Consider the following 57671-nt stretch of genomic DNA (forward strand, 5'->3'; position numbering starts at 1 on the left):
CATGCCGTTGATCCCGTCGCCGGGGTAGCCGTAGTAGCGGTGCACGCCCCATTCGGCGAGCCGGGCCACCAGGTAGTCGGCGACTGTGGCGTCGCGGGGGAGGTTGCCGTCGTGATCCGCGCCCATCCTGGTTCCTCCGTCGCCGTCGGCCTCCCGCCTCCGTTCCCCGCCCCGGGCGCCGGAAACCCGGCCCGCGCCGGAGCGGCCGGGCGGGCCGGGCAGAATCGCCTGGTGCCCGTCCACGAGATCACCGACCCCGACGACGACCGGATCGCCGACTACCGCGCGCTCACCGACGTGGAGCTGCGTACCCGCTGGGAACCGCCGCACGGGTTGTTCATCGCCGAGGGGGAGCTGGTGCTGCGGCGGGCGCTGCGGGCCGGCTACCCGGCCCGGTCGTACCTGGTCGACGCGAAGCGGGTGGACCAGCTCGCCGACCTGGACACCGGGGACACGCCGGTGTACGCGGCCACGCCGGACGTGCTCCAGTGCGCCACCGGCTTCCACGTGCACCGGGGGGTGCTCGCGTCGTTCCACCGCAAGCCGCTGCGCTCGGCGGACGAGGTGCTCGCCGCCGCCCGGCGGGTGGTGATCCTGGAGGACGTCAACAACCACACCAACCTGGGGGCGATCTTCCGGGGCGCCGCCGCGCTCGGCGTCGACGCGGTGCTGCTGTCTCCCACCTGCGCCGATCCGCTCTACCGGCGCAGCGTACGGGTCAGCATGGGCGAGGTGTTCGCGGTGCCGTACGCCAAGCTCGAGCGCTGGCCCGCAGGACTGGACCAGGTCCGGGCGGCCGGATTCACGGTGCTCGCGATGACGCCCGCGCCGGATGCCGTACCGATGCAGCGGCTGACCCCGGCGCAGCGGGAGCGGGCGGCGCTGCTGCTCGGGGCGGAGGGGCCGGGGCTGACCGCGGCGGCGCAGGCGGCCAGCGACGTGCGGGTGGTGATCCCGATGCGGCGCGGCGTGGACTCGCTGAACGTGGCCGCAGCCGCGGCGGTGGCGTTCTGGGAGCTGGGCCGCGAGGACGCGCTCTGAGGACCCGCTCGCCCGACCGGCTTGCATGACCATGCGACGCCGTGCATAATCTTCCTTGTGTCCAAGGTTCTCACCTCCCTGCCCATCGGCGAACGTGTCGGCATCGCCTTCTCCGGCGGCCTCGACACCTCGGTTGCCGTCGCGTGGATGCGCGACAAAGGCGCCGTCCCGTGCGCCTACACCGCTGACATCGGCCAGTACGACGAGCCCGACATCGCCTCGGTGCCCGGCCGCGCCCACACCTACGGCGCCGAGGTCGCCCGGCTCGTCGACTGCCGCGCCGCCCTCGTCGAGGAAGGGCTGGCGGCGCTGACCTGCGGCGCCTTTCACATTCGCTCCGGCGGGCGGGCCTACTTCAACACCACCCCGCTGGGCCGGGCCGTGACCGGCACGCTGCTCGTGCGCGCGATGATCGCCGACGACGTGCAGATCTGGGGCGACGGCTCGACGTTCAAGGGCAACGACATCGAGCGGTTCTACCGGTACGGCCTGCTGGCCAACCCGCAGCTGCGGATCTACAAGCCGTGGCTGGACACCGACTTCGTCACCGAGCTGGGCGGGCGCACCGAGATGTCGGAGTGGCTGCTGGAGCGCGGCCTGCCCTACCGGGACAGCACCGAGAAGGCGTACTCCACCGACGCCAACATCTGGGGCGCCACCCACGAGGCCAAGACGCTCGAACACCTGGACACCGGCATCGAGACGGTCGAGCCGATCATGGGGGTCAAGTTCTGGGATCCGTCCGTGGAGATCCCCACCGAGGACGTCACCATCGGCTTCGACCAGGGCCGCCCGGTGACGATCAACGGCAAGGAGTTCGGCAGCGCCGTCGACCTGGTGCTGGAGGCCAACGCCATCGGCGGCCGGCACGGCCTGGGCATGTCCGACCAGATCGAGAACCGGATCATCGAGGCCAAGAGCCGGGGCATCTACGAGGCCCCCGGCATGGCGCTGCTGCACGCCGCCTACGAGCGGCTCGTCAACGCCATCCACAACGAGGACACGCTCGCGAACTACCACAACGAGGGCCGCCGCCTCGGCCGTCTCATGTACGAGGGCCGCTGGCTGGACCCGCAGGCGCTGATGCTGCGCGAGTCGCTGCAGCGCTGGGTCGGCACGGCGGTCACCGGCGAGGTCACGCTGCGGCTGCGCCGGGGCGAGGACTACTCGATCCTCGACACCACCGGCCCGTCGTTCAGCTACCACCCGGACAAGCTGTCGATGGAGCGCACCCAGGACTCGGCGTTCGGCCCGGCCGACCGGATCGGCCAGCTCACCATGCGCAACCTGGACATCGCCGACTCCCGGGCCAAGCTGGAGCAGTACGCCTCCGTGGGCATGGTCGGCGGCGGCACCCCGCAGCGGGTCGTCGGCGCCGCCCAGGCGGCCTCGACCGGGCTGATCGGCGCCATGCCGCAGGGCGGCGCCGAGGCCATCGCGTCCCGGGGCGTGCCGACCGCCGAGGACGAGGCGCTCGACCGCGCCGCGATGGAGTTCGGCGTCGACTGATCACCGCCGCTCGTCCCGTCTGCCCGCCCGCCGGTCCCCGCCTTCTCGGCGGGCCGGCGGGCGGTGTGGCCTTCGGCAACGGTGGTGACGCAGGGTAGCGTGTCGCCCGTGTTCCCTACCGTGCGTGAGGTGCTGGACCTGGTGCCCGTGCGCAACGGCGCGCCCCGCCTGGTCGCCGGAACCGCCGGGCTGGACCGGCCGGTGCGGTGGGTGCACATCGCCGAGGTGCCGGACATCGCCACCCTGCTCGGCGGCGGGGAACTGGTCCTCACCACCGGGATCGGGCTGCCGGGCGACGACGCCGGGCTCCGCGAGTTCATCGGCGCCCTCGCCGACGTCGGCGTCTCCGGGCTGGCCGTCGAGCTGGGCCGCCGCTACGTCAGCGGAGTGCCCCGGGTGATGGCCGCCGCCGCCGAACGACGCGGCCTGCCCCTGATCGAGCTGCGCCGGGGCACCCCGTTCGTCCGCATCACCGAGGCGGTGCACGCGCTGATCGTGGACGCCCAGCTCACCGAGCTGCGCGCCACCGAGGAGATCCACCAGCGGTTCACCGACCTGTCGGTGGAGGGCGCCGAACCGGCCGAGGTGCTGCGGCAGGCCGCCGAGCTGGCGGGCTGCCCGATGGTGCTGGAGAACCTGTCCCGGCAGGTGCTCGCCTACGACCCGGCGGGGGAGAACGCCGAACTGCTGCTGGACGGCTGGGAACGGCACTCGCGGCAGATCCGCCCGGCCGGGCGCACCGCGTACGACCCGGACAGCGGCTGGCTCGTCACCACCGTCGGCGCGCGGGGCCAGGACTGGGGACGGCTGCTGCTGCGCTGGCCGGCGACCGAGTCCACCCCGCCGACCCGGCTGACCATCCTGATCGAGCGGGCCGCCTCCACGCTGGCCCTGGGCCGGCTGATCCGGCGCGACGCCGAGGGCCTGGAACGGCAGATCCACCGCACGCTGCTGACCGCCCTGATCGACCACTCCCGCCCGGTGGACGAGGTGGCGCTGCGCGCCAAGGCGCTCGGCGTCGTCCTGGACCGCCGGCACCTGGTCGGCGTCGTGGTCCGGCACCGCGCCGACGAGCCGGCCGGGGACGCGGGCGCCCTCGACGACGAGTCCGCCCCGACCCGCCGGGGCGGGCGCCGCGACGCCGACGCCGAAGGCCCCGAAGTCGGCCCGGCCCGGTTGCGCGACCTCGCCGAGGCAGTCAGCCAGGCCGTCCGCGACGCCAAGCTCACCGCGCTGACCAGCCCGCTCGACGACCAGGCGGTGGGCGCGCTGCTGGCGCTCCCCGACGCCGCCGCCGAGGAGAAGGCACTGTCCGCGTTCGCCGCGGCGTTGCGTCGGGTACGCCTCGACGTCGCCCCCGCCCGCACTCCGGCGTCCCGCCTGTCGGAGTCACCCGACCGGCCCGCCGGCCGGGCCGTGACGTCGGGGAGCGCGCGACCGGCCGACGCGCCGCCCCGCGCCGCGATCGTGGTGGCGGCCGGGTCCGGCGTGGGCAGCATGCGCGAGGCGCGCCGGTCGCTGATCGAGGCGCGGCAGGTCGCCGAGGCGGCGCGGCGGGATCCCAGGGATCTGCCCTGCTACCGCCTGCCGCACGTCGGGCTGGCGGGGCTGCTGCACCTGCTACGCGACGAGCCCCGGTTGCAGACGTTCGTCGAGCGTGAACTCGGGCCGCTGCTCGCCTACGACGCCCAGCACCCGCGGGAGCAGTTGCTCGGCACCCTGCGGGCGTACCTGGAGCAGGGGCGGAACAAGTCGGCCGGTGCGGCCGCCGCGCACCTGTCCCGGCCGGCGTTCTACGAGCGGCTGGCCCGTATCGGCCGCATCCTCGACGCCGACCTCGACTCGGTCGACAGGTGCCTGTCCCTGCACGTGGCCCTGCTGGCCCTGGACGCCATCCGCACCCCCTGACCGCCCCGCCCCTGCCCCCCGCCCCCGCCCCCCGCCCCGCCCGCCCTTTCGGCCTCTGCCGCGCCGATCTTGGAGTTGTGGCGCCCAGAATGCCGGCTAAGCACCGTTATCAGAGGTGCCACAACTCCAAGATCGATAGGGTGCGGGCGGTGATCATGAGGTTGAGCCGGTGATTCGCCCTGAATTCGCACCGTCAAGTTCATGATCGACTGGGCGGGGTGGGTCAGGTCAGGGCTGTGAGGGTTTTGGCGTATGGGGCGGGCACGTAGTTGTCGCCGCCGGGGGTGAACACGTCGGAGGTCGCGGCCGCCTGCCAGGCGGTGTCGGGCAGCGCAGCCACCAGGGCGCGTACCACAGGGGCGTCGCGCCACTGGTCCTGCTGGGCGAGCAGGCTCAACGCGACGACCGACTCCTCCACCTCGCCCACGCACTCGAACGGCTTGTGCCCGTCGATGCCGAGCAGTTCCCGGTAGCCGGGGATCTGGGACTCGTCGGCCAGCAGGTCACCGCCGAAGATGCCGGTCAGCCGCTCGCGGGGCATGAACGGGGCCATGGCCAGGAACACGAACCGGCACTTCGGGCAGTCGCGGCACCAGCGCTCGCTCGCATCGCGCAGCTTGAACGCGGCGTTGCAGCTGGTCACCACCGCGTCGTACCGGTCGATCTCGGCGAACAGGCGGGCGATGTGCAGCTCGGACAGGGAACGCAGCAACGAGAAGTACGGCTCGGTGAGCCCGGCGTGCTCGGCCAGCGCGGCACGCAGGAGCCCTTCCGCCTCGACGCCCTTGGACCACTGGTGGTTGATCTCGTGACCGTTCCAGATGAGGTTCGGGTCGGACGCGGACCGCTCGTTCGACATCACCACCGGGCCGAGGCCGTGCAGGACCGCGGTGGCCACGGCGATCAGCGAGTTGATCGCGGTGACCGGGATGTGCCCGTTGCGCGCGCCGGCCGCGTTCAGCTCGAACAGCACCGGGTCCAGGCGCCGCCGGGCGGCCAGCGGCACCAGGTCCGACGCCTCGTTCACCGACACGATCACGTGGTTCGGGTTGACCGAGAACGGCACCGGCTCCAGGCCGGCGCGGCGCAGCGCCTCCAGCGTGACGATGGAGTCCTTGCCGCCACCCACCGCCGAGAGCGGACGGCGGTCGGAGTTGTCCACCGGCACCGCCGGGTCCACGGTGCCGGACGGCACCTCGGGACGCAGTTGCAGCACGTGCGGCAGCTCGTTGCGGTACGCGTACTCGGCGAGGCCCTTGGTGTAGACGGCGGTGACCAGCTCGACGGCGGCGGCGCCCAGCGGTGCGGGCAGCACCAGCCGGGGCGGCGCGGCGGCCTTGTAGTAGCTGACGCCGGCGACCACGTGCAGCAGTTCCAGCACCCGGGCCAGGGTGGCCGCGGTGGCGTCGGCGACCGGCTCGGCCGGCAGCGGAAGCGTGATCACCTCGGTGAACCGCTGCTCGCCGTCGGGGCCGGTCAGGGCGTAGTCGAACAGGACCTCGCCGGTGGCGAAGTCGATCGAGTAGGACGGGAACGTGAAGGCGTCCATCCGCCGCAGCTGCTCGTTGGGCACACGCCATACTAGGCCCTGGTTCGTCCGTCCGTGTCCGGCTGGGCCGGACCCTGCCCGCCGTGCGTCGACCGAGTCCGAGGAGAGCCCGTGCGCCTGTCTGATCTGCGCGGACGTCATGTCGCCGTCTGGGGCGCCGGCCGCGAGGGCCGGGCCGCGGTGACCGCGATCGCCGCGCACGGGCCGGCCGGCCTCGTCGTGGTCGACGACAGCGCGAACTTCCTCACGCTGCCGTGGGACGGTCCGCTCGCCGCCTCGGCGCCGCTCGTCACCGGCGAGGAGGGCTTCGAGCGCCTGGCCGCCGCCGACGTGGTGGTCCGCTCGCCGGGCGTGCCGAACACCCACCCGTGGATGGTGGAGCTGCGCCGCCGGTCCGTGCCGGTGACGCAGGGCAGCGCGTTGTGGATGGCCGACCATGCGGACCGCACCGTCGGGGTGACCGGCAGCAAGGGCAAGAGCACCACGTCCAGCCTGATCAGTCATCTGCTCACCGCGATGGACCGGCCGAACGTGTTCGGCGGCAACATCGGGGTGCCGCTGCTGGACCTGCCCGAGGCGGAGCTGTACGTGCTGGAGCTGTCCAGCTACCAGTGCTCCGACCTGACCGACTCGCCGCGGGTGGCGGTGGTGACCGCGCTGTTCCCCGAGCACCTGGACGCCCACGGCGGCGAGCGGGAGTACTACCGGGACAAGCTGAACCTGATCGCGCACGGTCCGCACGCCGTCGTGGTCAACGGCGCCGACCCGCGCCTGGCGGCGGAGCTGGGCGACCGGGCCGCGGTCCGGGCCGGTTCGCCGGACACCACGCACGTGGCCACCGGGCCGGACGGTACGCAGTGGTTCCACCTGCGGGACACGCCGCTGTTCCCGCGCGCGGTGCTGCCGCTGGTCGGCCGGCACAACGAGGGCAACCTCTGTGTCGCCCTCGCGGTGCTGGACGCGCTCGGCGTCGACGTGGTGGCGCGCAAGGACAGCCTCGCGGTGGCGGTCGCGGAGTTCCAGGGCCTGGCGCACCGACTCACCGAGATCGCCGACCCGTCCGGGCTGACGTTCGTCGACGACACGCTCGCCACCAGCCCGTACGCGGCGATGCACGCGATCGACGCGTACGAGGGTCGGCCGTTGACGGTGATCGTCGGCGGCGCCGACAGAGGGCTGGACTACAGCCCGCTGCGCGCGCACCTGGCCGACCGGGAGATCACCGTGATCGGCGTGCCGGACAGCGGCCCCCGCATCGTGGAGGCGCTGTCCGGGCTGCCGTCGGTGCGTACCGAGCTGGCCGACGACCTGGTCGCCGCCGTCGGGCTGTCCCGCAAGCTGACCCCGGCGGGCGGGGTGGTGCTGCTGTCCCCGGCGGCGCCGAGCTACGGCCGGTTCCGCAACTTCGAGCACCGCTCCGAGGTGTTCGCGCAGGCGGTGGCCGACACCGCCCGCTGAGCGGTCAGCCGCGCTCCGCGCGGGCGTTCCCCGGCGGGCCGGGCTCGCCGGAGAGGATCGCGTCGAGCGACTCCGTGGGCGCCGAACTGTCGACCGGCTCGCGCGGCGCGGGCGCCGTACCGGCGGACGTCGTCCCGGCGGGCGTCGCCTCCGGGCCGGCGTGGGCCGGGCGCCGCTTGACCGGCGTCCAGGCGAACGCGAGCGCGCCGCCGACGAGCGCCAGCAGCATGCCGATCAGGAACCCGCCCAGGTTCGAGGTGAGCCAGGAGACCAGCCCGAGCACGAGGGAGAGCACCGCGTAGAAGACGCGTTGCTGCGGCGTGGTGATCAGCAGCACGCCGCAGATGACCAGGACGGCCGGGACCAGGTACGCGGCCAGCCCTTGCGGCCCGACGTGCAGCAGCACCCCGAGCGGCGCGCGCAGCGTCACGAGCATCTCCGCGCCGCCGAGCGCGATGAGCAGCCCGGCGGTGAACGGCCGGGCCCGGCGCCAGCGCCGCCAGCGTGTGCGGACGCCGGCGGCGGGCGCCGAGTGCTGTCCCGCGGTCACGTCAGCACCCTTCGGAGCTGAAGCCCATGCGCAGGTTGGGCAGTGTGAAGACGGCGGCGGTGGTGGCGTAGTTGTTCTGCCGCAGGTTGGTGATGGTCACGGTGTCGGCCTGCTGGGCGAACACGCCCGGGTTGCCCTTGACGCCGGGGACCTTGTCGACGGTGCTGGCGTCCTGACCGACGTCGATGTTCTTGAAGGAGGCGTTACCGGCGATCTCGTCGCCGTCGACCACGAGTGTGCGCGCGGTGACGGGCTTTCCGGAATTGCCGGCGGTGATCCGCAGGTTGGTTCCGCCCAGGTTGATGCTCTGGCACAGATTCGTCAGTTCGGCCTTGTCGATCGCGGAGACGATCACGAGCACCTGCCCGCCGGTGTCGCCCTGGTTGGGGCTGTCCGGGATCATCTGGTCGAGCGTGGCGAACTGCTCGAACCCGGTGCCCTCCAGCTTGTCGGCGGTGACGGTGAAGGGCATGCCCGAGATGGCGAACTGCGCGCCGAGCACACCCTGCGCGGTCAGCACCACCATGCCGGCCGCCCCGGCCGTCACGGCGCCGAGCGTGACGGCGAACCGGCGCCAGCGTACGCCGCTTCGTGGTTGATCGGCCTCGATCTGCTCGATCTGCTCCGACATGCCGGCCCCTTTCGAGATCAATTCATCTGCGACGATGCGAATTGGCTTCGCATGATGCGCGCCGAGGGGCGCAGGCCGAAGTTACCGCTGAGTAAAGGGGCGGTCAACTGCCTGTAGCAGATCATTGGTCGGTATTTGCCAAAAGCGGCCAAAGTGAAAAACCGCTGCGGTTTCTCACCGCTCAGGGCTGGCCGGGCGCGCAGGGCGCGGTGGCGGCCGGACCGTCGTCCGCCCTCCCCGTGCGGGCGATGCGACCCGCCTCGTGCGGTCCGAGGAACGGCGCGACGGCCGCGTACGTGAGGGCCGGCAGCAGCAGCGGCAGCTCCTCGGCCCGCCCCTGCGCCACCCGCTCACGGATGGTGGCGTGGATTCCGCCGACCACTGTGGACAACAGTGCCTCGCGGTCCAGGTCGGCCGGCTCCGGTCCGGCGCCGGCGAAGAACCGGCGGAAGCTGCGCAGGAGCGCGTCGCGCTCCCGGCGGGCATCAGGCCCGGCCGCGTCCACCTCGACCAGCGCCATCCGGGCGAAGGCGGGCACGCTCGCCAGCACGTCGAGCAGCGTGCGCAGCGCCGCCCGGACGGCCTCCGGCCACTCCGGGCCGGCGTCGCGGTAGGCGTCCTCCATCAGGTGCGACACCACGGCGATGCCGTGCCGGTACGCGGCCAGGAACGCGTCCTGCTTGCCGCTGAACAGCGTGTAGAACGCGGGCCGGGTGACCCCGGCGGCGTGGCAGATGTCGCTGACCCGGGCGTTGTCGTACCCCCGGGTGGCGACCTCCCGGACCAGCCCGTCGAAGAGGCGGTCCCGCTGGGTCGCCGCCACCTCCTCGGCCGGCACGCGGCGCGGGCCGCGCTTGATGGCGCGGTCCGGGTCGCGGCCGTGGCGGGCGCCCGGCAGGGGTACGGGCGCCGGCGACGGCGGGCTCGGGACTGTCACTCATCGACCTTTCTTGATGCGTTGACTTTACGACCCTCCGGGGTTTATAACTTTCGACACGCTCAGTTCACGCCTCGTCACCGCTGGTGATCTCTCCTGATCGGTCACCCGAACGCGTCGAAGGAGGGCCGGATGGCTGCCATTATCGCCGCGCGGACCCGTCCCCCCAAGGCCGGAGAGACCCAGGTGACGCGGCGACGCCGCACTGCGCCACGCCGCCCGGCCCGCTGAGGCCGCCACGGCGCACCACCACCTGCGGCGGACCGATCCCGGCCGCCGCACCCACCGGCTCCGTCCGCTCCGGACGCCGCCGGCACCGTTTCCTGTCCCACCGCCGGAAGGAACAACCATGCCCAGGTACGGACGCATCGGCGCGGGCCTCGCCGCCCTGGCGCTGCTGACCGGTCTGGTCGGCGCCGCCCCCGCCACCGCCGCACCCACCACCTCGCTCGCCAGCGCCGTGCTGACCTACCCGACCGTCGCCGGCACCGCCGTGTCGGTGGGCGACGTCATCCAGGCCAGCCTGCGCAGCGGCACCAACGCCACGTTCTACTCCTCGACCAGCGGCACCACCGGCATCAAGTGCGCCGCGTCCAGCTTCAGCGCCAAGGTGCTGACCAACCCGACCGCACCCGGCACCGCGACCGAGAGCCTCACCGCGCAGTCGTTCACCAGCTGCACGACGAACGTCTTCGGCACCACCGGCGTGCAGAGCGTGACTGTCAACAACCTGCCCTACACCACCTCGGTGACCAGCGCCGGCGTCGTCAAGATCTCCGGGACGACGGCGGCGCCGATCCAGAGCACCGTCGTGCTCAACTCCCTGCTCGGCACGATCACCTGCGTCTACCGCACCAGCACGAACACGCTGACCGGTACGGCGTCCAACGCCACCAACTCGATCACCTTCACCAATCAGCCCCTGACCAAGTTCTCCGGCCCGTCGCTGTGCTTCGGCACCGCGTACTTCACCGCGGCGTACTCGCCGGTGAAGGACACCAGCAAGACCGGTAGCCCGGCCGTCTACGTCAACTGACACCCGGCTCTCGGGCCGGTGGCCGGCGATCCGCCGGGCACCGGCCCGTGGTCGCGCCACCGTGGCACTTGTCCCCGCCGCACCGTGGTGGCAGCGTGCGGAGACTACCGCCGCTGAAGGGTGCGCCGATGACCTCCGACGACCTGCTGGCCCGGCACCGGGCCGTGCTCCCGTCCTGGATGCCGCTCTACTACGCCGAACCGCTGGAACTCGTCGCCGGTTCCGGCCGCCGGGTCACCGACGCGGCCGGCCGGACCTATCTGGACTTCTTCGGCGGTGTGCTGACCACGATGGTCGGTCACGACATCCCGGAGATCCGGGAGGCGGTCGAGCGGCAGCTGCGGACCGGCCTCGTGCACACCTCCACGCTCTACCTGATCCGCCGGCAGGTCGAGCTGGCCGAGAAGATCGCCCGGCTCTCCGGCATCCCGGACGCCCGCGTCTTCTTCACCAACTCCGGCACCGAGGCGAACGAGGCCGCGCTGCTGGTCGCCACCAACCACCGGCGCTCGCACCAGATCCTCGCGGTGCGCAACAGCTACCACGGCCGGTCGTACGCGACGATGGGCGTCACCGGCAACCGCGGCTGGTCGGCCAGCGCGCTCAACCCGTTGCAGGTGGCCTGGCTGCACTCCGGTGAACGGCTGCGCGGCCTGCTGGCCCGGCTCGACGCCGCCGACCGGGTCGACGCGGCGGTCGAGGACCTGCGCGAGGTGCTCGCCACCCAGACCGCGGGCGACGTGGCTTGCCTGATCGCCGAGCCCGTCCAGGGCGTGGGCGGCTTCGTGCACGGCCCGGACGGGCTCTTCGCCGCCTGGAAGAAGGTGCTCGACGAGCACGGCATCCTGCTGATCAGCGACGAGGTGCAGACCGGGTGGGGTCGTACCGGTGAGCACTTCTGGGGCTACCAGGCGCACGGCGTGACGCCGGACCTGCTCACCTTCGCCAAGGGCATCGGCAACGGCTTCGCGCTCGCCGGCGTGGTCGGCCGGGCCGAGGTGCTGGAGTCGGTGCCGGCGATCAGCTTCTCCACCTTCGGCGGCAACCCGGTCTCCACCGCCGCCGGCAACGCGGTGCTCGACTACCTGCTCGACCACGATCTCCAGGGCAACGCCGCCCGCGTCGGCGCGATCCTCGGCGATGGCCTGCGCGCGGCCACCGCCGGGCTGGAGCAGGTCGCCGAGGTACGCGGCAAGGGCCTGATGCTCGCCGTCGAGTTCGTCCACCCGGGAACCGTCGAGCCGGACGCGGCGCTGACCACCCGCGTCTTCGAGGCGTGCCGGGCCGGCGGTCTGCTGGTGGGCAAGGGCGGCCTGTACGGCAACGTGATCCGGATGGGCCCGCCGCTGACGCTCACCGAGGAGGAGGCGCGGGAGGGCCTGGCGATCCTGGTCGACGCGATCCGCGCCTCGATCGAGGCGTGAGCGTCAACCCGGCCGGCGCAGTCCGGACCTGAGCAGTCGCAGCAGACCCGCCCCGGCCAGGTACGCCACGAGCGCCGGGGCGGGCAGGCCCAGCGGTTCCGGTGCCTCCTCGGGTGCGAGGCTGTTCAGCAGCAGGCCGACGAGCACGCCCGCGTACCCGGCGACGGCCAGAGCGGCGCGCAGCCGCCGGCCGCCCGCCCCGGCCGGCCCGGTCGCGGCCGGGCGGCGGGTGCGGGCCTCGACCGGGCCGAAGACGGCGACCAGCACGGCCAGCACCGCGGCCAGCGCGAGCAGCCACGGTACGCGCCACGCCCACCAGGCCGCCGAGCCGGCCGGGGGAGTGGGCAGCACGCCGAGCCGGTCCAGCAGGCCGACGAGCAGGATCGCGGCGGTCAGGTGCCAGAGGAACAGGGTGAGCACCACGGCGTTCACCGCGAGCACCGCCTGCCAGGGGCCGGACCGGCGCAGCCAGCGCCCGGCCGGGTGCCGCAGCAGCAGGATCAGGCCGAGCTGGGCGGCGGCCGCGGCGAGGAGCGCCAGGCTCGGCGGCGCCGCGTTGTCCAGCCGCTCGCCGGGGACGTGGAGCATCGCCACCGGGTACGGCCCGGCCACCGTGAGCAGCACCAGCGCGACCAGGCCACCGCCGAGCAGGACCGCGCCGGCCCGGCGGGACAGCGGCAGCCGGCGGCGGAGCAGGCCCCGCGGCGCGGCGTGTCCGGCGCGGGTGTCCGCCCGGGCGGCGTCGTACCAGGCGAAACCGAGCTGGTGTACGGCCAGCCAGCCGAACAGGTAGTTGCCGTCGGCGAGCACGGCCGGGCCGAGGAGCCGGCCGAGGTCGCCGAGCGCGACGAGGACCACGAGCACCACCGGCACGGCGAGTCCGAACCGGCGGTGCAGCGCCTCCATCGGCGGGGTCAGCGCCACCACCGCGACGTAGGCCACCAGGAACCACAGCGGGATGGTGGCGAACCAGACCACGGCGCGAACCTGCCCCGGGTCGGCGCCGCGCAGAGTGGCGATCCCCGCGCCCGCGGCCAGGACCAGCAGCAGCACGGTGGTGGGCCGGATCAGCCGGGCGCTGCGGTCCACCAGCCATCCGGCCGCCGACCCGCCCCGGCGCCGGCGGGCGGCCAGCGAGGCGGCGTTGGCGTAGCCGCCGACCAGGAAGAACACCGGCATCACCTGGGCCACCCAGGTCAGCGGCCAGGCCCAGCGCAGGTCCGCCAGCGCCGAGTGGCCGGCGGGACGGCCGTCGTCGTACCCGATCGCGGTGACGCCCCAGTGGCCGAGCACGACCATGGTGATGGCGAGCGCCCGGAGCAGGTCGATGTAGCGCTCCCGCCCCGGCGGCGTGCGTTGCGCGAGCTGCCGCAGGCGGCGCATGGGCTCAGGCTAGGCCAGCGGACGCCGACCGGTACCGATAACGGATCGGTCGAGAGGGCTTGTGGTCCCGGTCGCACTGTCGTAGAAATTCTTCATCGGAAATGCTTCTGGTGAAGACAAGCGACAGGGTGCTCACCGCGCGTACCCGGACCGAGGAGATGCGATGAACAGGCGTGAGATCCTTCGGCGCAGCGCCGCCGCCGGTCTGCTGGCCACCCCCGCCGCCGGGCTGCTCGCCGGCTGCGCCACGTCGGGTGGGGGCGACGAGGGCGACAAGGACGCGTACAAGGGCACCAAGAGCGAGCAGAACCCGCTCGGCGTGGCCGAGGACGCCCCGCTGGAAGTGGTGATCTTCAACGGCGGCTTCGGGGAGGAGTACGCCAAGGCCCACGAGGCCATGTACAAGGAGCGGTACCCGAAGGCGGCGATCAAGCACTCGGCCACCGCGGAGATCAGCAAGACGCTCCAGCCGCGCTTCGTCGACGGCAGCCCGCCGGACGTGGTGAACAACTCCGGCGCCGGCCAGATCGACTTCAACGGCCTGGTCTCGCAGGACGCGATCGCCGACCTGGGCGAGCTGCTCGCCGCGCCCAGCCTCGACACGCCTGGCAAGACGGTCAAGGACACGCTGCTGCCCGGCACCGTCGAGGTCGGCTCCTACGACGGCCGGTTCCTGGTGCTCAACTACACCTACACGGTGTACGGCATCTGGCACTCCACCAAGCTGTTCGCCGACCGCGGCTGGGAGGACGCCAAGACCTGGGACGACCACATCGCGCTCTGCCGCCGGATCAAGGCCGCGGGCATCGCACCCTGGACGTACGCCGGTGTGCACCCCCGCTACATGAGCTGGCCGCTGATCTCCACCGCGATCAAGCTCGGCGGCCCCTCGGTCGCGCTGGCGATCGACAACCTGGAGCCGAACGCCTGGAAGTCGGACGCGATGAAGACCGCCGCCGACGCCTGGCACCAGATCGTCAAGGACAAGTTCATCCTCGACGGCTCCCCGGGCCTGGACCACAAGCAGTCGCAGACCGCCTGGTGCCAGGGCAAGGCCGCGTTCATCTCCTGCGGCTCCTGGCTGGAGAGCGAGCAGAAGGACGTCACGCCGGCCGGCTTCAACATGACCGTCGCGCCGACGCCGAGCCTGGGCAGCGGCGACAAGCTGCCGTACGAGGCGATCCGCGGCACCGCGGGCGAGCCGTTCATGGTGCCGGCCAAGGCGCGCAACGTCGCCGGCGGCCTGGAGTACTTCCGGACCATGCTGTCCCGCAAGGGCGCCCAGGACTTCACCCGGAAGGTCGCCAGCCTGCCCGTGGTCGCCGGCGCCACCGAGGGCATCGACCTGCCGTACGGGCTCAGCACCGTGGTCAAGGCGCTCGACGCGTCCGGCTCCAACGGCTTCAACTGGGTCTACAACAACTACTACCGCAAGCTGGAGCGCAACCTGGTCGACGCGGCCTGCGGCGAGTTCTTCAGCGGCCGGATCGGCCCGGCCGAGTTCCTCGACCAGTGCCAGAAGGGCGCCGACTCGATCGCCGGAGACAGCTCGGTCAAGAAGTACAAGCGGTCCGCGTGATGCGACAGGGCCGCCTCCCCCTGATCCTCACGTTCCTGCTGCCCCCACTGGCGTTGTACGGCATCTTCGTGCTCTCGCCGTACCTCCAGGCTTTTCAGATCTCCACCACCGACTGGATGGGCTACTCCGCGCAGGCCGACCCGGTCGGCATGGCGAACTTCCGCACGCTGCTGCACGACGGGTACGTGTGGAACGCGTTGAAGAACAACGCGATCCTGCTCGCCGTGGTGCCGGTGGTGACGATCGGGCTGGGCCTGTTCTTCGCCAGCATGCTCACCATGGGCGGCCGCAAGGGCCGGGCCGGTGTGACCGGGGTGCGCGGCACCTCGGTCTACCGGCTCGTCTACTTCTTCCCCCAGGTGCTCTCGGTGGTGATCATCGCGCTGCTCTGGAAGGAGATCTACAGTCCGACCAGTGGCCTGCTCAACGGCGCCCTGCGCGCCGTCGGGCTGGCCACCCCGGCCTGGCTCGGCGACCCGCGCTTCGCGTTCTGGTGCGTGCTGGCGGTGATGGTGTGGAGCAACGTCGGCTTCTACGTCGTGCTCTTCGGCGCCGCCATGCAGGCGATCCCGCGCGACATCTACGAGGCGGTGCTGCTCGACGGCGCGTCCCGCACGACGATGCTGCGGAAGATCACCATTCCGCTGCTCTGGGACACCATCCAGGTCGCGTGGATCTACCTCGCCATCGCGGCGCTGGACGGCTTCATCCTGGTCCAGCTCATGACCAACGGCGGGCCGAACTTCTCCTCCGACGTGATCGGCCTGCGGATGTACGACACGTCGTTCGGCAGCGAGAACAAGTTCGGGTACGCCTCGGCGATCGGCGTGGCGATGTTCTTCCTGACCCTCTCGGTGGCGGTGCTGGCGCTGCGCACCGCCCGGCGCGATCGGATCGAGTACTCGTGACCACAGTGGATCCCACCGCGACGACCGCCGGCACCGCCCTCCCGGTCGACGGCGCGCAACCGGGCGACCGGCCGCCGCGCCGTGAGCTGGGCGTGGCGAACGTCTTCTCGCACGGCTTCCTGCTGCTCTGGGCGGCCATGACGGTGCTGCCGCTGGCCTGGATGGTGCTCAGCTCGCTCAAGACCAACGGTGAGATCGTCGCCGAGCCGTGGGGGTTGCCGGAGGCGCTGCGGTTCGACAACTGGACACGCGCCTGGACCACCGCGCACATCGGCCGGTTCTTCTTCAACAGCATCGTCGTGGTGGCCGGCTCGCTGAGCCTGACCATGCTGCTCGGCGCCACCGCCGCGTACGTCTTCGCGCGCTACGAGTTCCGCGGCCGGCAGGTGGTCTACTACCTGTTCGTCGGCGGCATGATGTTCCCGGTCTTCCTGGCCCTGGTGCCGCTGTTCTTCGTGGTCCGCAGCGTCGGCCTGCTCGGCACCTGGCCCGGCCTGATCCTGGTCTACACCGCCTACTCGCTGCCGTTCACCGTGTTCTTCCTGACCGCGTTCTTCCGGACGCTGCCGACGTCGATCGCGGAGGCCGCGCTGATCGACGGCTGCGGGCACTTCCGGCTGTTCTTCCGGGTGATGCTGCCGATGGCGCGACCGGGACTGATCAGTGTCGGGATCTTCAACTTCCTCAGCCACTGGAACCAGTTCCTGCTGCCCCAGGTGCTTCTGCCGGGCGACGGGCAGGACCGGATGCTCGCCCAGGGCCTGAGTTCGCTCGCGGTGAGCCAGGGCTACGCCGGTGACTACGCCCAGTTGTTCGCCGGCCTGACCATCGCGGTGCTGCCGGTGCTCGTGGTGTACGTGGCGTTCCAGCGTCAGGTCCAGTCCGGACTGACTGCCGGGCAGCTCAAGTGAGGTCGTTGCCACAGGTGACGGGGCAGTGGAGACGTTCGAGCTGACCTAGGGTGAGCCGGCACGCTCATCTATCGACAGGAATCTCATGTTCTTCCTTCTCTACACACTGTTGCTGATGCTCGGCGGCATCGCGATGGTCGTCGTCGGCGCGGTCGTCAAGGAACAGGGCAAGGGCTCCCGGATCCTCAACGTGGTCATCGGCCTGGCCTTCTTCGGGTACGGCTTCTACCTGCTGTTCCTGTTCGATGGCGACAGCTACCGGATCTTCTTCTACGTCTTCGTGCTGCCGATCCTGCTGATCGTGCGGGCGGTGAAGGCCCGCAAGGAGGCCCGCGAGCAGGCCGAGGCGCAGCAGTTCGCCGGCGGACCGCAGTTCGCGGGCGGCCAGCAGTACGGGGGCGGCCAGCAGTACCCGGGCGGGCCGTCGTTCCCGGGTGGTCAGCAGTACCCGGGCGGGCAGCAGCAGTTCGCGGGTGGGCAGCAGTACCCGGGCGGACAGCAGCAGCACGGCATGTACCCGGGGGCGGGGCACGGCCAGCCCGGCCAGGGGTTCCCGCCCGCTCCGGGGCAGCACGCCCCGGGTCAGCCCGCACCGTACGGCGCCGCGCCGCAGGGGCACCCGGGCCAGCCCGCCCCGCAGGGCTGGCACCCGAATCAGCAGGCACCTCAGGGTGGCGCGCCCCAGGGCCACCCGGGTCAGCCCACGCAGTACGGCCCCCCGCCGCAGGCCCACCCGGGCCAGCCCGCGCCGCAGGGCTGGCACCAGGCTCAGCCGGGTTCGCAAGACCGATACTGATCAGCCGGAGTGCCGGCTCACGCCGACAACTGCCGGAGGCGGCGAGTGGAACGTCATGGGTGTCAAACGGGCGTTTTGACACCCATGGCGTTCCACCCAACGGCCGAGCCCCGCGGCGGGGCGGGCAGCGCGGCGGGGCGGGCAGCGCGGCGGGGCGGGGCGGGCGGGTCAGGCGGGTGGGGGCACCAGGCGGGTGTGCAGTGCGGCCGGGTCGGTCACCTCGGGCAGGTCGCGGGCGGCGAGCCAGGCCGCGGCGGCCGCACCGTCCCCGGCGGTGTGCAGCGGCGCGTCCGGCCAGCGGCCTGCCAGTTCCGCGCGTACCGCGCCGGCCAGCGGGGTGTCGCCGGTGAGCAGCCCGCCGCCGAGCACCACCGGATCGGCCGCACCCGGCGGGCGGATCCGGGAGACGCTCTCCGCCAGCAGCGCCGCGGCCTCGGCGATCAGCGCGACGGCCGTCGGCTGCCCGTCGTGGGCCGACGACACGACGAGCGGCGCGAGCCGGGCCAGTTCCACCGGCGGCCGTCGCGTCACCGCCTGCACCACGGCTCCGGCGGTCGCCCGCGGCTGATCGTCCACAGCGGTGGTGCCGGTCAGCTCCGCCAGCACCTGGCGTCCCAGGTCGTCGGGGGCTTCCGCGCGGTCCAGGTCGGCCAGTAGCCGGCGGACCGCCTCGCGGCCGAGCCAGAAGCCGGATCCGGCGTCGCCGAGCAGCCAGCCGTGACCGTCGGCGGTGCGGTCCAGCCGCAGGTCGCGTACCTGGGCGGCGATCGCGCCGGTGCCGGCGACGAGCACGGTGCCGTCCGGGGCAGCCGTACCGGAGGCGTAGGCGACCAGGGCGTCGCCGTGCACGGCGTACGGGCACCGTAGCCCTGCCTCGGCCCACGCCCGGTCGAACGCGTCGCGGCCGTGCGGGTCGGCCAGGAGGCGGCCGGCCCCGGCGAGGCCGATGACGCCGGCGCGTACCCGAAGGGGGTCGATGTCGGCGAGCGCCGCGCGCAGGGCGGCGAGCAGCTCGGCGGCGGCCCGTTCGGCGCCGTGGCTGGTGGGGTTGCCGCCGCCGGCACGGCCGGTGCCCAGGCGTGTGCCGTCGAGGCTCAGCGCGGCCGCGCGGGTGGACGTACCTCCGACGTCGAGGCCGACCACGACGGTGTCCGACATGGTCTTCATGCTGGTCCGCCGTGTCGCCGGACGCAAGATCGCGCCGGTGCGCCAGGTAACAGTTTGAAAACTTCACCCACGCTCTTGACACGGAGGGGCCTTCAGTAAGAACTTTTACCACTAACAGTTAACACTCTTTTCCGAAAGGCTTCCGCCGATGGTCGAGCACGAGGTGGAGACTTCCGCGGCGACCGCGGTGGTCGATGCCGGTCCGGCCGACCGGCTGGGCGCCGACGGCGTGCTGGCCAGGGTCCGGGCCGGCACGGGGGAGCTGACCGGGGCGCTGCGCCGGGTCGCTGAGCACGTGCTCAGCGACCCGGAGGCGGCGGCCCGGGCCACCATCGTCGAGCTGGCCGAGCGCAGCGGCACCTCGCCGGCGACCATCACCCGGTTCTGCCGGGCGATGGGCTTCGAGGGCTACGCCGACCTGCGGCTCGGCATCGCCGCCGAGACCGGGCGGGCGCGCTCGGCGGGCTGGACCGTCGACATCGGACGCGAGATCCAGCCCGGCGACCCGCTGTCCCGGGTGCTCGACCAGATCATGGCCGCCGACACGCGGGCGATGCACGACACCGCCGCGCTGCTCGACCTGGCCGAGGTGGAACGCGCGGCGGTCGCCATCGCCGGGGCCAGCCGGGTGAACATCTTCGGCGCCAGCGGCAGCGCGCTCGTCGGCGAGGAGATGCAGTTCAGCCTGCACCGCATCGGCGTCGCCGCGTGGGCCTGGAGCGACGTGCACGAGGGGCTGGCCAGCGCCGCGCTGCTGGGCGCCGGTGACGTCGCCCTCGGGATCTCGCACACCGGGCAGACCCGGGAGACGATCGAGCTGCTCGCCGAGGCCGGCAGCCGCGGTGCCACCACCGTCGCGCTCACCGGCTTCCCCCGCTCGCCGCTCGCCGAACTGGCCGACATCGTGCTGGTCACCGCCAGCCAGGCCACCACGTTCCGGCCGGACGCGCTCTCCGCCCGGCACCCGCAACTCGTCGTGCTCGACCTGCTCTACATCGCGGTGGCGCAGCGCACCCACGACCGCGCCCACGCGGCCTTCCGGCGTACCGCCCAGGCCGTCGACGGGCACAAGGCCGCGAAGGGGTCCCCATCATGATCAGTGCCCAGCGGTACGCCGACGCGGTCCGCCCGGTGCTCGACCGGCTGGTGGACAGCCAGGCCGTGGCGGTGGACCGGGCAGCCGACCTGATCGCCTCCGGGCTGCGCTCCGGTGGCGTGCTCCAGGCGTTCGGCGCCGGCCACTCGGAGGCGTTCGCCGCCGAACTGGTCGCCCGGGCCGGCGGCCTGGTCCCCGCCAACCGGCTCTCCCTGCACGACCTCGTGCTGCACGGCGACGCGCCCCGCGATGTGCTCGCCGACCCGAAACTGGAACGCGACCCGGCCGTGGCGCACCAGCTCTACGCGCTGGCGGCGCCGCAGCCGGAGGACGTGTTCGTGGTCGCCTCGCAGTCCGGCATCAACGGCTCGGTCGTCGAGCTGGCGACGCTCGTCAAGCGTGGCGGCCATCCGCTGATCGCTGTCACCTCGGTCGAGCACACCGCCCGGGTAGCTCCTCGGCACCCCTCCGGGCACCGGCTCGCCGACCTCGCCGACGTCGTGCTGGACAACGGCGCGCCGTACGGCGACGCACTGCTGCCGCTCGAGGGCGGCGGCGCGGTCTGTGCGGTCTCCTCGGTCACCGCGGCGCTGCTGGCGCAGCTGCTGACCGCCGAGGTCGTACGACGGTTCCACCAGGCCGGAGAGGTACCCCCTGTCTACCTCTCCGCCAACGTCCCCGGTGGGGACGAGCACAACCTCGCCCTCGAGTCGCGGTACGCCGGGCGTCTCCGGCGGACCGCCTGACCCGACCCACAAGGAGAGACAAGATGTCGGTTACCCCCGAGAAGTTCGGCGACGTCAGCCGTCGGACCCTGCTGCGGCGCGCCGCCGCGGCCGGTCTGCTGGCCGTACCGGCGGCGGGTCTGCTGAGCGCGTGCGCCGGCAGCGAGCCGAGCAAGTCCGACGGCGGCGGCGCGGCCAAGAGCAAGGACAACCCGTTCGGCGTCAAGGACGGCAGCGCGGTCAAGGTGGTCGTCTTCAACGGTGGCCTGGGCGACCAGTGGGCCAAGGAAGACAAGGTCATCTTCAACGCCAAGCACCCGAACATCACGGTCAACATGTCTTCGACCCAGAAGATCAAGACCGAAGAGCAGCCCAAGATGGCGACGCAGCCGAGCGACCTGGTGATGAACTCGGGCGCCGACATGATGGACCGCAGCACGCTGATCAACGAGGGCGCGATCGAGCCGCTGGACGACCTGCTCACCGCGCCGGCCTGGGACAGCGAGGGGACGGTGGCCGACAGCCTGCTGCCGGGCACCGTCGCCGACGGTACGCAGAACGGCAAGTTCTACGTCGTGAACGTGGCGTACACGGTGTGGGGCAACTGGTACAACGCGGCACTGTTCAAGAAGGAGGGCTGGACGGCGCCGACCACCTGGGACGAGTTCTTCGCGCTCGCGCCGAAGATCAAGGCCAAGGGCATGGCGCCGTACGTGCACGACGCGGTGCACGGCTACTACCCGCGCTGGGCGCTGTTCGCCAGCATCTGGAAGGCGGTCGGCAAGCAGGCCGTCGTCGACATCGACAACCTGAAGGACGGCGCCTGGAAGGCCGACGGCATCGTCGCGGCGCTGGAGCCGTGGGAGAAGCTGGTCAAGGACAAGCTGCTGCTGCCGGGCAAGCTCGACCACACCCAGTCGCAGCAGGCGTTCCTGGACGGCAAGGCGGCCTTCATCCAGGTCGGCACCTGGCTGAAGAACGAGATGGCCGCGACCATCCCGCCGGGCTTCGAGATGACCATCTCCGACTACTGGAGCAAGAGCGGCGACAAGGCCGCCAAGGACGTCTTCGCCTCCTCCGGCGAGGGCTTCGTGGTGCCCAGCAAGGCCCCGAACAAGGAGGCCGCGAAGGAGTTCCTGCGGGCCATCCTGTCCAAGGCCGGCTCGGCGAAGTTCGCCGAGCTGACCAAGTCGCTGGCCTCCACCAAGGGCTCCGGCGACAACGTCCAGGACACCGCGCTGGCGTCGGCGAACTCGCTGATGAAGAACGGCAGCTCGGACCTGATCTCGGTGAAGTTCCCGGACTTCTACGCCGACCTGGACAAGGAGAGCCAGAACCTCTCCGAGGAGCTGATGGCCGGCCGCCTGACCGCGCAGCAGTTCGTCGACAAGATGCAGGCGGCCGCCGACAAGGTCGCCAAGGACTCGTCGATCAAGAAGCAGACCCGCACCGCCTGATCACCGCGAGGAAGTGAGTCCAATGCGGCACGGAGTCGCGCGTTTCGTCACGGGCTTCCTGGCCCTGCCCGTCGCGCTGTACCTGTTCTACGTGGTGTGGCCGTTCGCCCAGGCGGCGGGATACTCGCTGACCGACTGGGGCGGGTACTCCGATTCCCAGCGCTTCGTCGGGCTGGACAACTACGTCCGGCTGTTCTCCGACGAGCTGATCCGGAAGGCGTTCTGGCACAACGTGTTCTTCCTGGTCACCGTGCCGCTGTTCACGATCGCGCTGGCCCTGTTCCTCGCGTTCCTGCTCAACGTGGGCGGACGCGAGGACAGGGCCGGCATCCGCGGGGTGTTCGGCTCCGGGATCTACAAGGTCATCTTCTTCTTCCCGCAGGTGCTGTCGCTGGTGGTCATCGCCGTCATGTGGCAGCAGATCTACCGCACCGACGGGCAGGGCCTGATCAACGGCCTGCTCATCAAGATCGGGCTGGTCGACGCGGACAACCCGATCGCCTTCACCGCCGACCCGGAGCCGTTCCTCGGCGTGCCGGCGGTGCTCTGGTGGTTGCTGTTCATCGCGGTGTGGAGCGGCGCCGGCTTCTACATGGTGCTGTTCTCCGCCGCGATGCAGTCGATCCCGAAGGACATCTACGAGGCCGCGATCCTCGACGGCGCGGGCCGGTTCCACACGTTCTTCAAGGTGACGCTGCCGCTGCTGCGGGACAGCATCTCGGTCGCCTGGGTCTATCTGGGCTTCATCGCGCTGGACATGTACGCGCTGGTCTTCGTCATGACGCCGAGCCAGGGCGGGCCGAACCACGCCAGCGAGATCTTCGCCTCGGTGATCCAGTTCAACGCGTTCCAGAAGGGCCAGTTCGGTTACGCCTGCGCGATCGCCGTCGCGCTGGCCATCTTCACCATTCTGCTGGCCGCGCTCCAGCTGAGGATCACCCGCCGTGAGCGGATCGAGTACTGAGGAGGTCTGGACGATGAGCACTGTGACCCACACCTCCGGTCCGGCCCGGTCCGACACGGCACCGCCGGACCGGCCGCCGGCGGACCGGCGGAACGTCGGCAACGGCTTCGGCGGCCGCATCTTCAACGGTTTCTCGCACCTGTTCCTCGCGGTCTGGGCGATCATGGTGGTCTACCCGCTGCTGTGGGTGGTGATGTCGGCGCTCAAGACCGACTCGGAGGTGATCCGCGAACCGCTGTCGCTGATCCCCGACGCGTTGCAGTGGGACAACTTCGCCCGCGCCTGGACCGCCGGGATCGACAGCTTCTTCCTCAACACGCTGCTCGTGCTGGTGTTCAGCGTGACGCTGACGATGCTGCTCGGCTCGATGGCCGCGTACGCCCTGGCGCGCTACGAGTTCCGCGGCAACCGGCTGATCTACTGGATGTTCCTGTCCGGGCTGACGCTGCCGATCTACCTGGCCGCGGTGCCGCTGTTCAAGGGCGTCTACAACACCGGCGTCAGCCTCCCGTTGCTCGGCCCGAACAAGCACCTCATGCTGATCCTGGTCTACGTGGCGTGGTCGCTGTCGTTCACGATCTTCTTCATGCACTCGTTCTTCCGGACGCTGCCCGACTCGATCGCCGAGGCGGCCCAGGTCGACGGGGCGTCGCACACCCGCACGTTCTTCAGCGTGATGCTCCCGATGGCCAAGCCGGGCCTGATCAGCATCGGCATCTTCAACGTGCTCGGCCAGTGGAACCAGTGGTACCTGCCGACGCTGCTCATGCAGTCGGTGTCCGGCGAGCCGAAGAACCAGGTGATCGCCCAGGGGTTGATCGAGCTGTCGGTCAACCAGGGCTACAAGTCGGACTGGTCCGGACTGTTCGCCGGGGTGACCATGGCGATGCTTCCGGTGCTGATCGTGTACATCGTCTTCCAGCGCCAGGTGCAGTCCGGCCTCACCGCCGGCGTCGGCAAGTAACCCTCCGGGAGGTAAGGAAGGGCCCCTTGTTAACACCGGGTGTTAACAAGGGGCCCTTCCTCTACCGCAGGCGTTAAGAGGGGGCCCTTCCTTCCCCGCGGAGCGTGTCGGGGGGAGGGGGCAGAATCACGTCCGTGCTGGTGGCGGTGGAGGCGGACGAGCGAGGCGGCGGCGTGCTGCAACCGCTGCGCGCCGACGGCACCCCGTCCGGCCCGCCCGAGGAGGTGGCCGACCTGGCCACCGCCGTCGCCGCCCGGGAGGCCGCCGGCCACCCCCGCTGGCTGTGGGCCGCCTGGGCCGGCGTCTACCCGGCGCTGCTGCGCGCCGGGGTGCGGCTCGACCGCTGCCACGACGTCGAGCTGACCGAGGCGCTCCTGCTCGGGCACGCCGGCCGGTGGGGCGAGCCCCGCGCGCTACCGGCCGCCTGGGCCCGGGTCACCGGCGCGCCGGTCCCGCCGGACCCGGCGCCCCGCCCGCCCGAGCCGCCGGGCCACGCCCAGGCCGCGCTGTTCGAGCCGCCGTCCGGCCCGCCCGGTCCGGGCATCACGGCGTTGACCCGGGTGTACGCCGACCAGCTCGCCCGGATCGCCACGACCACCCACCCCGGCCGGTTCCGGCTGCTGGTGGCCGCCGAGTCGGCGGGCGCGCTGGTGGCGGCCGAGATGGGCGCGGCCGGGCTGCCGTGGCGCGCCGACGTGCACGACACGATTCTGGCCGGCCTGCTCGGCGAGCCGTCCCCGGTCGGCGGGCCGCCGCGCCGGCTGGCCGAGTTGCAGGCCCGGATCGCTGACGCGTTCGGCGTACGCCAGGTGCACGCCGACTCGCCCGCGGAGCTGTTGCGGGCGTTCGCCCGCGCGGGCGTGGACCTGCCGAACACGCGCGCCTGGGTGCTGCGCGGGGTGGAGCATCCGGCGGCGCCGCTGGTCCTGGAGTACAAGGAGCTGTACCGGATCTGGACGGCGCACGGCTGGGCCTGGCGCGACGCCTGGGTGTCCGGCGGCCGGTTCCACCCGGAGTACGTGCCGGGCGGCGTGGTCTCCGGCCGCTGGGCGACCCGGGGCGGCGGGGCGTTGCAGATTCCGAAGGTGATCCGGCGGGCGGTGGTGGCGGACCCGGGCTGGACGTTCGTGGTCGCCGACGCGGGCCAGCTCGAACCGCGCGTGCTCGCGGCGGTCTCCGGCGACGAGCGGCTCGCCGCGGCGGGCGGTGCCGGTGACCTGTACGCCGCGCTGGCCCGGGACGCGTTCGCCGGTGACCGGGCGAAGGCCAAGGTGGCCCTGCTCGGGGCGATGTACGGGCAGACCGGCGGGGCGGCCGTGCCGGCCCTGGCGGTGCTGCGGAAGAACTATCCGACCGCGTTCGGCTACGTGGAGGCGGCGGCCCGCACCGGTGAGGCGGGCGGGCTGGTCCGGTCGTGGTTGGGGCGCACCTGTCCGCCCGGGTCGGCGGGGTTCGCCGAGGGGGAGGAGGCGATGCCGGACGGCGGGGCCGATCCGCACAGCCCGTCGGCGCGGGCGGCCCGTTCACGTGGGCGTTTCACCCGCAACTTCGTCATCCAGGCCACCGCCGCCGAGTGGGCCTCCACGCTGCTGGCGACGCTGCGTACCGAGCTGGCCGGCACGGAGGCGGAGCTGGTCTTCTTCCAGCACGACGAGGTGATGGTGCACTGCCCGGCCGGGCAGGCGGCGGCGGTCGCCGAGGCGGTCACCGCCGCCGGGGCGCGGGCCACAGGGCTGCTGTTCGGCGACACCCCGGTCCGGTTCCCGCTGGACCTGTCGTCAGTGGACTGCTACGCGGACGCGGCATAGTCACGCAAATTTCCGTTTTGCCCCGCTACCCGGTCCCGGCCGTGCTCGTTGGGCCCGGTGTGCGTACGACGGGACGGACCGGGCGGCTGTGCCCGGTCCGTCCCCTGATCGAGGGGGCACCGCTGAACCGGATCGCTGCAATGATCATCGCCGCCGGTGGCGGCCGCCGCATCGGCGGACCCGAAGCGCTGCTGCACCAGGGCGAGAAGCCGCTGGTCAGCCAGATGATCGACACGATGGCCGAGGCGGGCTGCGCGCAGGTCGTGGTCGTCCTGGGCGCGGCGGCCGAGCAGGTGCGGCAGACCACCGACCTGACCGGCGCCACAGTGGTGGTCAACCGCGCGTGGGGCACCGGGGTGGGCTCCTCGATCCGGGCCGGGCTCGCCGCGCTCACCGACGACGACATCGAGGCGGTGGTCGTGGTGCCGGTGGACATGCCCGGGCTCACCGCGACGGCGGTCCGCCGGGTGACCGCCCTGCCGTATCCGGACGTGCTGGTCTGCGCCACCTACGACGGGCTGCGCGGCTACCCGATGCTGTTCGGCCGCCGGCACTGGTCCGGCATCGCCACGCTCGCCAGCGCCGACGTCGGGGCCCGACCGTACCTGCTGGCGCACAAGGACCAGATCGTCGACATCGCCTGCGACTCGGTGGCCGACGGCAGCCGGATCGACAGCCCGGAGCTGATGGCGCTCTACGGCCTGTCCATCCCCGAGCAACGCGTCGGCGCCTGAGGCGCGCCGCTTGTCGGACCCGGGTGCCAGGATCGGACCGTGGCCTACGACGAGGACCTGGCGAACCGCGTACGCGAACGCCTCGGGGGTGAGCCCGGCATCACCGAGCGGCGCATGTTCGGCGGCCTGGCGATGATGCTGCGCGGCAACATGGCGGTGGTCGTGCGCGGCGCGGGCGGCCTGATGGTCCGGGTCGACCCGGCCGAGGCCGAACGTGCCCTGGGCGAGCCCGGCGCCGAGGCGACAGTCATGCGGGGCCGGGAGATGCGCGGCTGGGTCACCGTGTCGCCGGCCGCCTGCGAGCGCGACGCCGACCTGGCCCGCTGGGTCGACCGGGGCGTCCGCTACACGCGCGGCCTCCCGGCGAAGTAGCCCGCCCGGATATCCGGGTGCGCGACCCGGCCGCCCGTCCTACGCTGCGGCCAGTCGGCAGCGGGGGATCGGAGACGGGCAGATGGCGGTTCACCTCTACGCGGTCAGCCTCGACGCGGCCGACCCGCGCCGGCTCGCGCGGTTCTGGTCCGGCGTGCTGGGCCGGGAGATCTTTGACGACCCGCGCGAGGGCGTGGCGCTGGGCGGCGACGCACACAGCGACGTCCGCATCCGGTTCCTGCCCAGCGAGGCGCCCAAGACGGTGCAGAACCGCATCCACTTCGACCTGACGAGCGCGTCGCCGCAGGCCCAGCGGGAGACGGTCGACCGGGCGCTGGCACTGGGCGGCCGGCACATCGACATCGGCCAGGGCCCGGACGACGACCAGGTGGTGCTCGCCGACCCCGAGGGCAACGAGCTCTGCGTCATCGGCGCGGGCAACACCTTCCTCGCCGGCTGCGGCCCGCTCGGCGCGATCAACTGCGACGGCACCCGGGCGGCCGGCCTCTTCTGGACCGAGGCGCTGGGCTGGCCGCTGGTCTGGGACCAGGACGAGGAGACCGCGATCCAGTCGCCGCGCGGAGGCGCGAAGGTCACCTGGAGCGGCCCGCCGCTGATGCCCAGCGGCGGGCGGGACCGCGTACACCTGGACCTGGTCGCGGCCGGTGACCGGGGCGCGGAGGCCGACCGGCTGCTCGCGCTCGGCGCGACCCGGGTCGGCACGGGCCGGCACACCGCCGACGACCTGGTGCTGGCCGATCCGGACGGCACCGAGTTCTGCCTGCTGACGGCCCGGTGACGCGGGTACGGCCCCAGGGACCGCACCCGCGTCGTCCGATCAGCGCAGCCGCAGGCTCGGCTCCAGCATGACCTCGAACAGCCGGTCCCACGGCAGCTCGACCCGCACCGCGGTGACCCGGTTCAGCGTCGCGGTGAACGTCTTGCGTCCGCGTACCCCGAGCACCAGCTCGTGCCCGGCGAAGTGGTCGGCGAAGTACCGCTCGGTCAGCGGCACCAGCCGGTCGCGTACCCAGCCGTCGAAGTAGCGCTTCTGCTCGGCGGTCAGCGCCAGCGGATCCCAGCCCTGCGCGCGGGCGTGCGCGTACGCCTCGACCTGCACCACGTTCTTCCACGGGTCGTCCTTGACGAACCGGTAGAGCAGGCACTCGGCGTGCGCCTGGGCCGGCCCGCGCAGCTCCGGCACGCCGAAGCCGCTGCCGGACGAACGCAGGTACGCCCACCGCGCGGTGCCGTGCGCGAGCGCCAGCCCGAGCGCGTTGCCGCCGGTGTTCCACCCCGAGTACGACAGCAGCGCCGGCAGGTCCAGGCGGGCCTCCATCCGGGACACCAGGTCGTGGTCGCCCTTGTTGACGATCAGCGGGTCCACCACGATCACCGGGGTGCCGGCGGCCAGCAGCTCACCGATGCGGCCGACGAACGCGTCCAGGTCGGCGGTCCGCTGCCCGGCCGTGGCCGAGGGGGTGTTCACCGCGAGGACGATGTCCGCGTCGCCGGTCACCACCCGGCCGCCCACCGAGGTGACGTGCCGGCGGATGTTCTCCGCGAACGGGATGCCCTCCAGCGCGGCGGTCCAGCCCTCCCCGGACACCCCGGCGTACTCCACCCGGTAGGTGGGCGCGGCGCCGGCGGCGACGACCCGCGCGACGAGCAGCGCGTTGACCTCGTCGGCGCCGGGGAAGATCTCCACCCGGTCGCCGACGCCGAGCCGCGCCACCAGCGCCTCCAGCTCGACCCGCTCGGCGCGGGCCAGGCCGACCGGCGCGGTGTCGTCCTCGGAGAGCACCAGGTGGCTGATCGTCCCGTCCGCGACCCACTCCACCATCAGCCGGTTGACCTGGTGGTTGCGTGCCCGCGCGGCCAGGTAGTCCTCGACCACGGCGTCCGGGATGCGCGCCCGCACGGCGTCGAGCTGGCCCCGCAGCGACTCCTGGCCCAGATTGACCACCTGGTCGTACAGCTTGGCCCACTGGACCAGCAGGTCACGGTAGTTGTCCAGATCGGTGCCGGTGCTGGTGATCGCGAGCCGCTGGATCGTGTCGTGCACCTCGATCACCGCGTCGGACCGGCGTGCGCGCAGCCGCCGGATCGCCTCCAGGTTGCGCAACGCGTCGGCCAGGGCCGGTGCGGCGGTACGCGAGGCGATCAGGCCCCCGTACGCCAGCATGCTCACCGAGATCACGTACCCGTCGACGCCGTCGACGCCGTCGAGCCAGCGGGCGATGCCGGCACCGTCACCGGGGGTGAAGAAGCGGCCCAGCAGGTTCCGCGGCGGCAACAGCACCTCGGCGTCGGCGCTCGCACCGGTCATCTCCGCGCAGTACGTGTTGACCGGCCGGTCGTCCAGCGGCACCAGCGCCACGCTCGGTCGCCGGCCGGCGGGCCGGGCGAAGGCGGGGCCGCCGAGGGCGACGGTGGCCAGGCCGGCCGCGCCGGTGGCCGCAAGAAGGGTTCTTCTCTTCATCGATGCTCCCTTTTCTCCGGCACGCTCGCCGCCCGGGGGGTGGCCGGAACCAGCCGGCGGGTGATCCACAGCGGTGAGGTGACGGCGTTGCCCGTCACCACCGCGTGGGCGCCCGCCTCGAAGGCCCGGCTGATCTGCTCCGTGGTCCGGTAGCGCCCCTCGGCGATCACCGGTACGGGCAGCAGCGCGGCGAGTCGCGCCACGAGCCCGAGGTCGGGCCCGTCGATCGGTGGGCTGGCCGGCGTGTAGCCGGACAGCGTGGTGGCGACCGCGTCCGCGCCGGCCTCGACGGCGGCGACGCCTTCGGCCACAGTGGCGACGTCGGCCAGGACCAGCGCGTCGCTCTGCTCGTGTACGGCGCGGACGGTGTCGGCGAAGGTCCGGCCGTCGGGCCGGGGACGGTCGGTGGCGTCCACCGCCACGACGTGCGACCCGGCCCGCGCCGCCTCCAGCGCGTGCCCGGCGGTCGGGGTGATGAAGACGCCTCCCGTGCCGTGCTTGTACAACCCGATCACCGGAACGTCGACGGCGGCGCGTACCGCCCGCACGTCGTCGGGGCCGTTGACCCGGACCGCCACCGCACCGCCACGGACCACGGCGGCCGCCACGCGGGCCTGGACGTACGGGTCGCGCATCGGGTCGCCGGGGTCGTCGGGCAGGGGCTGGCAGGACACGACCAGCCCGCCGGCCAGATCGTCCAGGACACTCACGTGCTTGTTCCTCCGTCGTGGTGGATCGGTGCGGTGGCGAACCGGGCGGCGCCGACCACCACCGCGTCGGCGCCCAGCGCCGCGGGAAGCAGCGGCACGTGTGCCCAGCCGCCGGGTAGCTCCGCCCGGTAGGCGGCCGTCGCGGCGGGGAGCACTGTGGCGGCGGCGCCGCCGGCGACCACCACCGCGTCCGGGTCGAGCAGGGCGACCAGCCCGGCCAGGGCCGCGCCGAGCGCGGCGCCGGCCCGGTCGACGACCTGCCGGGCGGCCGCGTCACCGGCCGCCGCGCGCCGCGCCACCTCCCGCCCGGTGACCGGGTCACCGCCGGTGAGCGCGTACGCGGCGGCGAGGCCGGTGCCGGAGGCGATCGCCTCCAGGTGCCCGTACCGGCCGCAGCCGCAGCGCAGCCGGTGCGCGCCCGGGACCGGCAGGTGCCCGAGCTGGCCGGCCGCGCCCCGGGCGCCGCTCACGACCTGCCCGGCGTTGACGATCGCGCCGCCCAGCCCGGTGCCGACGGCGGCCAGCAACACGTGCCCCCGGCCCCGTCCGGCGCCGGCCCAGCACTCGCCGAGCGCCGCCGCGGCGACGTCGTTGGTGACGCGCACCGACCGGCCCAGCCGCGCGGCCAGCTCGTCGGCGACCGGGGTGCCGGCCCATCCGGGCAGGCTGCCGGTCGCGTACCGGATGGCGCCGGTCGCCGGGTCGACGGTGCCCGCGGTGCCCACCCCGACCGGTTCGGGGCCGGCGGCGGCGAGCAGGTCCGTGGCCAGGCCGGCGGCGGTGTCGAGCACCGCGGCCGGCCCGCCGCGCGCGGGGGTGGTCGCCTCGCGGCGGTCGAGCACCCGCGCGCCGGGACCGACCAGGGCGACGGCGGTCTTGGTGCCGCCGATGTCGATCCCGACGACCGGCGCGGTCATCCCTTCAGACCGGTGTGCGCGAGGCCTTCGACGAACTGCTTCTGCGCGATGACGAACACCGCCAGCACCGGCAGCGCGGTCATCGACGCCGCCGCGAGCTGGACATCCCACATCGGACCGCCGTATGCGTCGACGAACTGGGTGAGCGCCTGCGGCAGGGTGAACTTCTCCGGCGAGGAGAGGAACACAATCGGTTCCAGGTACAGGTTCCAGCTGTGCAGGAACGTGAAGATGGCCACCGCGCCGAGCGCGGGCCGGGACAGCGGAAGCGCGATCTTCCAGAACGTGGCGAAGCGTCCCAGCCCGTCGACCCGCGCCGCCTCCTCCAGTTCCCCGGGGAGGCTGATGAAGAACTGCCGCATGATGAACGTCGCCAGCACGCTCGGCGCCCCGAAGATCGGTACCAGGATCAGCGGCCAGTGGGTGTCGATCAGGTCGAGCTTGAAGAACATCTGGAACAGCGGCACGATCGTCACCTCGCTCGGGATGAGCAGGCCCGCGAGGACGACCAGGAACAGCACGTTCTGTCCCCGGAACCGGATCCGCGCGAACGCGTACCCGGCCAGCGACGCCACGGCCAGCGTGCCGACGGTGACCAGCAGCGCGATGTAGAGGCTGTTGAGGTACTGCTGCCCGAACGGCTGCAGCTCGAACACCCGCCGGTACGCGTCCAGCCGCGGATCGGTCGGCAGCAGCTGCGGCGGGAAGGAGAAGATGTCCGCCACCGGCTTCAGCGACGAGGTGACCATCCACCAGGTGGGGAACACGAACGGGACGGCCAGGACCATCAGCACCCCGTAAAGGACCAGCTTGGTCCGCCGGGACAGGTCACGATTCATGGAAGACCCACCTCTTGCGCATCTGCCACTGCAGCACTGTCAGCGCGAGCACGATGACGAACAGCAGGATCGACAGCGTGGCGCCGTAGCCGAAGTGATGGAACTGGAAGGCCTGCTGGTAGAGGTAGTAGACGAGCACCGTGGTCGAGGTGCCGGGCCCACCCTGGGTGAGCACCGCGATCTGCGCGAAGACCTGCAGCGAGCCGACCACCGTGATGATCGACGTAAGCATGATCGTCGGGCTGATCAGCGGCACGGTGATCCGCCAGAACTGGCGCAGCCGGCTCGCGCCGTCGACCTCGGCGGCCTCGTACAGCTCGGCCGGCACACCCTGCAGGGCGGCCAGGAACAGCACCATGTTCAGGCCGACGTTCTTGAACACCTGCACGACGATCACCGACAGCATCGCCGTGCCCTCGCCGCGCAGCCAGTTGGGGCCGTCGACGCCGATGGTGTCGAGCAGGCCGTTGATGCCGCCGTTGTCCTGCAGCAGGAAGCCCCAGACGATGGTCCACGCGACCAGCGAGACCACCACGGGGGAGAAGAACAGGGTGCGGAAGACGATGGTCCCGCGCAGCCTCTGGTTGAGCAGGACGGCCAGCAGCAACGCCAGGCCGAGGTTGAACACGACCAGGCCGACCGAGAACAGGCCGGTCGACCGCAGCACCGGGCCCAGGTTGGGGTCGTCGGCCAGCGCGGCGTAGTTGTCGGTGCCGATGTAGTCGAAGCTGCCGGCCAGCACGTTCCACTCGTGGAGGCTGTACCAGACCACGAGGACCAGCGGCAGGATCACGAAGACCACGCTGCCGAGCAGCTGCGGGGTGATGAACAGGTATCCGGTGAGCTGGTCCCGGCGGCGGGTGGTCCAGAACGGCCGGGCCCGGCCCGGGGCGGGCCCGGCAGCAGCCGGGCCCACCCTGGTGTCCGTCTGGGTCATGATCCTCGGCCCTACTTCGCCAGCAGCGGCTGGATCTTGGAGCAGACGCCGTCGAGTACGCCCTTGACGTCCGCGTCCGCCTTCCACAGCGGGTCGAGCGCGGCGCGCACCTGCTGGCTCAGCTCGGCCTGCCCGGAGTGGCTGGGCTTGACGGTGCCGTTGGTGATGCCGTCGATGACGACCTTCTGCAGCTGCTCCGGCTTGAGCTTCGGGTTCGTCTTCGCAAGCGTCTCGGCGGTCAGCTGGGACTGCCGCGGCGGCGGGAAGAACTGGGCCAGCTTCGCCGAGTTGGTGGGGTTGGTGAAGAAGGCCAGGAAGTCGGCGGCCTGCTCGGCGTGCGGGCTCTTCTTCATCACGCCGATGCCGGCCTGGCCGACCACCGCGTACGGGCCCTTCGGGCCGGCCGGCAGCGGGACCAGGTCCCAGTCGAAGCCGTTCTCCTTCAGCAGCGAGGCACGGGAGATCTGGGTGACGGTCATGGCGGCGTCACCGGCGAAGAAGTCGGCGGTCGTGCCCGGACCGGGCAGCGCCTTGCCGGTGAAGATCGCCTTGTGCAGCGTGGTCATCGCCTCGACCATCTCCGGGCTGTTGAACCCGCAGCTGCGGCCGTCCTCGCTCCACGCCTGGGCACCCCAGCCGGTCCAGAACGTGGCCAGGTTGTCCCAGCCCTTGTAGTCGAAGTCGCGGACCACGAGCCCGGCCTTGCCCGACTTCGCGGCGGTGGCGCCGGCCGCGGCGAGCGCGGTGTCCCAGGTCCACTGCCCGGCCGCGATCAGCTCGGCCGGGGTCTTCTGCCCGGCCTTCTTGAGCATGTCGTTGTTCACGAACACGCCGAACGGCGAGGTCGAGAACGGATACGCGAAGAGCTTCCCGTCGTTGCGCCAGAGCTTCAGCGTGGCGGGGGACAGGTCGTCGTACTGGTAGCCGTCGGCCTTCTTCAGCGTGTCGTCGAGCGGGCTCAGCGCGCCGGAGGCGACGAAGTCCGGTGCCGAGTTCTCGAAGATCCACGCGAGGTCCGGCGCGTTGCCGCCGGCGATCTGCGTGGTCAGCGTCGTGGTGTAGTTCTCGAACGGCAGCGGATCGAACTTGATCTCCGCGACGTCCGGGTTGTTCTTGCGGTACTCGTCGGCGATCTCGTTGAACAGCTTGAGGTGCGCCTCGTTCGCCGACCAGACGGTCATCCGCAGGCTCGCCGGACCGTCGTCCTTGGCGTCGCCGCCACCGCCGCAGGCGGTCAGGGCGAGCACACCGGTCATGGCCGCCGTGACCAGGCCGGACAGTCTTCCGTATCTCACTTTCTTCTCCTCACCGGGGGTTCAGTAGCCCGCGATCTGCGGCCAGCGGCATTCCACGCCGGCGGCCGAGATGCGGTCCGTGAATTCGGCCAGCAGGCGGGGGGTGCCGCGGACCGCGCGCGGGGACTCGCCCCGCGCAAGGCAGAAGTCGGCCAGCAGGCCGGCGACCTCACCGACGTTCCACTCGACCGGGTGCAGTCGGTAGCTGCCGTTGGTGATGTGCGTGGTACCGATGTTCTTGCCGGCCGGCAGCAGGTTCTCCATCCGCTGCGGGATGAGCGCGCCGAGCGGGATCTCGAACGGGCAGGAGCCGACGTCGATGTAGTTGTCGCCACCGGTCGACGGGTGCAGGTCGATGCGGTACATGCCGACGCCGATCGAGTCGGGGTAGCTCACCGCGCCGTGCTCGCCGCGTACGGCCAGGGAGAGGTCCTGCTCGACCACCGTGTACTCGGCGCGGATGCGACGCGACTCCCGGATGTAGGGCGCCTGCGCCAGCCCGTCGGGGCTGCCGGTCACGTCGCCGCGCAGCCGCAGCCCCGGGTAGCCGGTGCCGCCGTCGGGGCGGGGCGCCTCGGTCTGCAGCCAGTACAGGACGGAGTACGACAGCTCGCGCGCCTGGGACAGGTGCCAGGACGCGTTCGGCACGTCGATGACCGGGCCCTCGAAATAGTCGATCATCGGCCAGTTGACGAGCGTGATGTCGCTGCCGTACGCGCCGTCGACGAAGTTGCGCCGCGCGGCGATGCGCCGGAACGTCCAAAGGTTGCCGTCGCCCGGGTTGAGCCGCTGGTCGGCGTTGACGCCCAGCGGGTCGTCGTCCGGGTTGGGGGTGAAGCTGCGCTCGACGATCTCCAGCGTGCGCGGGTGCGGCGACCGCCAGGACAGCAGCCGGTCGCCCCAGAAGTCCGGCTTGTAGTCGCGCCAGAAGTCGTAGCCGGCGGGCCGGTCGATGGTGTGGTCGCCGTCGACGTGGTCGAGTGCGAAGCAGACCGACACCGCCTGCATGTTCAGCGGCTGCGCCTCGGCGGGCGCGCTCGGCTCACCGGTCTGCGCCTGCGACTCGAACCCGGTCACGTACTCGGTGCCGGTCAGCGGCAGCAGCTCACCGGTCTCGGTGGCGTCCAGGACGTACGGCGCCTCCACCTCGATCCGCTCGTCGCGGTCCCGGTGGACGAGCGTCACGCCGGTGACCCGGTCGCCGTCGGTCTCGGCCGCGACGGGCCGGTACGGCTGCAGCACCGTCAGCCGCCCGGACCCCCGGTACGGCGCGAGCATCTGCTCCAGGACGGCGACCGCGACCCGGGGCTCGTGGCAGAGCCGGCTCACCCAGCCGGCGCCCGGGTTCAGGTCGGTCCACGCCCGGGACCGCTCGGTCAGCGGGTAGTGGCGGCGGTAGTAGTCGCGGATGCCGTCGCGCAACTCCCGGTAGCTCGCGGTGGCGCCGAACTGCTCGATCCAGGAGTGCTCGTCCGGCGGGACCGCCTGGCTGGTGAGCTGCCCGCCGAGCCAGTCGAACTCCTCGGTCAGGATGACGGACCGGCCGGCACGGGCCGCGGCCAGCGCCGCGGCGACACCGCCCAGTCCGCCCCCGACGACGAGGACGTCCGCACGCATTAGTACCACTTGCTTCCTTCCAGTTGCGCGGCCGGGCGTGTCAGCGCCGGTCGGCCGCCGATCCAGGGACGCCGAGGGTGTCGCCCTCGACGAGTTCGCAGGGCAGGAGCCGTTGCTGGAGGCCGCCGGCGCTGCCGTCGATGACGCCGGTCAGCACCTCGACGGCCTGGCGGCCCATCTCCTCGCGCGGGATGCGGAACCCGGTGAACGTGATGTCGGTGGGCACCGGGACGGTCGGGTCGCCAAGGGTCACGACGGACAGGTCACTGGGCACCGTGAGCCCCTTGCGGCGGGCGGCCGCCTCGAGTGCCACGGCGGTGGCGAAGTCCTCCACGAAGGCGACGGTGCTGCCGTCGGCCCGCAGGTCGTCCACTGTGGCGTCGGCCGTCCCCGCCGTCGCGGTGATCTGGCGGGCGCTGTCCGCGCCGGTCGCGCCGGCGTGGAAACCGCTGCGCCGGTCGTGCGATGACTCGGCCGAGGTGCCCATGCCCACGTACGTCAGGCGCCGGTGTCCCAGCTCCACCGCCCGCTCGGCCAGCCGGTGGACCGCGCTGGCGTAGTCGGCGCCGACGTAGGGCACCGGGCCGCCGGCGTCGTCGCGGCGTCCGACGGCGACGTAGGGGAACCCGTCGCGATTGAGCCGGAGCAGCTCCGCGCCGTCGATCTCCCGGCCGAGCAGGATGCAGCCGTCGGCCAGCCGCAGCCGGTTGTCCTGGTGGAAGATGCGCCGCCGGCCGTCCACCACCGGGGCGCTGGTGAACAGCAGCAGGTCGCAGCCGACCCGTTCGGCGTACTCCTCGATGCCGAGCAGGAACGGGTGAAAGAAGTCCCGGCTGCCGCTGGGGAAGGCCGGCTCGTAGGTGAAGACGCCGATGATCCGGTTGAACCCGGAGGCGAGGCGGCGGGCGGCCGGGTCGGCGGCGTATCCCGTCTCGGCGATGACCTGCAACACCCGGTCCCGTGTCTCCGGCGCGATTCGGACGTCGGCGTCGGTGCGGTTGTTGAGCACCAGCGACACGGTCGCCTGGCTGACGCCGGCCATGCGCGCGATGTCACGCTGGGTGACACGCCTGGGGGGAGGGGTCACGTCGGTCCTTCCACTTCCGCTAATGCGTATTAGCGATCGGGTCGGGATGGAGCCTCGCTGCTCTCCCGGCGTCCTGTCAAGTGGTGTCCGGAAGATTTCCGCCCGATGAACTGCCTGATGTAATGCGGATTAGCAACCGTGTCCGTCGCCGCCTGGCGGCTGTCCGGCCGGGGATCTTGACAAGGGCCGACCGGGCGCGCGACAGTAGGCGGGCCTCGGCGCTAATGCGCATTAGCGTGTCGTCGATCGTCCACGCTGACGATCGACGGACTCCTGCTTCCCTACCCATAGTGATATCGGGTGCGGCCTCTGCCCGCCGCCGCCCGGGCGCTACCGTTCTCATCGGACGGTCGTGGCGCCGTCCGCACGGGGGAGGGGACAACGTGGGCACCGCTGTCGCTCGTCATCTCGCCGGAGCCGTCGCGGCGTGGCTCGTCGTCGTCGCGGAGGCGGTCGCCGGCTACCTCGGCCTGCTGGCGTACGCGCTGGTCACCGGCGCCGACCCGGGCGGCCCGCTGGCCGGACCGCTGCTGGTGCTGATCGTCGGGCTGCTCGGCGTGGCCGCGCTGCCGCTGCTGTTCGCGCCGGCCGTCGCGCTCGGCGAGGTCGTGGGCCGGCGCCGGGCCGCGCCGGCGCTCGCGTACGCCGGGCTCGTCGCGGTCGTGCTGGCCGCCGGGTACACCGCGGCGGTGGCGGTCGCCACGGACGTGCCCGGCGACCTGGTGCCGCTGGTGGCTGGGATCAGCGCGCTGCTGGCCCTCGCGCCGACGGCGGCGTACGCGCTCACCGCCCGCGGCGTGGGGTGGACGGCCCGGCTGATCCGGCGCCGGGCGGCCGGCGCCGGGGCGGCGCCCGCCGAGGCGGGCTGACCTACACCTGGATGTCGAAGCGCTGCAGCACCGAGGGCGCGACCAGCCCCACCGCGGCCAGCACGGACAGGATCGTCATCGCGGTGCGCAGCACCACCGTCTCGGCCTTGCTGCCGGTACGCAGAGCGATCTTGTTGGGCAGGCCGATCATCGTCCACATCCGCCGTTTGATCGGGATGGGCCACAGGATCGGCACCCCGGCCCGGGTGATCATGTCGCCGAGGATGTGCACGAAACAACCCACCCCGACCGCGAGCCCGATCATCGGGTAGCCCCGGTCGCCGGGCAGGTTGGCGAACGTGAACCAGGCCGCGGCGGCGGACACCAGCGTGACCACCACCCAGCCGGCGCGCTCGGCCCACCTGTCGAACAGCCCGCGCAGCGCCAGGCCGATCATGAAGAAGAGGATGCCGACCACCGCCCACTTGCCGTAGTGGGCGCACAGCGCGGTGGTGCCCCAGCCGACGAGCACGGTGAACGGGATGGTGTGGGTCAGCGTGCGGTGCCCGTTGTTGCGGCGCGGATCCTTGCTCAGCTTGGTGGCGTAGTAGACGCCGAGCGAGATCTTCTCCATCACCTCGGCGACGAAGAGGCTGACCACGCCGAAGGTGCGGGCCACGGTGGCGCCGCCCTGGTTGCGGGTTACCTTGCCGGACAGGTCGAGGTCGGGAAAGAGCGCCCCGCCGGCGCAGACCGCGGTGCCCACCGCCAGGGCCAGCGGTGTCTGGTGGTAGTCCGCGAACTGGGCCATCGCCCAGGAGCCGGTCAGCCACACCGCCGCGCCCGAGAGCGCGTGGGACGGTCCCATCATCTCGGCTCGCCCTTCCCGAAGATCTTGATCCACAAAACTACGCCACTGTAGTCAGCGCGTGCGACAGAGGGGCATCAGCCGGACGGTCCACTGGGGAAGGGGTTCCGTGGGCGCCGCGGGGCGTACCGCGCCCACCCGGGAGTATGGCGGCCCGCGCGGCGGGAGCCACGCCGACTGTCGGTGATGGGACGGTCCGGTTCAGCCCGCCGTCCGGGTGGGCCGGACCGTCCCCAGGCTCGCGCGGATGACGGCGAACTGCTTCGAGGCGGCCGGCCAGTCGGCGTCGGACGTGGTCCAGCCGAGCGTCCAGCCGGCCCGCTCGCCGGGCAGGACGCGCAACGCGCGCATCCGCTCTCCGTAGGGTGCGGTCCAGACGCACTCCCACGCCGCGCCCGGTCCGTCGGCCTCCAGCCGGATCTTCTCGTACTGCGGAAGCCGGCCCGCGGAGGTCAGGTCCCGCTCGGACGACTTCAGCCGGCCCACCGGGTCACCGCCCGGGTACGGCTCGACGCCCAGGATGCGCCGCGTGGCCGGATCCTGGAAGCAGGTGGTGTCACCGGAGCGCAGTTGCAGCCAGCCGGCGGGCAGGGCGATGCGGAAGCCGCCGGTGTCGGCGGGCCAGACCCAGCCGGCGGGAACCGCCACCGGCGGGTTGTCCGGGGGCGGCCCCTTGCGGACCGGCGTGCCGGCCACGTCGGGCCGGACGCACGGGAACGGCGGAGGCGGCGCCCCCGGCCCGGGCGGGCGGTCCCAGGGCTGTGCGACGGCCTCGCGGGAGCGGTCCCCCTGCGGTGGATCGTCGCGACCACCGGTGATCGCCAGCGCGGTGCCCACACCCGTCGCCACGGCGAGCAGCACGGCCCCCAGGACGAGTCCCCACCGGTGCAGCGGGTTTCCGCCCCCGGCCGGGACCGGAGGCTCGGCGGGGCGGGGGACCCCGGCGGGCCGGGGCGGGGCGGGATGCACCGCGCCGCTGTCGACCGGCCCGCTGTGTGCGACGGGGGGAGGCGTGGTGACCGGCGCGGCGCCGGGGCCGACGATGTGCACCGGGCTGAGGGCGTCGGCGCGGGGTGCCGACTCGGGGCCGGCCGGGCTGCCCGGGTCGACGAAGCTGGTGAGGACCGTCGGACCGAGGCTGATCGGGCCCGGGCGGGCCGGCCCGCCCCGGGGCGGCTCCACTGTCGCGCCGGGAGCGGCCTGCCCGGGTTCACCCGCGGTGCCTCGCTCCGGCGCACCCGCTCGGCCCCGTTCCGGTTCACCGTCCCGGCCCCGCTCCGGCTCGCCGCTCCGGCTCTGCCCGGGTGGCACGGCCCGGCCGACCGCGGCCGCGCGGCCGACAGCGCCCGCGCGGCCGACAGCGCCCGAGCCGGTCCCGGCCGAGCCGCCGACCGCACCCGAGCCGTTGGCCGCCGGGTCACCGACCACGCTCGCGCCGCTGTTCGCATCCGCACGGCGGTTCGCCTCCCCACGGCCGGTCGAGGACGAGGGGTCGCCCGTGTCCGCGCGCCGGAGTGCGCCCGAACGACCGCCCGGGGACGACTGACCGACGGCGTCCGCCCGTCCGGTGGGGACCGGCCGGGACGCCGTACCGGAGGGAGCCGCCGGGCCGGACGTGTCCGCCACGTCGCCCGATGGTGACGCGCGGTCGCCCTCGGTGGGCGGCGCCCATTCGCTGCGCTTCGCCGCCCGGCTCCACGCCCGGGCGGCGGCGGCCGGTGGCATCAGGTCCGGGTAGATGCCGCCGGGAGCCGCTGCCGGGCTGCCCGGTGGCCCCGGCTCGTCACCGGCCCCGGCCCGCGCCGCGACGTCGTTCTCGCGTCCGCCGGCGGGCCGGTCGGACGACGCGGCGGTGGCGCGGCCCGCGGACCCGGCGGCCTCCGCGTCGGCCTCCGACACCGCGGCGACGCCGAGCAGGCGGGCCGTCTCGCGGTGCCCGAGGCGGGTACGCGGATCGCGGCGCAGCAGCCCGGTCAGCACCGGTGTCAGCGGGCCGGCGTGCGGGGCCGGATCGGGCGGCCGGGTGGCGAGCGCGGCGAGCGTGGCCATCGCGGTGCTGCGGGCGTACGGCGAGCGGCCCTCCACCGCGGCGTGCAGCGTGGCGCCGAGCGACCACATGTCCGCCTCGACGCTGGACACGCCCTCGGCGGCCCGTTCCGGTGCCACGTACTGGGGGGAGCCGAGGACCAGGCCGGGCCGGGTCATCGCGCCGTCGCCGCCCTCGAACACGGCCAGCCCGAAGTCGGTGAGCAGGACCCGGCCGTCCCGGGCCAGCAGCACGTTCGCGGGCTTCACGTCCCGGTGCAGCACTCCGGCTTCGTGCGCGGCGCGCAGCGCGGCGAGCACCGACAGGCCGATCTCGGCGGCCCGCCCGGGCGGAAGCGGGCCGTCGTTCTCGATGATCTCCTGGAGCGAGCGGGACGGGACGTACTCCATGATCAGCCAGGGTTCGCCCTGGACCCGGACCACGTCGTAGACCCGCACCACGTTGGGGTGGTTGAGGCGCGCCGACGTCCGCGCCTCGCGCAGCGTACGGGCGCGCAGTTCGTCCCGCTCGTTCTCGGCGAGCCAGTTCGGCGGCACGACCTGCTTCACCGCGACCTCGCGTTGCAGCTCCTCGTCGCGCGCCCGCCAGACCTGGCCCATCCCGCCGCGGCCGACCAGTTCGAGCAGGCGGTACCGCCCCGCGATCACTACCTCCCGCACCGCACTCCTCACCGCTGGTCAGTGGTCCACAATAGCCAACGGATCGGACGGTACCTATCGCATGTCAGTGCGTCATTCCCCTAACTTGCCGCGCCGGCGAGCAGATTCCCCTCCGGGACGGCGATCGACGACCGGTCGCCGGCCAGCAGGGCGGTGGCCCGGCGGGCCTGGAACGCGTCGTGGTCGCGGCGGGCGGTGGCGTAGGCGGCGGCGGTCCGGGCGGCGATGGCCGACCAGGTGTACCGACGGCTGACCATGGTCCGGGCCTTGCGCGCCACCCTCCGGGCGAACACCTCGTCGCCGAGCAGCCGGTCGACGGCACCGGCCAGCGCGTCCGGGTCGCCGTGCGGGAACGTCACCCCGGTCACCCCGGGCTCGACGATCTCGGCGAGCCCGCCGGTACGCGCGACAGCGAGCGGCGCGCCGGCCGCTGCCGCCTCCAGCGCGATCATGCCGAACGGCTCGTAGAGGCTGGGGATCACCGTGGCGTCGGTGGCGGCGAGCACCGCGGGAAGCTGGGTGGCGTCCATGAAACCGGCGAACCGGACGGTGTCCCCGAGGTGCAGCCGCCGCGCCTGGTCGACCAGTTCGTCGCGGTACGGCCCGTCCCCGGCGATCACCACCCGCAGGCCGGGGTGCCGCTTCGCCAGGTGCGGCACGGCGTGCACCAGGTGCTGCACGCCCTTCTCGTAGACCAGCCGGCCGGCGTACCCGACGAGCGGCCCGCCCGCGGCGAAGCGTGCCCGGGCGGAGGCGACCGCGTGCGGCCGGGCACGCCAGGCCCGGTCGTCGACGCCGTTGGCGACCACGTCGATGCGCCCGGCCGGTACGCCGAACAGCCGGGCCACCTGGTCGCGCATGTATCCGGAGCAGGCGATCACCCGCCCGGAGGCGTTGCTCAGCCAGTGCTCGACGCCGTGGATGGTGCGGTTCATCTCCTCCGGCAGCCAGCCCTGGTGCCGGCCCGCCTCGGTGGCGTGGATGGTGGTCACCAGCGGCACGTCCAGGTGTTCGGCCAGCGTGACGGCGGTGTGCGCGACGAGCCAGTCGTGGGCGTGGATCACGTCGTAGGAGGCGGACGAGGCGGCGCGCAGCGCGGCCCGGGTCAGCGTGTGGTTGAACGCCATGGTCCAGGCCAGCAGCGAATCGGTGGCGAGCGGGAACCGGACCGGGTCCTCGGCGGCGCGGACGACGCGCACGCCGTCGGCGTACTCCTCGAGGGGAGCGCCCGCGGCGTGGCGGGTGACGACGGTGACCTCGTGCCCGGCGGCGGCCAGCGCCACGGACAGCGCGTGGACGTGGCGGCCGAGGCCACCGACGAGCACCGGCGGGTACTCCCAGGAGAGCAGCAGCACCCGCAGGCGCCGGGCGGGCTGGATGTCGATCACTTCGGCGTCAGCTGACACGCGGCCCCCTTTGAGTTGTGGGCCCCACCCCGGCGGCGGCGTCGCCGCGCTCCGGTGGGGTCGGCACCCATCCTGCCGAGGGGTCGATAACCGGCGGCGACGCGCCGGTTGCCGGTCTGTAACGCGTTACCGGCGCGTGCGCCGCGCGCGCAGCAGCTCGGCCACCGACCACGCCTGGAACGGGCACCCGGTGGCCCTGTGCGGTGCCGCGCCGTCGGCGGTCTCGCTCACCGAGCCCAGGCCGTCCTCGGCCAGGTGACCCACCAGGCCCACCAGCAGGTCGTCGGTGGGCAGCCCGGCCCGGCGGTACGCGTCGAGCAGCGGCCCGGCCAGCCACGGCCAGACGGTGCCCTGGTGGTACGCGGAGTCCCGCTCGGCGGGTCCGCCCCGGTGCCGCCCGGTGAAGCCGGGGGAGTCCGGGGCGAGGCTGCGCGGGCCGAGCGGGGTGAACAGCGCCTCGGTGACGCGGCGTAGCACGGCCTCGTCCGGCTCCAGCGGCGCGTGCGGCAGGGACCAGGCGAGCAGCTGGTTGGGGCGCAGCAGGTCGTCATCGTGGTGCGTGGCCCCGCCCAGCGGGTACGCGGGCGCCGGGGCGTCCACCACGTCGTACAGCCAGCCGGCCGGGGCGGGGAAGCGCTCCCGGAACGCGGCGGTGGCCCGGCGGTGCAGGGCGTGCAGCGCGGCGGCGTCGCGCCCGGCCAGCTCGGTCAGCTCGGCGAGCCCGGCCAGCCCGTTGATCCACAGCGCGTTGACCTCGACCGGTTTGCCGGTACGCGGGGTCACCGGCACCCCGTACACCCGGGCGTCCATCCAGGTGAGCGCCACGTCCGGCGGGCCGCCCTGGGCCAGCAGGCCGTCGGCCGGGTCGACGCCGATGCCGTACCGGGTGCCCGCCACGTGCGCCTCGACCACGCCGTGAAGGGCGGGCAGCAGCTCGTCGCCCAGGTCGGTGTCGCCGGTGACGGTGACGTGCCGGTGCACCGCGTGCAGGAACCACAGCGTCGCGTCGACGGTGTTGTACTCGACCCGCCCGGTGTCGGCGGTGTTCGCCAGCATGCCCTCGCTCAGCGTGGCCGCGTACGCCCGCAGCAGGTCCCGGCCCTCGTCGGCCCGGTTCGTGCACAGGAACAGGCCCTCGTAGGAGATCATCGTGTCCCGCGACCAGGCCCCGAACCAGGGGTAGCCGGCGACCACGTCCGGGCCGGTGGCGGTGCGCACCACGAAGGCGTCGGCGGCGAGCGCGAGCGTCGCCTCGACCGCGTCGCCGGGTTTCGCCGCGGCGACCACCGCCCGGCTGCGCCGCCGGGTCGCCTCGACCACCGCGGTCGCCGGGGGCGGCTCCTCGGCCAGGTCGTCCGCCCAGGCCAGCACCGACACTGTCGCGCCGGGCTCGTCGAGCGCGCCGGTGAACCGGCCCGCGTACCAGAGGTCCTCGTCCGGGTGCAGGCCGCGCTCGGCCTCGGTCCGGTGACGCACCCCGTGCCACCACTGCCCCTCCGGCGTCCAGTCCGGCCCGGCCAGGCGATATGCGCCGTCGACCACCGCGCCGCCGGCCGCCGGCTCCAGCCGGGGCGCCGGGCCGTCGGCGCGCCGCTCGCCGTGCGCGTCGCGCCAGGTGCAGGCGGCGGCCAGGTCCAGCCGCACCGGGCCGCCGGAGATCAGCCGGTGCACCACCGCCACGCAGGAGCGGCCGTACGTCATGGCGATCTCCCGCTCGATCACCACGTCGCCGACGCGCCACCGCCAGCGGGGCACCCCGTCGGCCAGGTCGAAGTGCTCCAGCAGCTCGAAGCCGCGCGGGTCGACCACGCCCGAGGACCACTCGTGCGCGCCGAGGCGGACCTGCCGCCCCGACGGCAGCGTCACCGCCGGGTCCAGGCTCACCAGTCCCACCTTGCGGGACGCCGGCGTGTCACCGGCCACCACGAGCAGCCCGTGGTAGCGCCGGGTGCGCAGTCCGGCGACGGTGCCCATGGCGTACCCGCCGCGCCCGTCCGTGACCAGCCATTCCCGCGAGGCGGCGGTGGACAGCTCGCCGCAGACCCGCGGCCCGAAACGGATGTCGATCAACTTTCCTCCACCGCCAGCGAGGTGTGACATGCCACGGCGACAATGGCCGCTGTGGAGAAGTACCCCGGTGGCGTCGAAGATGTGCCAGTGATCACCGACCGGTCGACCTCCGCGTCCCCCGACCCCGAGCGGCACCGGCTCGCCCAGGCCGACGCCGGGGAGCAGGACTGGCGCGCATGGGGCCCCTATCTGTCCGAGCGGGCGTGGGGGACGGTACGGGAGGACTACAGCGAGCACGGTACGGCGTGGGACTACTTCCCCCACGACCACGCGCGGTCCCGAGCGTACCGGTGGAACGAGGACGGCATGGCCGGCGTCTGTGACGACCGGCAGACGTTCTGCTTCGCCCTCGCGCTGTGGAACGGGCGCGACCCGATCCTCAAGGAGCGGATGTTCGGCCTCGGCGGCGACGGCGGCAACCACGGGGAGGACGTCAAGGAGTACTGGTGGTACCTCGACAGCACCCCGACGCACTCCTTCATGCGCTGGCGCTACCACTACCCGCAGGCCGCCTTCCCGTACGACGAGTTGGTCGCGGTGAACGCGCTGCGCGGCCGGGACGACACCGAGTACGAGCTGGTGGACACCGGCATCTTCGACGACGACAGGTACTGGGCGGTCACCGTCGACTACGCCAAGGCGTCACCGACCGACATGTGCGTGGTGATCACCGTGGCGAACCGGGCCGACACCGACGAGACCCTGCACGTGCTGCCCACGCTCTGGTTCCGCAACACCTGGGCGTGGGGGCTGCCCGGCACCGACCGGATGCCGAAGCTGGTCGGCGAGGCGGCCGGGGAGGGGGCCGGCGCCCGGCTCGTGGGTGAGCACTGGGTGCTCGGCCAGCTGCTGCTGGAGGGCGACGGCGACCCGGTGCCGCTGCTGTGCGACAACGAGACCAACGCCGAGCGGCTGTGGGGGCTGCCGGGGCGGTCGGCGTACCCCAAGGACGGCATCAACGACCACGTCGTGGCCGGCGCCGCCACCGTCAACCCGGACCGCACCGGCACCAAGGGGGCGCTGCACTACGTGCTCGACGTGCCGGCCGGCGAGCAACGCCAGATCCGGCTGCGGCTGACGCGGACCGCGCCGCCCCCGGCCACCACGCCGCCCGCCCCGGCCGACCTGGGCGACGGGTTCGACGCCGTGCTCTGGGCGCGCCGGGCCGAGGCGAACCGGTTCTTCGACAGCGTCATCCCGGACGCCGCCACGCCGGACGAGGCGCTGGTGGCGCGCCAGGCCATCGCCGGGCTGATGTGGGGCAAGCAGTTCTACCACTTCGACGTCGAGCGGTGGCTGACCGGCGACCCCGGGTCGGCGCCGCCGCCGGCCGGCCGCCGGCACGGGCGCAACAGCGCCTGGTGGCACATGAACAGCTTCGACGTGATCTCCATGCCGGACCCGTGGGAGTACCCCTGGTACGCGGCCTGGGACCTGGCCTTCCACTGCGTCACCATCGCCCGCGTCGACCCGGGTTTCGCCAAGGAGCAGATCCTGCTGCTGCTGCGGGAGTGGTACCTGCACCCCAACGGGCAGATCCCGGCGTACGAGTGGGCGTTCGGTGACGTGAACCCGCCGGTGCACGCCTGGGCGGCGCTGAAGGTCTTCGAGATCGACGGCTCCCGCGACCACGAGTTCCTCGCCCGGGTGATGCACAAGCTGCTGCTCAACTTCACCTGGTGGGTCAACCGCAAGGACACCGGCGGCAACAACGTCTTCGAGGGCGGCTTCCTCGGGCTGGACAACGTCGGCCCGTTCGACCGCTCGGCCGCGCTGCCGGTGGCCGGGACGCTGGAGCAGTCCGACGGCACCGGCTGGATGGCCATGTACGCGCTCAACCTGCTCGACATGGCCATCGTGCTGGCCGAGCATGACCGCGCGTACGTGGACACCGCCACCAAGTTCTTCGAGCACTTCGCGTACATCGCCGCCGCCGCGTACCACCAGGGGCTGTGGGACGCCGAGGACGCGTTCTTCTACGACGTGCTGCGCCTGGCCGACGGCACGAAGGTGCCGCTGAAGGTCCGCTCGGTGGTCGGGCTGCTGCCGCTCGCCGCCGTCACCCGGCTGACCGCCCGGACCATGCGGCGGCTGCCCGAGCTGGGCGCGCGGCTGCGCTGGTTCCTCACCAACCGGCCCGAGTACGCCGAGGTGATCGGCGCCCGCCGGATCGGGCCCGACGGCCGCCAGCAGCGGCTGCTGTCGATGGTCGCCCCGGACCAGGTGGTACGGCTGCTGGCCCGGATGCTCGACACCGACGAGTTCCTCTCCGAGTACGGGCTGCGCACGCTGTCCCGGGCCCACCTGGACAAGCCGTTCACCGTCACGCTCGGCGGGCAGGAGTTCAGCGTCGGTTACGAGCCGGCCGAGTCGACAAGCGGCCTGTTCGGCGGCAACTCCAACTGGCGCGGCCCGATCTGGATGCCGACGAACTTCCTGCTGATCAGCGCGCTGCGCGACTACGCGGCGTTCTTCGGCGACGACCTCCAGGTCGAGTACCCGACCCGGTCCGGGGTGAAGCGCACGCTGGACGAGATCGCCGACGACCTGTCCGCGCGGCTGATCTCGCTGTTCACCCGCGACGGGTGGGGGCGGCGGCCGATCTACGGCGCCGCGCAGCTGTTCCAGACCCACCCGGACTGGCGCGACCTGATCTGCTTCCCGGAGTACTTCCACGGCGACAACGGCGCCGGCCTGGGCGCCTGGCACCAGACGGGCTGGACCGCGCTGGTCGCCGACCTGATCCTCACGTTGCGCCGCTGAGGCTCGGGGCGCGACGGTTCCGCCGCGCCCCGAGCCCCGGGCCTCATGACAGCGGCAGGAACGCCAGCCGGGCGTGGTACTCCCCGGCCACCGTCACCGTGTCGCTGCCGATCCACAGGCCGCGGTCGGTGGCGTACAGCTCCTGGGTGCCGACGCCCCGGTCCTTCGTCGGGTTCCACGGCAGCGCCTTGCCCGTGGTCGGGTGGATCGCCCCGACGCCCGGCCGCGGCACCGCGCCCGGACCGGCCGAGTTGCGGCCCTGCGGGTTGTCCAGCCAGCGCTGGTGGCCCCCGACGTAGACCGCCGCGCCGGTCACCGCCACCGACAGCAGCGTGTCACCGCCGGTGTAGTTGGCCCAGGTCGGCTGCTTGCCGCCGGTGGCGGTGCCGAACTCGAAACGCGCCGCGGTGTCGCAGAGCGTGCCCGGGAACGGGCCGCCGGTGGTGACCACCGCGAACCAGGTGCCGTCCGGCGAGATGTCGACGCCGCGCATGTAGACGGGCATCGTCCGCGCGCACTGCGGCTGGTAGCGGACGGTGGCCCAGCCGGAGAGCGTGGCACCGGCCGCGCTCAGGTCGGCGACGGCGATCTGGTGCCGCGCCACGCCCGCGACGCTGCTGAAGCCGCCCACGAACACCAGCCGCCGGCCGTCGGCGGAGACGTCCAGCGCCTCGACCTTAACCGGCGCGGTGGCACCGGAGGTGGTCGTACGAGGGCCGGCCAGGTTCAGGTTTACCGACGCGTCGGCCGCCCCGGTGGTGGCGTTCACCGCCGCCAGGGCGCGCCGGGTCACCCCGCCGACGGTCTGGAATGCGCCGCCGACGATCAGCCGGTTGCCGACCAGACGCATGTCGTTCACCTGGTTGTTCAGCGCCGGCGTGGTGAACCCGGCAACCCGGGCGCCGGTGGCCGCGTCGATCCGGGCCAGCCGGGACGCCGCGGTGCCGTTGACAGTGGTGAACGCGCCGCCGATGTAGAGCGAGCGGCCGTCCGGCGCGGCGGCGAGCGCCTTGACCGCGCCGTTGACCTGCGGCCGGAACGTGGTGTCGATCCGGCCGGTGGTCGCGTCCAGCGCCACCAGCCGGGGCATCGCCAGCTGAGCCGTCTGGTTGGCGTTGCGCACCTTGGTGAACGTGCCGGCGACGTACACGCGGTTGCCGATCTGGAGGATGCGGTGGACGGTGCCGTCCAGCGCGTGCGGCGTCCAGTCGACCGGGTTGGTGCCGACCACAGTGGTGTGTGCGGCGTTGACGGCACGTGCCGGGGCTCCCGGCAGCGCCGCGCCCGCGACGGCGAGCGTCGCGGCCACCGCGACGAAGGCGCGCCGCCGCCGCCGTCCGGGTGGATGATCGGGTGAGATCGTCATGGCCGAAGCATGCCGCCCGACCAGGGATTGCGCAGTCGGGTAGCCGCCGGTAACCGGCGGCCGACCGGATAAACCGCGTGGCCCGTCCGGCGAGCGGGCAGTACGGTGTGCGAGGTCCGCGAGGGGGAGGGGGAGACGATGCCGTCGCGCCGGGACGCCGCCGTGCTGGTCTTCGACGCCGACGACACGCTCTGGGAGAACAACGTCCTGTTCGAGCGCGTCATCGACGACTTCCTCACCTGGCTCGACCATCCCACGCTGGACCGGTCCCGGATCCGCGCGGTGCTCGACGACATCGAGCGCGCCAACGCCGTGGCGCACGGCTACGGCAGCAAGGTCTTCCTGCGCAACCTCGGCGAGTGCCTGGAGAAGCTGCGCGAGCGTCCGGCCACCGCGCGGGAGCGCGCCGAGATCGAGCAGCTCGCCGCGGCGCTGGTCGGGCACCAGGTGGAGCTGATGCCGGGCGTGGCCGAGACGCTCGATGACCTGGCCGGTCGGCACGAGCTGCTGCTGCTGACCAAGGGCGAGCGCGAGGAGCAGCAGCGCAAGCTGGACGCCTGCGGTCTGCTGCACCACTTCCGCGCCGCGCACATCGTGCCGGAGAAGGACGCGGACACCTACCGGTGGCTGGCCCGTGAGCACGCCTTCGACCCGGCCGCCGCCTGGATGATCGGCAACTCGCCGCGCTCGGACATCCTGCCCGCCCGCGCCGCCGGGATGAACGCGGTCTTCATCCCGAACGAGAACACCTGGGTGCTGGAGCACGACGAGCTGGATCCGTCCGACCAGCGGGTGATCCGGCTGGCCGCGTTCCCCGACCTGGTCCAGCACTTCTGACCGGGCCGGTAACGTCCGGGACGTGCCGCTGACCTTCCCGTCGCACCTGGCGCCGGTACTGCCGCTGAAGCGGTGGCGGCCGGACTGGTTCGACGGGGTGGCGCTGTGCACCGGCGCGGTGGCGCCGGACGTCGGGTATCTGTTCACCGGCACGTCGCTGGCCCTGGACCTGCGGACGCACACGCTCGGCGGGCTGCTCTGGTGGTGCCTGCCGGTGGCCCTCGCGTACGCCTGGGTGGTGCGTCGCGTGGTCGCCGGCATCGCGGTGCACCTGCCCGCGCAGCGGTTGTTCGGCTGGCCCTGGTACGTGATGCTGGCCCGGGTGCGGCACCCCTGGCAGGTGACCGTCTGCTCGGCGCTGATCGGCGCGTTCAGCCACGTGGCGTGGGACCGGGCCAGCCACAGCGAACGCCTGCCCCGGCTGCTCGGCGTCGCCGACTTCCGCGCGCTGACCGGCGTCTACTGGTTCCAGTTCGCGGACGTGGTCGCCGGCCTCGGCGGCGGGCTGCTGGTGGTCGTCCTGGCCGTGCACGAGGCCCGTCGCGGCCTGCGGGCGGACGGCGTACCCGCGTCCGCGCCGGCGGCGAACCCGAGCGTGTTCTGGCGGGTGGCGCTGGCGGTAACCGGGCTCGGCGCGCTGCTGCTGCCCGCCCTGCCGGCCGCGGGCGTCCCCGCCCCGGCGGGCGTACGGGCGCTGCACGTGGCCGCGCTGGCGCTCGTCGCCGGGGCCGCCGCGGCCCGCACCGTCCCGTCGCGGCCGGGCGGGCGCAGTCCCCGTCTCGAAGTCGAACAGCGCGAAACCGGCTGACCCCGTTACGCCGACATGCCGCAATTCGGCATAGACATCAATCACAAGCGCAGCCGCCGGTCATCGCTTGTCCGGCCTGCGCGGACGCGCCTAACCTGAGCCGGCGTCCACGCCTCGTCGGGGTGAGACGGGGGCGCACCGGAGTCCGGTGGTAAGAGCACCGTGGAGCTGAGTGCGGGCATACCGGCTCGCCGTGCGGAGCCCGGCGGAAGGCGTCGTGCCACGCCTGCCGGGTTCCCGTGGCGCAGACCGCTACCGAACCGGACGGCCGGGGTCAGGACCGGGGAGTTGCGGACCCGGTCCTGACCCGTCCGGTCCTGCCGCCGCCCGTCCGCGCCCGGCGCCTGTCGCGATCGATACGCCTCCCGTCGTCGGCGGGACGGTTCCGCCTGCTCGCGGCCCGGTCGCCCGCACTCGCGGCGCCGCCTGGGAAGTAGCTGACGGATAGCCCGGCGTGTATGTGGTGTTCCTAGCCTTCACCCGTCCTGTCACCGGAGTTGACCGGAGGGTAACGGGTGAGACGACCATCGAAGGGCGCCCTGATCGGGGGCCTGGCGCTGGCCATGGTGGCCACGCTGGGCGGTGCCGCGGTCCTACCGGACCGCGATCCCGCCGCGACGGAGCAGGCCGCACCGAGCGGGAAGAACGACGACAGCGGACTGCTGGACCGGCTCGGCGGCGCGGCGCGCGACCTGGTCGCCGGTGGTGGTCACCGTGCGAGACCCGAGGTGGTCAGCGCCGGACTTCACCGCAGCGACAAGCCCGTCGCCGGCCGGAAGTGGCCGGCGCAGAAGCGGGTCAAGGAGCTGACCGGCCGGCGGACCGAGAACGCCAAGATCTATCAGCTGTCCGACGGGCGGTTGCAGGCGGAGATCTCCGCCACGCCGCTGCACTACCGGGACGGCCGGGGCAAGTGGCAGCCCATCGACACCAGCGTCCGCCCGGTGGGCGAGTCCGGTTACGTGCAGGGCAACCGGACCAACGCCTACACCAGCCTCTTCGGCGACAGCTCGGACGAACTCGTGCGCTTCGAGCGGGACGGCCGCGCGATCGAACTGGGCCTGGCCGGCGCCGCCAAGGACGTCAGCCCGAAGGTCTCGGGCTCCACCGTGACGTACCCGGGGCTGGCCGGTGGTGCGGACGTGGTCTACGACGTGACCAGCACCGCGTTGAAGGAGAAGATCGTCCTGCGGCAGCCGCCGGCCGGTCCGGTGTCCTACACCTTCACGCTGGAGACGGCGGGCCTGACGGCGCAGCAGCGCGACGACGGTTCGATCGCGTTCGTCGGCCGCGACGGCGGCGCTCCGGTGTTCGTCATGCCGCCGCCGTTCATGTACGACAGCAAGGACGACAAGTCCTCCCCGCACGGCAAGGCGTGGTCGGACAAGGTCACCCAGAAGGTGACCCGCATGGGTGACACGTCGGCCGTCACGATCACCGCCGACGCGGGCTGGCTGGCCGACCGGTCCCGGGTCTACCCGGTGGTGATCGACCCGACGATCAAGGTGCAGCCGGTGCCCACCGACGCGCAGGACGTGCAGATCTACTCCGGCGCCACGACCACCAACTACAACGACACCTACCAGCTGAAGGTCGGCACGGACGCGTCGAACGCGTACCGCACGCTGGTGAAGTTCGACGTCGGCTCGATCCCGCGCAACACGCCGATCGACGACGCGCAGCTGCAGATGTACTACTCGCAGACGCACCACGCGTGGGGCTTCGACGTGGCCATGGAGGCCCGCCGGGTCACCCAGTCCTGGACCGAGAGCACCGCGACCTGGGCGAACATGAACGCCAACATGGCCGCCCAGCCGGCCGGCAACATGGTCACGCAGGACGACGGCGACGCCGGCACCTCGGTGAGCGGCACCTGGTCGTACTCGACGAACACGGCGCTGACCGGGCTCGCCGTCAACGGCGACTACCGCTTCAACAGCGACACCACCACCGGGCACACCCACACCTGGGTGCCGACCATCACCGAGGCCGGCAACTACCAGGTCGAGGTGCACTACGTGTCGGAGTCGGACCGGCCGACGAACGCGCCCTACACGGTGCACTACAACGGCGGGTCGAAGACGTACACCGTCGACCAGACCGGCAGCGCCCGCGGCGAGTGGAAGACCCTGGGCGTGCACCCGTTCGCGGCCGGCACCACCGGCAAGGTCGTCCTCGGCGACGTGTCGGGCAAGTCGGTGATCGCCGACGCGGTGCGCTTCACCAAGTGGGGGGCGGCCACCAAGAAGGCCTCGGTCTCCAACGCGTGGAGCTCCTTCCCGGTCCGCAACGTCGTGCAGGACTGGGTCAACGGCACGTACGCCAACAACGGCTTCATGGTGAAGGCGGTCGACGAGGCGGCCAAGGGTCGCGGCGGCCCGATCTACGAGGCCTCCGAGTACGCGTACAACAACGCCCGCCGGGACTACAACCTGCCGAAGCTGGTCATCACGTACGGCCGGCCCGGCGTGGCGGTCAGCCCGCCGACGACGCTCACCTCCACCGGCGCGGTGCTGGACTGGCCCGCGTACGTCGACCCGTCGTCGTCGACGGCGGACGACGCGGTGGAGTACCAGGTGCACCGCAGCATCTACCAGAACTTCACCCCGTCGGCGGCGACCCTGATCGCCCCGGTGTCCACCAGCACCCGCACCTATCAGGACACCACGGCGATCCCGACGGCGGCGGACAACACCGACCCGCTGGCGCGGAAGTTCTACTACTACATGGTCGCGGTGAAGACCCGCGACGGGCAGGTCGTGGCCGGGCCGACCCAGTCGGCGATCCTGCCGAAGGCGGGCCAGATCACCCGCATCTACCGCACCGGCACCACGGACACCACGCTCTCCCAGGCCCGCCCGACGGAGAACGTGGACGTCTACGACGGTGACCCGTACGTCAGCCCGGGCAACAACTCGTCCTACTACGGGGACACCCGGGGCCTGGTGAAGTTCCCGACGCTGACCGGCATCCCGGCCAACGCCAAGGTCGTCGACGCCGACCTGCGGCTGTACAACAGCGGGCTCTACCCGGGCACCGACACCGACGAGTACGTCGACGTCCACAAGCTGACGCGGAACTTCACCGAGACCGCCGCGACGTGGAACACCTACGACGGCACCAACGCGTGGACCACCGCCGGCGGTGACTACGACACGACCTGGAAGGCGAGCTACAACCAGTTCACGAACGACCCCAAGTGGGCCACCTGGGACGTGACCCCGGCGGCCGACGGCTGGGTCAAGGACCCGACGAAGAACTTCGGCCTGCTGCTGCGGCAGCGCGACGAGGCGAACCAGACCGCGCGGGCGGTGCTGCTGTCGTCCGAGGCGCCGGAGCCGCTGCTGCGGCCGACGCTGGAGGTCACCTACCTGGAGCAGACCGCGGAGTCGACGTACTACGCGGCCTCGACCCCGGCGCTGGCCACCGCCAACTCCACGTACACGGTGCCGGTGACCCTGTCGAACCCGACGCTCACGGCGTGGAACCCGACCGACTGGGAACTCGCATACGACTGGAAGCGGGCCGACGGCGTCACCGACGGCGCCGACGCCAGTTACGAGTTGAAGACCGCGTTGCCGAAGAGCGTCCCGGCCGGCGGCACCGTCGACGTCTCCGCGCAGGTGAAGACGCCGCCGTCGTCCACCGAGGGCAACGAGCGCACCGACTACGTCCTGCAGTGGGATCTGCGCAACAAGCTCACCGGCAAGAAGCTCTCGGAGACCGCGTCGATCCCGGCGCTGCCGCAGAACATCTCCGTCGAGGAGCCGACCTCCGACCAGCTCGGCCTGGAGAAGTTCTACTCGTACGCGGGGAAGAACACGGGCGCCGGCGGCACCCTGATGAACAACCTGTACTCCGGCAACACGGTCTGGTCGTACAACGCGTTCAACAACCCGTCCCGGGGCCTGTCGACGTTCGTCCGGATGTCCTACAACTCGCTGGACACCACCGACACGGTGGCCGGGTACGGCTGGTCGTTGCAGGCGTCGTCGATGATGCGCCTCGGCGCCCCGCTGGACTTCCACCCCAATCCGAACCCGACGAAGGTCACCCTGACCGACGGTGACGGCACCAGCCACCGGTTCACCTGGGACGCGACCGCCAACGAGTGGAAGAGCCCGAAGGGCGTACACCTCTACCTGCAGAAGTACAGCAGCGTGGACTGCAAGCCCAACACCGACGAGCCGAAGGCGTGGGTGCTCACCCGGCCGGACCGCACGCAGTTCTTCTACGACTGCGAGGGCTTCCTGTCGAGCGTCGTCGACAACAACGGCAACGAGATGCTCTTCACCTACGAGGAGCGCAAGTCCAACAACAAGCCGACGAAGTTCCTGCGGTACATCACCGACCCGACCGGCCGGATCACCCTGACCATCGACTACTACGCCAAGGGTCAGACGTACGACTACATCAACGACACCACCTGGACGCGGGTCTCCGGCGCGACGAACCTGACCAACCCGAAGATCATCGACCACATCTCGCAGATCACCGACGTCTCGGGACGCAAGCTCACCTTCACCTACACCGACAAGGGCCTGCTCGGTGAGCTGATCGACGGCGCCGGGTCGGCGAACGGCACGCCGAAGACGTTCAAGTTCGCCTACGACATGACTCAGGGCAACAAGAACGTCAAGCTGGTCAAGGTCACCGACCCGCGGGGCAACGCGACCGGCGTGGTCTACAACTACCCGCAGACCGGGGACGACCCGAAGTTCCACTGGACCACCAAGTCCTACACCGACCGGCTCACCCACCTGACCCAGTTCGCCTACGTCGACCCGGACGGCCCGCAGGGCAACAACATCAACACCACGGTCACCGACGCGGAGAACCACGCCAGTCAGTACCTGCTGGACGGCTACGGCCGGGCGTACCAGACCACGAACGCCAAGAACGAGGTGACGAAGACCGGCTGGGACGACGACCACAACGTCATCCGGCTGGAGGAGGCGAACACCGCCGTCTCGACCTGGGCGTTCGACCCCAAGACCGGCTACCCCACCCAGATCCGCGACGCGGAGGCGGTCAAGAACAACTGGCCGGGCACCGTGCTGACCTACCAGCGCCAGCTCAACGGCTACGTGGCCGAGGTGGTCAGCAAGACCAGTTCCGAGGGCCGCAAGTGGACCTTCACGTACACCGCTGAGGGCGACGTCGCGACGGTCACCGACCCGGTGGGCAACACCACGTCGGCCGACGGCGACTACACGAGCGTCAACACCTACGACGAGTGGGGTCAGCTGCTCAGCGCCCGGGACGCCAACGGCAACACCACGGCGTACGGCCCGTTCCACCCGAGCGGCTACCCGACGACCATCACGGACGCCAGCACCGGCAAGTCGTACTTCACCTACGACGACCGGGGCAACGTCACCGAGGTCAAGAACGGCAAGAACGCCAAGGTGACCCAGGCGTACGACACGTTCGGCCGGCCCACCACGAAGGTGGAGCCGATGGACGCGGCCAACAACCGCTTCATCACCACCAAGGCCCCGGTGTACGACCAGAACGACAACATCACCACCGCGTACGCCGCGAACGGCGCCGTGTCGACCTCCGTCTACGACAAGGCGGACCAGGTCGTCGAGACGCTCGCCCCGAAGGACGAGTCGGGCGACCCGGAGCGGAAGACGACCACGACGTACGACAAGGTCGGCAACGTCCTCACCGTCACCGAGCCGCAGGGCAACCTGACCTCGACGGCGGGCGACTACACGACGACCACGAAGTACGACGCGATCTACCAGCCGATCGAGGTCACCAACGGCCTCGGCCAGAAGGTGAAGTCGGAGTACGACAACGTCGGCAACGTCACGGTGCTGTACGACGCGAAGAAGACCGCCAGCGCGGCGGACGACTTCACCACGAAGTACGAGTACGACCTGAACCGGCGGGTCGTGAAGACCATCGACGCGGCGGGCAAGTTCACCACCGCCCGCTACGACAAGGACGGCCTGACGGTCGGCACCACCGACGCCGACGGCAACGAGTCGCTGGCGACGTACGACCCCCGCGGCGCGCTGGTGGAGTCGAAGGTGCCGCACAGCAAGGACGGCTCCGGCACCGTCACCTACCGCACCACCAAGTACGAGTACGACCAGGTCGGCAACCAGACGAAGCTGATCACCCCGCGCGGGGTGGACACCGCCGACGACGCCGACGACTTCTCCGTGGTGACCGTCTACGACGCGCTCAACCGCAAGAAGGAGGAGTGGTCGTCCTACGACAAGGACGACAGCCGTTACAAAACGCCCGACAAGACCTTCTACAGCTACGACGAGATCGGCAACCTGACGAAGGTCAGCGCGCCGCCGTCGGACGGGCAGACGGTCCGCAACGACACCGAGTACACCTACTACGACAACGGGTGGACCCGGACGTCCAAGGACCCGTGGGACATCGTCAACTCCTACGACTACAACGACCTGGGCCAGCAGACCAAGAACACGCTGAGCTCGGCCGGCGGGTCGACCACGCGGACGATGACCTGGCAGTACTACCAGTCCGGCAACGAGAAGGGACGGTCGGAGGACGGCCTGCCGGTCGGCAAGGACGTGGTCCTGGTCGACAACACCGACACCAACAACACCGCCTCGCAGGGCACCTGGACCAACGGGGTCGCCACCGGGCAGTGGGGCTACGACGTCTCCACCGCCCCGGCCGGCAGCGGGTCGGCGCAGTTCAACTGGCAGCTGACCATCCCGCGCGACGGCACGTACGAGGTGTTCGTCCGGCACCCGCAGGTCACCGGTGCCGCGACGGACGCGAAGTTCACCATCACCCACGACGGCGGCAGTGTCACCAAGACGGTGAACCAGACGCAGAACACCGGCGCCTGGATCAGCCTGGGCAGCTACTCCTTCAAGGAGGAGGGCGTCCAGAAGATCACCGTCACCGACCAGGCGACCGGCAAGGTGCTGGCCGACGCGGTCAAGCTGGTGCGGGACAACTCCGCCGACGTCGACAACGAGCACAAGGAGTTCACCTACCGGTACAACCCGAACGGGATGATGGTCGAGGTCAAGGACCTCAGCCCGGGCGCGAAGATCGGCCGGTACGACATCGCGTACGACCAGCTCAACCAGATCTCCACGGTGAAGGAGTTCGCCGGGCTCAGCGACACGAGCGCGAAGAACACCACGGCGCTGACCTACGACGACAACGGCAACCCGCTCACCTCGACCCACGACCTCACCTGGTCGAAGATCGAGTACGACCCGCGGGACATGGTCGCCAAGGTC

General features: G+C 72.2%; 44 protein-coding genes (2 of these 44 only partly in view). 24 read left to right on the forward strand and 20 right to left on the reverse strand.

The features are described 5' to 3' along the window. Positions 1–126 carry the start of a thiamine pyrophosphate-requiring protein gene (locus O7604_RS19375; RefSeq protein ID WP_269705140.1) on the reverse strand. 1707 nt of this gene lie to the left of the window's left edge, so only the first 126 of its 1833 coding nucleotides appear in the window; the start codon lies at positions 124–126; its stop codon lies off the left edge, out of view. Positions 127–228: 102 nt separating this feature from the next. Here O7604_RS19375 and O7604_RS19380 point away from each other — a divergent pair, with 102 nt between their 5' ends. The 3 genes from O7604_RS19380 to O7604_RS19390 all read left to right on the forward strand — a co-directional run bounded on the left by O7604_RS19380 (position 229) and on the right by O7604_RS19390 (position 4458). After that, on the forward strand, positions 229–1041 hold the full coding sequence (locus O7604_RS19380; RefSeq protein ID WP_269707064.1) for an RNA methyltransferase: 813 nt from the start codon (positions 229–231) through the stop codon (positions 1039–1041). Positions 1042–1098: 57 nt separating this feature from the next. Further along, positions 1099–2550 carry an argininosuccinate synthase gene (argG, locus tag O7604_RS19385; protein WP_269705141.1) on the forward strand — a complete coding sequence of 484 codons (1452 nt, stop codon included), beginning with the start codon at positions 1099–1101 and terminating at the stop codon, positions 2548–2550. Positions 2551–2649: 99 nt separating this feature from the next. Then, complete coding sequence (locus O7604_RS19390) at positions 2650–4458, forward strand: PucR family transcriptional regulator (protein ID WP_269705142.1); 1809 nt, start codon at positions 2650–2652, stop codon at positions 4456–4458. Positions 4459–4681: 223 nt separating this feature from the next. On the opposite strand, the gene O7604_RS19395 is transcribed toward O7604_RS19390, so the two are convergent. Beyond that, positions 4682–6031 (reverse strand): hypothetical protein, encoded by a 1350-nt coding sequence (locus tag O7604_RS19395; RefSeq protein WP_269705144.1) that lies wholly within the window; start codon positions 6029–6031, stop codon positions 4682–4684. A gap of 87 nt (positions 6032–6118) precedes the next feature. On the opposite strand from O7604_RS19395, the gene murD reads away from it, so the two are divergent. Further along, a complete protein-coding gene (gene murD / locus O7604_RS19400; RefSeq protein ID WP_269705145.1) occupies positions 6119–7465 on the forward strand; it encodes a UDP-N-acetylmuramoyl-L-alanine--D-glutamate ligase in 1347 nt (448 codons plus the stop codon). 4 nt (positions 7466–7469) lie between these two features. Here murD and O7604_RS19405 read toward each other — a convergent pair whose 3' ends face one another. The 3 genes from O7604_RS19405 to O7604_RS19415 all read right to left on the reverse strand — a co-directional run bounded on the left by O7604_RS19405 (position 7470) and on the right by O7604_RS19415 (position 9583). Then, positions 7470–8015, reverse strand: a complete 546-nt coding sequence (locus O7604_RS19405) for a DUF6114 domain-containing protein (protein WP_269705146.1) — start codon at positions 8013–8015, stop codon at positions 7470–7472. Between the two features lies 1 nt (position 8016). Then, positions 8017–8646 (reverse strand): DUF6230 family protein, encoded by a 630-nt coding sequence (locus O7604_RS19410; protein WP_269705147.1) that lies wholly within the window; start codon positions 8644–8646, stop codon positions 8017–8019. 181 nt (positions 8647–8827) lie between these two features. After that, on the reverse strand, positions 8828–9583 hold the full coding sequence (locus O7604_RS19415) for a TetR/AcrR family transcriptional regulator (RefSeq protein ID WP_269705148.1): 756 nt from the start codon (positions 9581–9583) through the stop codon (positions 8828–8830). 349 nt (positions 9584–9932) lie between these two features. Here O7604_RS19415 and O7604_RS19420 point away from each other — a divergent pair, with 349 nt between their 5' ends. After that, a complete protein-coding gene (locus O7604_RS19420; RefSeq protein ID WP_269705149.1) occupies positions 9933–10619 on the forward strand; it encodes a Tat pathway signal sequence domain protein in 687 nt (228 codons plus the stop codon). Between the two features lie 128 nt (positions 10620–10747). Continuing rightward, complete coding sequence (locus O7604_RS19425; protein ID WP_269705150.1) at positions 10748–12043, forward strand: aspartate aminotransferase family protein; 1296 nt, start codon at positions 10748–10750, stop codon at positions 12041–12043. Between the two features lie 3 nt (positions 12044–12046). Here O7604_RS19425 and O7604_RS19430 read toward each other — a convergent pair whose 3' ends face one another. Next, complete coding sequence (locus tag O7604_RS19430) at positions 12047–13426, reverse strand: acyltransferase (RefSeq protein ID WP_269705151.1); 1380 nt, start codon at positions 13424–13426, stop codon at positions 12047–12049. A gap of 163 nt (positions 13427–13589) precedes the next feature. Here O7604_RS19430 and ngcE (O7604_RS19435) point away from each other — a divergent pair, with 163 nt between their 5' ends. The 4 genes from ngcE (O7604_RS19435) (at position 13590) to O7604_RS19450 (ending at position 17620) form a co-directional block, all read left to right on the forward strand. Beyond that, entirely contained in the window at positions 13590–15005 is a 1416-nt protein-coding gene (ngcE, locus tag O7604_RS19435; RefSeq protein ID WP_269705152.1) for an N-acetylglucosamine/diacetylchitobiose ABC transporter substrate-binding protein, read from the forward strand. Continuing rightward, entirely contained in the window at positions 15005–15913 is a 909-nt protein-coding gene (locus O7604_RS19440; protein WP_013287344.1) for a sugar ABC transporter permease, read from the forward strand. Before ngcE (O7604_RS19435) ends, O7604_RS19440 begins: the two co-directional genes overlap by 1 nt. Next, complete coding sequence (locus O7604_RS19445) at positions 15910–16824, forward strand: carbohydrate ABC transporter permease (protein ID WP_269705153.1); 915 nt, start codon at positions 15910–15912, stop codon at positions 16822–16824. The genes O7604_RS19440 and O7604_RS19445 overlap by 4 nt, the downstream gene beginning before the upstream one ends. 85 nt (positions 16825–16909) lie before the next feature. Continuing rightward, complete coding sequence (locus O7604_RS19450; RefSeq protein ID WP_281577290.1) at positions 16910–17620, forward strand: hypothetical protein; 711 nt, start codon at positions 16910–16912, stop codon at positions 17618–17620. 168 nt (positions 17621–17788) lie between these two features. Here O7604_RS19450 and O7604_RS19455 read toward each other — a convergent pair whose 3' ends face one another. Then, entirely contained in the window at positions 17789–18778 is a 990-nt protein-coding gene (locus O7604_RS19455; protein ID WP_281577291.1) for a BadF/BadG/BcrA/BcrD ATPase family protein, read from the reverse strand. A 157-nt stretch (positions 18779–18935) separates the two neighbouring features. Here O7604_RS19455 and O7604_RS19460 point away from each other — a divergent pair, with 157 nt between their 5' ends. The 9 genes from O7604_RS19460 (at position 18936) to O7604_RS19500 (ending at position 27706) form a co-directional block, all read left to right on the forward strand. Next, positions 18936–19883: a MurR/RpiR family transcriptional regulator gene (locus O7604_RS19460; protein WP_269705156.1), complete on the forward strand. Its 948-nt coding sequence runs from the start codon at positions 18936–18938 to the stop codon at positions 19881–19883. Further along, positions 19880–20629: an SIS domain-containing protein gene (locus tag O7604_RS19465; RefSeq protein ID WP_269705157.1), complete on the forward strand. Its 750-nt coding sequence runs from the start codon at positions 19880–19882 to the stop codon at positions 20627–20629. Before O7604_RS19460 ends, O7604_RS19465 begins: the two co-directional genes overlap by 4 nt. Before the next feature lie 23 nt (positions 20630–20652). Beyond that, a complete protein-coding gene (gene ngcE, locus O7604_RS19470; RefSeq protein WP_030500335.1) occupies positions 20653–22065 on the forward strand; it encodes an N-acetylglucosamine/diacetylchitobiose ABC transporter substrate-binding protein in 1413 nt (470 codons plus the stop codon). Positions 22066–22087: 22 nt separating this feature from the next. Next, complete coding sequence (locus tag O7604_RS19475; protein ID WP_120569017.1) at positions 22088–23029, forward strand: sugar ABC transporter permease; 942 nt, start codon at positions 22088–22090, stop codon at positions 23027–23029. A gap of 13 nt (positions 23030–23042) precedes the next feature. Continuing rightward, a complete protein-coding gene (locus tag O7604_RS19480) occupies positions 23043–23993 on the forward strand; it encodes a carbohydrate ABC transporter permease (RefSeq protein ID WP_120569018.1) in 951 nt (316 codons plus the stop codon). 134 nt (positions 23994–24127) lie between these two features. Beyond that, complete coding sequence (locus O7604_RS19485; protein ID WP_269705158.1) at positions 24128–25801, forward strand: bifunctional 3'-5' exonuclease/DNA polymerase; 1674 nt, start codon at positions 24128–24130, stop codon at positions 25799–25801. A 140-nt stretch (positions 25802–25941) separates the two neighbouring features. Then, positions 25942–26535, forward strand: a complete 594-nt coding sequence (locus O7604_RS19490) for a nucleotidyltransferase family protein (RefSeq protein ID WP_116507115.1) — start codon at positions 25942–25944, stop codon at positions 26533–26535. 39 nt (positions 26536–26574) lie between these two features. Continuing rightward, positions 26575–26907, forward strand: coding sequence for a TfoX/Sxy family protein (locus tag O7604_RS19495; protein ID WP_269705159.1), 333 nt, complete (start codon positions 26575–26577; stop codon positions 26905–26907). A gap of 82 nt (positions 26908–26989) precedes the next feature. After that, positions 26990–27706 carry a VOC family protein gene (locus O7604_RS19500; protein WP_269705160.1) on the forward strand — a complete coding sequence of 239 codons (717 nt, stop codon included), beginning with the start codon at positions 26990–26992 and terminating at the stop codon, positions 27704–27706. Positions 27707–27745: 39 nt separating this feature from the next. On the opposite strand, the gene O7604_RS19505 is transcribed toward O7604_RS19500, so the two are convergent. Genes O7604_RS19505 through O7604_RS19540 form a run of 8 tightly spaced genes read right to left on the reverse strand, consistent with a single transcriptional unit; the run spans position 27746 to position 36791 of the window. Next, positions 27746–29389 carry a DUF4127 family protein gene (locus O7604_RS19505; protein ID WP_281577292.1) on the reverse strand — a complete coding sequence of 548 codons (1644 nt, stop codon included), beginning with the start codon at positions 29387–29389 and terminating at the stop codon, positions 27746–27748. Next, entirely contained in the window at positions 29386–30099 is a 714-nt protein-coding gene (locus O7604_RS19510; RefSeq protein WP_269705162.1) for a putative N-acetylmannosamine-6-phosphate 2-epimerase, read from the reverse strand. Before O7604_RS19510 ends, O7604_RS19505 begins: the two co-directional genes overlap by 4 nt. Continuing rightward, positions 30096–31016: an ROK family protein gene (locus O7604_RS19515; RefSeq protein WP_281577293.1), complete on the reverse strand. Its 921-nt coding sequence runs from the start codon at positions 31014–31016 to the stop codon at positions 30096–30098. Before O7604_RS19515 ends, O7604_RS19510 begins: the two co-directional genes overlap by 4 nt. Continuing rightward, positions 31013–31855 carry a carbohydrate ABC transporter permease gene (locus O7604_RS19520; protein WP_269705164.1) on the reverse strand — a complete coding sequence of 281 codons (843 nt, stop codon included), beginning with the start codon at positions 31853–31855 and terminating at the stop codon, positions 31013–31015. The genes O7604_RS19515 and O7604_RS19520 overlap by 4 nt, the downstream gene beginning before the upstream one ends. Then, entirely contained in the window at positions 31845–32792 is a 948-nt protein-coding gene (locus O7604_RS19525; protein ID WP_269705165.1) for a sugar ABC transporter permease, read from the reverse strand. The genes O7604_RS19520 and O7604_RS19525 overlap by 11 nt, the downstream gene beginning before the upstream one ends. Before the next feature lie 11 nt (positions 32793–32803). Continuing rightward, on the reverse strand, positions 32804–34087 hold the full coding sequence (locus O7604_RS19530; RefSeq protein ID WP_269705166.1) for a sugar ABC transporter substrate-binding protein: 1284 nt from the start codon (positions 34085–34087) through the stop codon (positions 32804–32806). 21 nt (positions 34088–34108) lie between these two features. Continuing rightward, positions 34109–35704, reverse strand: coding sequence for an FAD-dependent oxidoreductase (locus tag O7604_RS19535; RefSeq protein WP_269705167.1), 1596 nt, complete (start codon positions 35702–35704; stop codon positions 34109–34111). Positions 35705–35744: 40 nt separating this feature from the next. Next, complete coding sequence (locus tag O7604_RS19540) at positions 35745–36791, reverse strand: LacI family DNA-binding transcriptional regulator (protein WP_281577294.1); 1047 nt, start codon at positions 36789–36791, stop codon at positions 35745–35747. Positions 36792–37174: 383 nt separating this feature from the next. Between O7604_RS19540 and O7604_RS19545 the strand changes: the two genes are divergently transcribed. Next, complete coding sequence (locus O7604_RS19545; protein WP_281577295.1) at positions 37175–37660, forward strand: hypothetical protein; 486 nt, start codon at positions 37175–37177, stop codon at positions 37658–37660. A 1-nt stretch (position 37661) separates the two neighbouring features. Here O7604_RS19545 and O7604_RS19550 read toward each other — a convergent pair whose 3' ends face one another. The 4 genes from O7604_RS19550 to O7604_RS19565 all read right to left on the reverse strand — a co-directional run bounded on the left by O7604_RS19550 (position 37662) and on the right by O7604_RS19565 (position 44650). After that, on the reverse strand, positions 37662–38471 hold the full coding sequence (locus O7604_RS19550; RefSeq protein ID WP_073831818.1) for a metal-dependent hydrolase: 810 nt from the start codon (positions 38469–38471) through the stop codon (positions 37662–37664). Positions 38472–38669: 198 nt separating this feature from the next. Continuing rightward, entirely contained in the window at positions 38670–41174 is a 2505-nt protein-coding gene (locus tag O7604_RS19555) for a serine/threonine protein kinase (protein ID WP_281577296.1), read from the reverse strand. A gap of 80 nt (positions 41175–41254) precedes the next feature. Then, entirely contained in the window at positions 41255–42580 is a 1326-nt protein-coding gene (locus O7604_RS19560) for a glycosyltransferase family 4 protein (protein WP_281577297.1), read from the reverse strand. Positions 42581–42706: 126 nt separating this feature from the next. Further along, on the reverse strand, positions 42707–44650 hold the full coding sequence (locus O7604_RS19565; protein ID WP_281577298.1) for an amylo-alpha-1,6-glucosidase: 1944 nt from the start codon (positions 44648–44650) through the stop codon (positions 42707–42709). Between the two features lie 42 nt (positions 44651–44692). Between O7604_RS19565 and O7604_RS19570 the strand changes: the two genes are divergently transcribed. After that, a complete protein-coding gene (locus O7604_RS19570) occupies positions 44693–47413 on the forward strand; it encodes a glucosidase (RefSeq protein ID WP_269705173.1) in 2721 nt (906 codons plus the stop codon). Between the two features lie 43 nt (positions 47414–47456). On the opposite strand, the gene O7604_RS19575 is transcribed toward O7604_RS19570, so the two are convergent. Beyond that, on the reverse strand, positions 47457–48779 hold the full coding sequence (locus O7604_RS19575; protein WP_269705174.1) for a hypothetical protein: 1323 nt from the start codon (positions 48777–48779) through the stop codon (positions 47457–47459). A 138-nt stretch (positions 48780–48917) separates the two neighbouring features. On the opposite strand from O7604_RS19575, the gene O7604_RS19580 reads away from it, so the two are divergent. The 3 genes from O7604_RS19580 to O7604_RS19590 form a co-directional block, all read left to right on the forward strand. Beyond that, positions 48918–49616: an HAD family hydrolase gene (locus O7604_RS19580; RefSeq protein ID WP_281577299.1), complete on the forward strand. Its 699-nt coding sequence runs from the start codon at positions 48918–48920 to the stop codon at positions 49614–49616. Positions 49617–49638: 22 nt separating this feature from the next. After that, the gene (locus tag O7604_RS19585; protein WP_281577300.1) at positions 49639–50424 is read left to right on the forward strand and encodes a DUF4184 family protein; all 786 of its coding nucleotides are present in this window, start codon (positions 49639–49641) and stop codon (positions 50422–50424) included. Between the two features lie 515 nt (positions 50425–50939). Next, positions 50940–57671, forward strand: partial view of a DNRLRE domain-containing protein gene (locus tag O7604_RS19590; RefSeq protein WP_281577301.1) — the 5' portion only. Its footprint extends 2400 nt past the window's final position; 6732 of the gene's 9132 nt are visible here — the first part of the coding sequence; the start codon lies at positions 50940–50942; its stop codon lies beyond the right edge, outside the window.

The organism is Micromonospora sp. WMMA1947, from assembly GCF_027497355.1.
GTDB lineage: Bacteria > Actinomycetota > Actinomycetes > Mycobacteriales > Micromonosporaceae > Micromonospora.

Coding starts and splice junctions, on each gene's coding strand:
- O7604_RS19500 (WP_269705160.1), top strand. CDS start 26,990: ATGGCGGTTCACCTCTACGCGGTCAGCCTCGACGCGGCCGACCCGCGC.
- O7604_RS19575 (WP_269705174.1), bottom strand. CDS start 48,779: ATGACGATCTCACCCGATCATCCACCCGGACGGCGGCGGCGGCGCGCC.
- O7604_RS19455 (WP_281577291.1), bottom strand. CDS start 18,778: ATGTCGGACACCGTCGTGGTCGGCCTCGACGTCGGAGGTACGTCCACC.
- O7604_RS19515 (WP_281577293.1), bottom strand. CDS start 31,016: ATGACCGCGCCGGTCGTCGGGATCGACATCGGCGGCACCAAGACCGCC.
- O7604_RS19580 (WP_281577299.1), top strand. CDS start 48,918: ATGCCGTCGCGCCGGGACGCCGCCGTGCTGGTCTTCGACGCCGACGAC.
- O7604_RS19550 (WP_073831818.1), bottom strand. CDS start 38,471: ATGATGGGACCGTCCCACGCGCTCTCGGGCGCGGCGGTGTGGCTGACC.
- O7604_RS19425 (WP_269705150.1), top strand. CDS start 10,748: ATGACCTCCGACGACCTGCTGGCCCGGCACCGGGCCGTGCTCCCGTCC.
- O7604_RS19410 (WP_269705147.1), bottom strand. CDS start 8,646: ATGTCGGAGCAGATCGAGCAGATCGAGGCCGATCAACCACGAAGCGGC.
- O7604_RS19570 (WP_269705173.1), top strand. CDS start 44,693: ATGGCCGCTGTGGAGAAGTACCCCGGTGGCGTCGAAGATGTGCCAGTG.
- ngcE (WP_269705152.1), top strand. CDS start 13,590: ATGAACAGGCGTGAGATCCTTCGGCGCAGCGCCGCCGCCGGTCTGCTG.
- O7604_RS19440 (WP_013287344.1), top strand. CDS start 15,005: ATGCGACAGGGCCGCCTCCCCCTGATCCTCACGTTCCTGCTGCCCCCA.
- O7604_RS19420 (WP_269705149.1), top strand. CDS start 9,933: ATGCCCAGGTACGGACGCATCGGCGCGGGCCTCGCCGCCCTGGCGCTG.
- O7604_RS19475 (WP_120569017.1), top strand. CDS start 22,088: ATGCGGCACGGAGTCGCGCGTTTCGTCACGGGCTTCCTGGCCCTGCCC.
- O7604_RS19505 (WP_281577292.1), bottom strand. CDS start 29,389: ATGAAGAGAAGAACCCTTCTTGCGGCCACCGGCGCGGCCGGCCTGGCC.
- O7604_RS19460 (WP_269705156.1), top strand. CDS start 18,936: ATGGTCGAGCACGAGGTGGAGACTTCCGCGGCGACCGCGGTGGTCGAT.
- O7604_RS19450 (WP_281577290.1), top strand. CDS start 16,910: ATGTTCTTCCTTCTCTACACACTGTTGCTGATGCTCGGCGGCATCGCG.
- O7604_RS19520 (WP_269705164.1), bottom strand. CDS start 31,855: ATGAATCGTGACCTGTCCCGGCGGACCAAGCTGGTCCTTTACGGGGTG.
- O7604_RS19480 (WP_120569018.1), top strand. CDS start 23,043: ATGAGCACTGTGACCCACACCTCCGGTCCGGCCCGGTCCGACACGGCA.
- O7604_RS19525 (WP_269705165.1), bottom strand. CDS start 32,792: ATGACCCAGACGGACACCAGGGTGGGCCCGGCTGCTGCCGGGCCCGCC.
- O7604_RS19490 (WP_116507115.1), top strand. CDS start 25,942: ATGATCATCGCCGCCGGTGGCGGCCGCCGCATCGGCGGACCCGAAGCG.
- O7604_RS19465 (WP_269705157.1), top strand. CDS start 19,880: ATGATCAGTGCCCAGCGGTACGCCGACGCGGTCCGCCCGGTGCTCGAC.
- O7604_RS19430 (WP_269705151.1), bottom strand. CDS start 13,426: ATGCGCCGCCTGCGGCAGCTCGCGCAACGCACGCCGCCGGGGCGGGAG.
- O7604_RS19535 (WP_269705167.1), bottom strand. CDS start 35,704: ATGCGTGCGGACGTCCTCGTCGTCGGGGGCGGACTGGGCGGTGTCGCC.
- ngcE (WP_030500335.1), top strand. CDS start 20,653: ATGTCGGTTACCCCCGAGAAGTTCGGCGACGTCAGCCGTCGGACCCTG.